Source organism: Roseinatronobacter bogoriensis DSM 18756 (genome assembly GCF_004366635.1).
Lineage (GTDB): Bacteria > Pseudomonadota > Alphaproteobacteria > Rhodobacterales > Rhodobacteraceae > Roseinatronobacter > Roseinatronobacter bogoriensis.
Window position 1 is genome coordinate 54,127 of the sequence record NZ_SORN01000008.1, and the last position, 56,696, is coordinate 110,822.

At 57.9% G+C, this 56,696-nt stretch carries 55 protein-coding genes, 1 tRNA gene and 2 pseudogenes (1 of these 58 running past the window's edge); 32 read left to right on the forward strand and 26 right to left on the reverse strand.

Annotated elements, in window-relative coordinates:
• Window positions 1-586: 586 nt before the first annotated feature.
• The 6 genes from EV660_RS14950 to EV660_RS14975 all read right to left on the reverse strand — a co-directional run bounded on the left by EV660_RS14950 (window position 587) and on the right by EV660_RS14975 (window position 5,049).
• On the reverse strand, window positions 587-769 hold the full coding sequence (locus tag EV660_RS14950) for a hypothetical protein (RefSeq protein WP_071479293.1): 183 nt from the start codon (window positions 767-769) through the stop codon (window positions 587-589).
• A gap of 72 nt (window positions 770-841) precedes the next feature.
• Window positions 842-2,140, reverse strand: coding sequence for a virulence-associated E family protein (locus EV660_RS14955; protein ID WP_071479294.1), 1,299 nt, complete (start codon window positions 2,138-2,140; stop codon window positions 842-844).
• Window positions 2,127-2,573 carry a hypothetical protein gene (locus EV660_RS14960; protein ID WP_100319094.1) on the reverse strand — a complete coding sequence of 149 codons (447 nt, stop codon included), beginning with the start codon at window positions 2,571-2,573 and terminating at the stop codon, window positions 2,127-2,129. Before EV660_RS14960 ends, EV660_RS14955 begins: the two co-directional genes overlap by 14 nt.
• Before the next feature lie 85 nt (window positions 2,574-2,658).
• Window positions 2,659-2,892, reverse strand: a complete 234-nt coding sequence (locus tag EV660_RS14965; protein WP_198510660.1) for a helix-turn-helix transcriptional regulator — start codon at window positions 2,890-2,892, stop codon at window positions 2,659-2,661.
• 211 nt (window positions 2,893-3,103) lie between these two features.
• Window positions 3,104-3,814: a hypothetical protein gene (locus tag EV660_RS14970; protein WP_071479296.1), complete on the reverse strand. Its 711-nt coding sequence runs from the start codon at window positions 3,812-3,814 to the stop codon at window positions 3,104-3,106.
• Between the two features lie 2 nt (window positions 3,815-3,816).
• Window positions 3,817-5,049: a tyrosine-type recombinase/integrase gene (locus tag EV660_RS14975; RefSeq protein ID WP_071479297.1), complete on the reverse strand. Its 1,233-nt coding sequence runs from the start codon at window positions 5,047-5,049 to the stop codon at window positions 3,817-3,819.
• A 365-nt stretch (window positions 5,050-5,414) separates the two neighbouring features.
• Here EV660_RS14975 and EV660_RS18945 point away from each other — a divergent pair, with 365 nt between their 5' ends.
• The 3 genes and pseudogenes from EV660_RS18945 to EV660_RS14990 all read left to right on the forward strand — a co-directional run bounded on the left by EV660_RS18945 (window position 5,415) and on the right by EV660_RS14990 (window position 8,062).
• Entirely contained in the window at window positions 5,415-5,630 is a 216-nt protein-coding gene (locus EV660_RS18945) for a hypothetical protein (RefSeq protein ID WP_071479298.1), read from the forward strand.
• A 90-nt stretch (window positions 5,631-5,720) separates the two neighbouring features.
• Window positions 5,721-6,777: pseudogene (gene istA / locus EV660_RS14985) on the forward strand (IS21 family transposase); the annotation flags it as partial.
• 301 nt (window positions 6,778-7,078) lie between these two features.
• The gene (locus tag EV660_RS14990; RefSeq protein ID WP_100319095.1) at window positions 7,079-8,062 is read left to right on the forward strand and encodes a hypothetical protein; all 984 of its coding nucleotides are present in this window, start codon (window positions 7,079-7,081) and stop codon (window positions 8,060-8,062) included.
• Window positions 8,063-8,225: 163 nt separating this feature from the next.
• On the opposite strand, the gene EV660_RS14995 is transcribed toward EV660_RS14990, so the two are convergent.
• Both EV660_RS14995 and EV660_RS15000 read right to left on the reverse strand, forming a co-directional pair.
• Entirely contained in the window at window positions 8,226-9,233 is a 1,008-nt protein-coding gene (locus EV660_RS14995) for an LLM class flavin-dependent oxidoreductase (protein WP_071479300.1), read from the reverse strand.
• A 767-nt stretch (window positions 9,234-10,000) separates the two neighbouring features.
• On the reverse strand, window positions 10,001-10,675 hold the full coding sequence (locus tag EV660_RS15000; RefSeq protein WP_071479301.1) for a GntR family transcriptional regulator: 675 nt from the start codon (window positions 10,673-10,675) through the stop codon (window positions 10,001-10,003).
• An 87-nt stretch (window positions 10,676-10,762) separates the two neighbouring features.
• Here EV660_RS15000 and EV660_RS15005 point away from each other — a divergent pair, with 87 nt between their 5' ends.
• From EV660_RS15005 to EV660_RS15015, 3 genes are all read left to right on the forward strand, one after another.
• Window positions 10,763-11,644 carry a fumarylacetoacetate hydrolase family protein gene (locus tag EV660_RS15005; RefSeq protein ID WP_071479302.1) on the forward strand — a complete coding sequence of 294 codons (882 nt, stop codon included), beginning with the start codon at window positions 10,763-10,765 and terminating at the stop codon, window positions 11,642-11,644.
• Between the two features lie 28 nt (window positions 11,645-11,672).
• Window positions 11,673-12,764, forward strand: coding sequence for a Bug family tripartite tricarboxylate transporter substrate binding protein (locus tag EV660_RS15010; protein WP_134014075.1), 1,092 nt, complete (start codon window positions 11,673-11,675; stop codon window positions 12,762-12,764).
• A gap of 105 nt (window positions 12,765-12,869) precedes the next feature.
• On the forward strand, window positions 12,870-14,828 hold the full coding sequence (locus EV660_RS15015; RefSeq protein WP_071479304.1) for a tripartite tricarboxylate transporter permease: 1,959 nt from the start codon (window positions 12,870-12,872) through the stop codon (window positions 14,826-14,828).
• Window positions 14,829-15,068: 240 nt separating this feature from the next.
• Here EV660_RS15015 and betC read toward each other — a convergent pair whose 3' ends face one another.
• Complete coding sequence (gene betC, locus EV660_RS15020; RefSeq protein WP_071479305.1) at window positions 15,069-16,589, reverse strand: choline-sulfatase; 1,521 nt, start codon at window positions 16,587-16,589, stop codon at window positions 15,069-15,071.
• 722 nt (window positions 16,590-17,311) lie between these two features.
• Between betC and EV660_RS15025 the strand changes: the two genes are divergently transcribed.
• A complete protein-coding gene (locus EV660_RS15025; protein ID WP_071479306.1) occupies window positions 17,312-17,710 on the forward strand; it encodes a helix-turn-helix domain-containing protein in 399 nt (132 codons plus the stop codon).
• Between the two features lie 1,109 nt (window positions 17,711-18,819).
• Here EV660_RS15025 and alr read toward each other — a convergent pair.
• A complete protein-coding gene (alr, locus tag EV660_RS15030; protein WP_071479307.1) occupies window positions 18,820-19,857 on the reverse strand; it encodes an alanine racemase in 1,038 nt (345 codons plus the stop codon).
• 177 nt (window positions 19,858-20,034) lie between these two features.
• Here alr and EV660_RS15035 point away from each other — a divergent pair.
• Window positions 20,035-20,184: pseudogene (locus EV660_RS15035) on the forward strand (integrase core domain-containing protein); the annotation flags it as partial.
• Between the two features lie 102 nt (window positions 20,185-20,286).
• Here EV660_RS15035 and EV660_RS15040 read toward each other — a convergent pair.
• The gene (locus EV660_RS15040) at window positions 20,287-21,156 is read right to left on the reverse strand and encodes a hypothetical protein (protein WP_157798909.1); all 870 of its coding nucleotides are present in this window, start codon (window positions 21,154-21,156) and stop codon (window positions 20,287-20,289) included.
• 499 nt (window positions 21,157-21,655) lie between these two features.
• Window positions 21,656-21,730, reverse strand: a tRNA-Thr gene (locus EV660_RS15045).
• A gap of 94 nt (window positions 21,731-21,824) precedes the next feature.
• On the opposite strand from EV660_RS15045, the gene EV660_RS18700 reads away from it, so the two are divergent.
• From EV660_RS18700 to recR, 10 genes are all read left to right on the forward strand, one after another.
• Complete coding sequence (locus EV660_RS18700) at window positions 21,825-21,986, forward strand: hypothetical protein (protein WP_168800330.1); 162 nt, start codon at window positions 21,825-21,827, stop codon at window positions 21,984-21,986.
• 12 nt (window positions 21,987-21,998) lie between these two features.
• Window positions 21,999-23,267 (forward strand): UDP-N-acetylglucosamine 1-carboxyvinyltransferase, encoded by a 1,269-nt coding sequence (gene murA / locus EV660_RS15050; RefSeq protein WP_071479310.1) that lies wholly within the window; start codon window positions 21,999-22,001, stop codon window positions 23,265-23,267.
• Window positions 23,264-23,749: a DUF2948 family protein gene (locus EV660_RS15055; protein WP_071479311.1), complete on the forward strand. Its 486-nt coding sequence runs from the start codon at window positions 23,264-23,266 to the stop codon at window positions 23,747-23,749. The genes murA and EV660_RS15055 overlap by 4 nt, the downstream gene beginning before the upstream one ends.
• Window positions 23,750-25,051, forward strand: a complete 1,302-nt coding sequence (gene hisD / locus EV660_RS15060) for a histidinol dehydrogenase (RefSeq protein ID WP_071479312.1) — start codon at window positions 23,750-23,752, stop codon at window positions 25,049-25,051.
• 118 nt (window positions 25,052-25,169) lie between these two features.
• Window positions 25,170-25,991, forward strand: coding sequence for an alpha/beta fold hydrolase (locus tag EV660_RS15065; RefSeq protein ID WP_071479313.1), 822 nt, complete (start codon window positions 25,170-25,172; stop codon window positions 25,989-25,991).
• On the forward strand, window positions 25,970-26,965 hold the full coding sequence (locus tag EV660_RS15070; RefSeq protein WP_071479314.1) for a threonine ammonia-lyase: 996 nt from the start codon (window positions 25,970-25,972) through the stop codon (window positions 26,963-26,965). Before EV660_RS15065 ends, EV660_RS15070 begins: the two co-directional genes overlap by 22 nt.
• Entirely contained in the window at window positions 26,952-27,746 is a 795-nt protein-coding gene (gene pcaD / locus EV660_RS15075; protein ID WP_071479315.1) for a 3-oxoadipate enol-lactonase, read from the forward strand. Before EV660_RS15070 ends, pcaD begins: the two co-directional genes overlap by 14 nt.
• 136 nt (window positions 27,747-27,882) lie before the next feature.
• The gene (locus EV660_RS15080; protein ID WP_071479316.1) at window positions 27,883-29,655 is read left to right on the forward strand and encodes a DNA polymerase III subunit gamma/tau; all 1,773 of its coding nucleotides are present in this window, start codon (window positions 27,883-27,885) and stop codon (window positions 29,653-29,655) included.
• A 15-nt stretch (window positions 29,656-29,670) separates the two neighbouring features.
• The gene (locus EV660_RS15085; protein ID WP_071479317.1) at window positions 29,671-30,015 is read left to right on the forward strand and encodes a YbaB/EbfC family nucleoid-associated protein; all 345 of its coding nucleotides are present in this window, start codon (window positions 29,671-29,673) and stop codon (window positions 30,013-30,015) included.
• Window positions 30,016-30,027: 12 nt separating this feature from the next.
• Window positions 30,028-30,627 (forward strand): recombination mediator RecR, encoded by a 600-nt coding sequence (recR, locus tag EV660_RS15090; RefSeq protein WP_071479318.1) that lies wholly within the window; start codon window positions 30,028-30,030, stop codon window positions 30,625-30,627.
• A gap of 62 nt (window positions 30,628-30,689) precedes the next feature.
• Here the strand turns inward: recR and EV660_RS15095 are convergent, their stop codons facing one another.
• A complete protein-coding gene (locus EV660_RS15095) occupies window positions 30,690-31,082 on the reverse strand; it encodes a VOC family protein (RefSeq protein ID WP_071479319.1) in 393 nt (130 codons plus the stop codon).
• A gap of 16 nt (window positions 31,083-31,098) precedes the next feature.
• The gene (locus EV660_RS15100) at window positions 31,099-32,580 is read right to left on the reverse strand and encodes a replicative DNA helicase (RefSeq protein WP_071479320.1); all 1,482 of its coding nucleotides are present in this window, start codon (window positions 32,578-32,580) and stop codon (window positions 31,099-31,101) included.
• Window positions 32,581-32,810: 230 nt separating this feature from the next.
• Between EV660_RS15100 and hisS the strand changes: the two genes are divergently transcribed.
• The 11 genes from hisS (at window position 32,811) to EV660_RS15155 (ending at window position 43,423) form a co-directional block, all read left to right on the forward strand.
• Window positions 32,811-34,430 carry a histidine--tRNA ligase gene (hisS, locus tag EV660_RS15105; RefSeq protein WP_071479321.1) on the forward strand — a complete coding sequence of 540 codons (1,620 nt, stop codon included), beginning with the start codon at window positions 32,811-32,813 and terminating at the stop codon, window positions 34,428-34,430.
• Window positions 34,427-35,512, forward strand: a complete 1,086-nt coding sequence (locus EV660_RS15110) for an ATP phosphoribosyltransferase regulatory subunit (protein WP_071479322.1) — start codon at window positions 34,427-34,429, stop codon at window positions 35,510-35,512. The genes hisS and EV660_RS15110 overlap by 4 nt, the downstream gene beginning before the upstream one ends.
• Window positions 35,509-36,240 carry an ATP phosphoribosyltransferase gene (hisG, locus tag EV660_RS15115; RefSeq protein WP_071479323.1) on the forward strand — a complete coding sequence of 244 codons (732 nt, stop codon included), beginning with the start codon at window positions 35,509-35,511 and terminating at the stop codon, window positions 36,238-36,240. Before EV660_RS15110 ends, hisG begins: the two co-directional genes overlap by 4 nt.
• 283 nt (window positions 36,241-36,523) lie before the next feature.
• Window positions 36,524-37,384 (forward strand): undecaprenyl-diphosphate phosphatase, encoded by an 861-nt coding sequence (locus EV660_RS15120; RefSeq protein ID WP_071479324.1) that lies wholly within the window; start codon window positions 36,524-36,526, stop codon window positions 37,382-37,384.
• Between the two features lie 277 nt (window positions 37,385-37,661).
• Window positions 37,662-37,865 carry a hypothetical protein gene (locus EV660_RS15125; protein ID WP_071479325.1) on the forward strand — a complete coding sequence of 68 codons (204 nt, stop codon included), beginning with the start codon at window positions 37,662-37,664 and terminating at the stop codon, window positions 37,863-37,865.
• 42 nt (window positions 37,866-37,907) lie between these two features.
• A complete protein-coding gene (locus tag EV660_RS15130) occupies window positions 37,908-38,339 on the forward strand; it encodes a DUF2493 domain-containing protein (protein WP_071479326.1) in 432 nt (143 codons plus the stop codon).
• 15 nt (window positions 38,340-38,354) lie between these two features.
• Complete coding sequence (hisE, locus tag EV660_RS15135) at window positions 38,355-38,819, forward strand: phosphoribosyl-ATP diphosphatase (RefSeq protein WP_071479327.1); 465 nt, start codon at window positions 38,355-38,357, stop codon at window positions 38,817-38,819.
• Between the two features lie 76 nt (window positions 38,820-38,895).
• On the forward strand, window positions 38,896-40,017 hold the full coding sequence (locus EV660_RS15140) for a magnesium transporter (protein ID WP_071479328.1): 1,122 nt from the start codon (window positions 38,896-38,898) through the stop codon (window positions 40,015-40,017).
• A 498-nt stretch (window positions 40,018-40,515) separates the two neighbouring features.
• A complete protein-coding gene (locus EV660_RS15145; RefSeq protein ID WP_071479330.1) occupies window positions 40,516-41,661 on the forward strand; it encodes a cation diffusion facilitator family transporter in 1,146 nt (381 codons plus the stop codon).
• 62 nt (window positions 41,662-41,723) lie between these two features.
• Window positions 41,724-42,431 (forward strand): MgtC/SapB family protein, encoded by a 708-nt coding sequence (locus tag EV660_RS15150; RefSeq protein WP_071479331.1) that lies wholly within the window; start codon window positions 41,724-41,726, stop codon window positions 42,429-42,431.
• Between the two features lie 59 nt (window positions 42,432-42,490).
• The gene (locus EV660_RS15155; RefSeq protein WP_071479332.1) at window positions 42,491-43,423 is read left to right on the forward strand and encodes a cation diffusion facilitator family transporter; all 933 of its coding nucleotides are present in this window, start codon (window positions 42,491-42,493) and stop codon (window positions 43,421-43,423) included.
• A gap of 115 nt (window positions 43,424-43,538) precedes the next feature.
• Here EV660_RS15155 and EV660_RS15160 read toward each other — a convergent pair whose 3' ends face one another.
• The 11 genes from EV660_RS15160 to EV660_RS15210 form a co-directional block, all read right to left on the reverse strand.
• Window positions 43,539-44,801, reverse strand: a complete 1,263-nt coding sequence (locus EV660_RS15160) for an NAD(P)/FAD-dependent oxidoreductase (RefSeq protein ID WP_071479333.1) — start codon at window positions 44,799-44,801, stop codon at window positions 43,539-43,541.
• 202 nt (window positions 44,802-45,003) lie between these two features.
• Entirely contained in the window at window positions 45,004-45,723 is a 720-nt protein-coding gene (locus EV660_RS15165) for a c-type cytochrome (protein ID WP_100319239.1), read from the reverse strand.
• A 14-nt stretch (window positions 45,724-45,737) separates the two neighbouring features.
• On the reverse strand, window positions 45,738-46,826 hold the full coding sequence (locus EV660_RS15170) for a c-type cytochrome (protein WP_071479334.1): 1,089 nt from the start codon (window positions 46,824-46,826) through the stop codon (window positions 45,738-45,740).
• Window positions 46,810-48,090 carry a sulfite dehydrogenase gene (gene soxC / locus EV660_RS15175; RefSeq protein ID WP_071479398.1) on the reverse strand — a complete coding sequence of 427 codons (1,281 nt, stop codon included), beginning with the start codon at window positions 48,088-48,090 and terminating at the stop codon, window positions 46,810-46,812. The genes EV660_RS15170 and soxC overlap by 17 nt, the downstream gene beginning before the upstream one ends.
• Window positions 48,091-48,154: 64 nt before the next feature.
• Window positions 48,155-49,852, reverse strand: a complete 1,698-nt coding sequence (gene soxB, locus EV660_RS15180) for a thiosulfohydrolase SoxB (protein WP_071479335.1) — start codon at window positions 49,850-49,852, stop codon at window positions 48,155-48,157.
• 140 nt (window positions 49,853-49,992) lie between these two features.
• Window positions 49,993-50,850, reverse strand: a complete 858-nt coding sequence (gene soxA, locus EV660_RS15185) for a sulfur oxidation c-type cytochrome SoxA (protein ID WP_071479336.1) — start codon at window positions 50,848-50,850, stop codon at window positions 49,993-49,995.
• Window positions 50,851-50,886: 36 nt separating this feature from the next.
• The gene (gene soxZ, locus EV660_RS15190) at window positions 50,887-51,213 is read right to left on the reverse strand and encodes a thiosulfate oxidation carrier complex protein SoxZ (protein ID WP_071479337.1); all 327 of its coding nucleotides are present in this window, start codon (window positions 51,211-51,213) and stop codon (window positions 50,887-50,889) included.
• A 47-nt stretch (window positions 51,214-51,260) separates the two neighbouring features.
• The gene (soxY, locus tag EV660_RS15195) at window positions 51,261-51,677 is read right to left on the reverse strand and encodes a thiosulfate oxidation carrier protein SoxY (RefSeq protein ID WP_084634613.1); all 417 of its coding nucleotides are present in this window, start codon (window positions 51,675-51,677) and stop codon (window positions 51,261-51,263) included.
• Window positions 51,678-51,735: 58 nt separating this feature from the next.
• The gene (gene soxX / locus EV660_RS15200; protein WP_084634615.1) at window positions 51,736-52,230 is read right to left on the reverse strand and encodes a sulfur oxidation c-type cytochrome SoxX; all 495 of its coding nucleotides are present in this window, start codon (window positions 52,228-52,230) and stop codon (window positions 51,736-51,738) included.
• A 195-nt stretch (window positions 52,231-52,425) separates the two neighbouring features.
• Entirely contained in the window at window positions 52,426-52,995 is a 570-nt protein-coding gene (locus tag EV660_RS15205; RefSeq protein WP_071479338.1) for a thioredoxin family protein, read from the reverse strand.
• A 27-nt stretch (window positions 52,996-53,022) separates the two neighbouring features.
• Window positions 53,023-53,760, reverse strand: coding sequence for a cytochrome c biogenesis CcdA family protein (locus tag EV660_RS15210; RefSeq protein WP_071479339.1), 738 nt, complete (start codon window positions 53,758-53,760; stop codon window positions 53,023-53,025).
• An 82-nt stretch (window positions 53,761-53,842) separates the two neighbouring features.
• Between EV660_RS15210 and EV660_RS15215 the strand changes: the two genes are divergently transcribed.
• The 3 genes from EV660_RS15215 (at window position 53,843) to EV660_RS15225 (ending at window position 55,891) form a co-directional block, all read left to right on the forward strand.
• Window positions 53,843-54,253 (forward strand): thioredoxin domain-containing protein, encoded by a 411-nt coding sequence (locus EV660_RS15215; protein WP_071479401.1) that lies wholly within the window; start codon window positions 53,843-53,845, stop codon window positions 54,251-54,253.
• Between the two features lie 184 nt (window positions 54,254-54,437).
• A complete protein-coding gene (locus EV660_RS15220) occupies window positions 54,438-54,749 on the forward strand; it encodes an ArsR/SmtB family transcription factor (RefSeq protein WP_244927334.1) in 312 nt (103 codons plus the stop codon).
• A gap of 74 nt (window positions 54,750-54,823) precedes the next feature.
• Window positions 54,824-55,891, forward strand: a complete 1,068-nt coding sequence (locus EV660_RS15225) for a YeeE/YedE family protein (protein ID WP_071479341.1) — start codon at window positions 54,824-54,826, stop codon at window positions 55,889-55,891.
• Between the two features lie 57 nt (window positions 55,892-55,948).
• Here EV660_RS15225 and gyrB read toward each other — a convergent pair whose 3' ends face one another.
• Window positions 55,949-56,696, reverse strand: the 3' portion of a protein-coding gene (gene gyrB / locus EV660_RS15230; protein WP_071479342.1) for a DNA topoisomerase (ATP-hydrolyzing) subunit B. Its footprint extends 1,670 nt past the window's final position; the window shows 748 of its 2,418 coding nt (coding positions 1,671-2,418); its start codon lies off the right edge, out of view — the gene reads right to left on this strand; the stop codon is at window positions 55,949-55,951.

Below are 56,696 nucleotides of genomic sequence, written 5' to 3' on the forward strand. Positions count from 1 at the left end.
GGATACCCGATCCCCAAGGTTGGCGATGCGGTTTTGGTCCCGCATTCCACGAGTGATCTGCTGATTTTGCGGTCCTTATCGTGATATTTTACATATAAATCATAGTGTTGTTGTCTGGGAGGTGCGCGTTTCATGGATCACCCAGAGGGTGCGGGTTCGCAGTGGGCAGATCGGATGGATTTCGACCCTCGTGTGTGGCTGGAATTTCGTGGCACGCAGCTCAGTTCGGACGGCGGGCTGCTGGTGATGCGGACAGGTTCAGGCGATCTTCACGTCAGACGGCACGACACTTGGGTAATGTCGGTGGGTATCAGGCACAGGTTTTCGCTGCAGCAACCTTCTGCTCACCGTAGAGAGGCAAGGCTTCAAATTTCTTCGCAACAGGACACCGAAATATCATTGGGTAGCGGGCCCCACACTTTACGGTACTCTCCTAGATTCCAGTAGGGGTTCTCTGCTGTCGCGCTCGCAGCAACCGTGGTGTTTTGTTTTGAATATCAATGAAACGGGCCCCAAAGGCCGCCCCCGCCGCTCGAACCATTTTCGACAAAAACCCGGAAATACCCTATCTGGGTTTTTAGGAGCGTCAAGGCCACCATCTGTCATTCAGGTACCACTTCATTTTTCTTTCGGGTGTGCCATCGATAGGCTTGCCTGACTGCGCTTCGGTATATGACGACTGTGCTTCATCTGCCATTTCGTCGATAATAGCGAGAAGTTCGTCAATTTCCTTAAGTAGAGCCGCATTGCAGGAGGTATCGTGTTCCATATTTTTCACCTTATTTTGTGAGTAGTTCCGTTAAGAGGGCTTCGTCCCCAGTTAAAACTGGAGACAAATTTATTAGGATGGACTTCTGGGTTTTGCCGGTACCGGCATATATCTTGCGGCTCCCTTATATTCTCCAGCAGTAATCCGCCCAGTCTTTTCCCAACCCAACGCGACCAGTTCGCGTGCAACACGCTTACTCAGGGCCGGTGTCATGTCTGCTGAAAGAATGCCGAGCATCCCGAGTACCTGTTTAGTCGTGATCTCTGTCATATCTTCCAAGATATTAGCGATCTCAGACCGCCAAGGATCCTCCGGAGTGCGATCGCTTGCTTCCGAAAGTGCGAGTTCTGCTACATCGCCTTCGAGCCACCAGCGCTCTCCCTCGAGGTAGAGCGCGACTGCTTCAGCCCAGAGCTGTTCTCTGTCGCGCTCCAGCCCTTCAATGTCCACCAACCCGACTTTGACTGGCCAGAAGCGGCGCCCGCCCGTCTCATCGCGCTGCCAATCGGACTTGTTTGTTGTGCCAGCAAAAACGCAGCGGCGTGGCTCTGACACCTCCTCTCGCCCATAAGCCGGGCGATAGGACTCGACTTGGCGCGAAATGAACGCTTTTACTCCGTCAATATCACGGCGCATCGCATCCAGTTCTGCGACCTCAATGATCCATTTCCCCCTCAGGAAGCTTGACGCATCTTTGGTTTGCATCGGCGGCAAGTTATCCGAAAAAAAACTCTCTCCCGCCAGCGTGGAAAGAACCGTTGACTTCCGCTGCCCCTGCATCCCTTCGAAGACAAGCATGTGATCGGCCTTGCAGCCGGGTTTGAGCGCCCGCGCGACTGCCGAGACAGCCCAGCGAAGGCCAACCTCTGCAGTGTATGCGTTATAATCGACGCCGCAGTATGTTGTGAGCCATCTGCCGAGACGCTTCTCTCTATCCCAAGTCAAGCCTTCCAGAAATTCACGAAGTGGATCAAAAGGGGCGTCCCGGCAGCACTTGCGAAGTGCGGCCACCACGGCATCCTTAGTGATAATCGGAAGTCCGTTAGCGTTAAACCACATCTGTGCTGCGGTGTAATCTTCGTCTTCAAGCTTGCGTGGGAATCCATTATTTTTTTGCCCCGGGATAGGCTGAAGAAGAACCCTTTCTCTAGTAAACTCATTGAAGGCCAATGCTCCGGCCCACGCGTGGTGACTCGAAATGAGCGCAATTGCGTTTGCTACATTCGAGACCAGATCACCTTTCTTGTTGACGATGAATTCAATCTCCTCATTCGCCTTTTTATCCTCATGCGCGCCTTCGGAATTATTAAACTCACTCTGATCGATCTCGAGCTGTGCTGATAAGACTTCAAATCTGTTACGCATCGGCATGCTCATATCCTTTTACAAACTCAACGAATTCGCGGCGCTGGCTAATGGTAAATGCCTGGAATATAGACAGGGCATATGCTTCGAGCTCTTCGTGACTGGCATATCCTGCCCACGCGGTGGCATCTTCGAGCAATTTAATGAATATAGGCGGCGGAGAGCCGGCGCCACCAAGGACTGTTTCGGCGACCAGCATCGCGCCCTCACGCTCCATGCTCCGGAGCGCAGCCCAGGCGAGTGCAGCGCATTCTTGGGGTTCAAGCCTAGCCTGCCAGATCACAGATGTAGCTTCCCATGAATTCGCGTCTGAGAGGGTCAGTGCATACCCCAGCATATTCATGGCTCGATGATGATTTCGCTTCATATATTTCGGTAATGGGTGCGGCAAGATAGCAACTCCATTGACTGTCCGGTTTTTTTTTGCCACGAAGATCATGTGAAGGGCGGTTTCCGGACCGTTTCAGTTTGTCGGGCGGCAACTCGACGGCTCTAGGGCCCCGGCAACTGTCGGGGTCTTTAACTTACGGTGAGGAGGCACCAGCCAGGGCTTTCTCGAAGCGCTCGATATCTGCGAGCCGCCACCGAGTCACACGAGGGGTCAGGCGAACTGGATTGGGAAATTTATTTTCAGAAGTCCGCGACCAGCGCCACACCGTGTTGCGGCTGACGCCGAACCGGAGCGCGATCTCGTCAACAGAGACCCAGACCGTCGAAGCGTGAGGCATGGCGGTCCGACTTTTCGTTTGTTTAGTCATGAGTTACCTCCTTTGTATGGAAAGGGTAACCCGGTGCATTTTGGCTGTCTAAATGTACAATTGAAAAATTTTGAGAAAATTTGTGTTTCGTCAAAATGCGCAGAAATTGCCTCGCTTTAGTAATCGCAGGTTGCTTTCACAGCTCTTTAGGTTTCTACCATTAGTCACTGTAGTTTTCTCTCAAATGCACTTTCTCTAGGAGTCTCAACGCTCAAGTGTGGTCTTCTGGATCGGCGGGGTATGGTACTCTTTTGTCAAACAAGCTATCCCATTCTAATCCGAGCCATTCACATTCCTGATATAGGCGCTGCGCACTTTTTCTTAGGCCTTCCGCAGAAGGTAGCTTTGGTCTTATTTTTTTTGCCCCCTCGCGGGTAGCGTTATTTTCCGCAGCTTTCAGATAGGCGTCAGTTTTCGCCGCTCTCAAAAACCTTCCGAGTGGGCCGCCGTCTTGCCGCGCGTTTGTGGAAAAGCGAATCTCGCCGTCTGTAACAATCCAGATGCCAATGCAGTTAAGCATGAAACGGCGAGCTTGAGGGAACGCGCTGTTTGCAGGCTTTGGTACCCACTCTACATCAAGTCTATCAAGTACTTCCAACCGGTATATTGCTTCATGAAGAGTATGCGTGGGCTTTGCATTCACGAAAAGCTCTAACGCTTCGGGATCAAGGCCCATCTCAACTGCGTCGCGTATATTTGCCGCACGGGCCTCACCAGTAGACCCTGCGATTTTTTCTACCTGCTTTTTGAGCGTCTTGCCGCTCCGCCGCTTGGGTCGTACTGTCCGCATATCTTGAACAAAGTCACATGCCGCTTGGTCTAGTTCGGCAATGGCCCACGCGATCTGTGCAGGGCTTACGCCGCGAGCGACAAGTTCGCGGTTTATTATTGCTTTATTTCCAGTCGAAATCATTTCTGGCATTCTTAAGCCCCCAAAAACCTTGCCCAGTCTTCCATCATGTCGCGGCGTTTCTCCATCATGTCGGTTCGTCGATATGCCCTTTCGACTGCCGATCCCACCTGATGCGCAAGTGCCATTTCTGCCATCTCTGCCGGGTATTCCGTCCTCTCTGCCGCCCAGTCCCGGAATGTGCTGCGCAGGCCGTGGGGCACGGCAGGCCGCTTAGACCGGGCATCCAGATAGCCACCCTCGCGCGCTTCGTTGAGCCTCTTCATGCACGCGCTGAGCGCCATATCCGAGAGCGGACCACCGCGCGCAGCCGGGAAGAGGTATGGACTGTCTCCCATCCGATCCATCCCTTCCAGCAGCGCCTTTGCGGCGGCTGACAGGGGAACACGGTGCTCTTTCTCGGCTTTCATGCGCTCCGCCGGGATGGTCCAAGCCCCCAGTTCGAGGTCGATCTCGTCCCACGTCGCGCCGCGCACCTCCCCAGAGCGTGCGGCGGTCAGTGCCGCGAACTCCAGCGCCCTCGTGGCGAATCCGTGGCGCTTCCTGAGGTCGGCGAACCACGCCGGCGCGTCATCGAGGGTCAGCGCCGGATGGTTTTTCACTTTGGCCCCCTTCTTCGGCTTTGGGAGGCTCGCGTCTAGGTTTCCTTTCCAGCGGGCCGGGTTGTCACCGGTCCGGTGGCCATGGACTGTCGCCCAGGCGAGTACTGCCTCGATCCGTCCCCTTAGCCGGGTCGCAGTTTCGGTTTTCGTAGTCCAGATCGGCTCCAGAACCCTCTTAACGTCATTGACCTTGATATCGGCGACAGGCATTTCTCCCAGAATCGGGGCGGCGTAAGTGTCGAGGGTCGCCCGCCATTGCTTCCGGTGCTTCTCGTTGCGGAAGCCGTCCTCTTTGGCCTTAACGGTCTGTTCGGCTGCGTTGGCGAAAGTGACTTGGGCGCGGCGCGCCTCTTGCTCGGCACGCTTCTCGGCCAACGGATCGTCACCCGCCCTAATTATCTCTCGGGCATCGCGCGCCTTCTCACGCGCCCGGGCGAGTGAGACCTCTGGAAAGGGGCCAAGGCCCATGCTGTGGCGCGATCCATTTGCGACATATCGGAGAAGCCAAGAGCGCGCGCCGTTTGGTGTGATCTGAAGATACAGTCCCGTGACCCCGCCCACAGCGTGGGTGACGTTACCGCCGAAGCCCGGATGGCGCAGATTCCGCACCGCAATGGCGGAGAGCTCTTTCGCTATGCGTGGCATCAAGATAAAGCCTTACGTGTTTACCTACTGGCCATAAAATGATGATATGTTACGATCCTGAGTGCAACCCTATGTTACAAAAGTTCTCGCAAATATTTGTTTTGGATAGTTTTATATTGCCCTATGATGTTGAGCGTTACATATTCAAGGCAGCCTGTCTCTCCGCCAAAATCACACCTGCAAAATCCATCAACTCTTTGTTTTTATTGTAAAATTGCGTGCGCAGCCCCGCAATCCCCCGATATTTGCTATACAATCTGCATTACAAACTGTGATACACTCTCCCGAAGTCAGTCAGGGGCGCGATCATTGCAATCACAACACGTAGCGGTTCCAAGAAGGGAACTCTCTATCTCTATAACCGCGTGCCGAAGCGGTTCGCGTCGGTAGAACCGCGCCAGTTTGTCTGGGTCAGTCTGCATACAGATTCGCCGTCAGTTGCCAAGACCAAGGAAGCCGCGACTTGGGAGCAAATGATTGCAGCATGGGAAGCCAAGCTGGCAGGTGACAGCACCGACGCAGAACAGCGCTTCGCAGCCGCGCGCGAGTTAGCCGAAGTGTTGATTGCCACTGAGAATTGACCCGGCAACCGCCAAAATTGTCACTGAGAATTGACCCATGTGCAACTTTTCCCTGGCGTGAATCAGCTGGGGATTATCGGAGTGATCGACATGGGATTTTTGAAGGTTATCAGGACATGGGCGCTGCGAGACAAGATGCCCATTCGCGAGATTGCGCGGCGCACAGGCATCGCGCGTAACACGATCAAGAAATATCTGCGGGAGGGGATTGTTGAACCTGCGTTCCAGACGCCGGATCGTCCGAGTAAGCTGGATCCGTTTGCCAAGCAGCTGACAGCCTGGCTTGTCTCGGATCAGCGCAAATCACGCAAAGAGCGCCGGACTTTGAGGCTGATGCACGCCGATCTGGTGAAGTTGGGATATGACGGTTCCTACGAGCGTGTTGCGGCCTTCGTTCTGGAATGGAAAGGCGAACGCCAGCGCGCGCAACGCACGACAGATCGCGGGGTCTTCGTGCCGCTGGTGTTCCAGCCTGGCGAGGCGCTCCAGTTCGACTGGAGCGAGGACTGGGCCTATGTCGGCGGTGAGCGCATCAAGCTTCAGGTGGCCCATATCAAGCTGTCGCACAGCCGGGCATTTCTGGTGCGTGCCTATTTGCTGCAGACACATGAGATGCTGTTCGATGCGCATTGGCATGGCTTCCGGGTGTTTGAGGGCGTGCCGGGACGCGGCATCTACGATAATATGAAGACCGCCGTCGACCGGGTTGGGGCTGGCAAGAAGCGCGATGTGAATGCGCGGTTTTTAGCGATGACCAGCCACTATGTCTTTGATCCCGAGTTTTGCAATCCAGCCGCGGGTTGGGAACGAGCCATTGTGCGCCATTGGTTCAAGAACAATGGCGAGTGGACAGGTCGAGAAGAATGTGCGTGATGCGCGTCACCGGCTCTGGCAGCTCATGCCAGCCTTCCCGGACCTTGAAGCGCTGAATGGTTGGCTGGAAGAACGCTGCAAGCTTCTTTGGGCTGAGACAGCCCATGGCACACTGCCTGGCAGCATTGCCGATGTCTGGGAGGTCGAGAAGCCGACCCTGATGCCACTTCCCGCGATGTTCGACGGGTTTGTCGAAGAGAGAAAGCGCGTGTCACCCACCTGCCTGATCACCTTTGATCGGAACCGCTATTCTGTGCCAGCCAGTTTCGCAAGCTGTCGTTCACTATTTTGGCAGTCATCACCTCGCCCGATCTGCGTGCTGTGTTCAGGCAGAGCGCCTATGATTTAAAAGGGTGGTGATCGATAATGATGCGTTGCCCCCCATACGGCGCCACAATGAACGGATCGAACAGCAGCCCGCTATTTACATGGCTACACCTTTCTCCCCTCCAAACAACGGGGGACACGACTTGCAAGCGCCGGTAGTCTGCGTCGAGAGGGCACTCTGGATTACGCAGATCATAGGCGAGGACCCTCAAATGAATTTTCGGGATTGAACGAGGGAAAAATTGACATTGATTTCTTCAGGCCTGGTCGGCTTTCGTGGTTTGCATGCCGTTGCGGTCCTTGGGTTGGTGCTGTTGGTCAGCGCCTGCCGCGAGGATGATGCCGAAACAGGCGCAGACAGCACTGTAGGCGGCAGGGCGCAGGACCTTTTTCAGCAGTTGGGCGCAGGTGAGGCTCGCATCGAGATAGCGGGGATCGTTGAAACCACCGGCACCCGTGACACGCTGGTAGATGACCCGCGCTACATCAGCGCTTCCGCCGATATCTTTCGCCCGTCAACCAGCAACAACCGCCGAGGCAGCAATGCCGATGGGCCTTATGAATTGGTTCTGTATGGCGATGCGGTTCACAGCGGGCACGCGCCCGAGACACCCGTTCGCGCATCGCTCACGCTCATCCTGCCAAAGGGCGCGGAACCCGGCGTCTACACAGTGGATGGTAGGCGCGCTGATGACGACGAGATCATCGCGCGACTGGCAGGTGATGGCAATGCCTGGAACTATAATGACGGGTTCTCCGGCCAATTACAAATCACCGAGATCAACGATATGCTGTCCGCGAGTTTCGAAATTCTCCTGTCGCAGGACGAAGACCACATCAACATTCTCGGCGCAGTCAATGCCCTGCCTCTCAGCCCGCAGGCCGAAGTTCGATATGAACTGGCCACAGCAGATGAAACGCGGCAGGAATTCGCCACACCCTCAGGGCGTTTGGTTGGGTCTGAGGGGGATTATCAGCTTATGCTTGGTCGCGAACTCTACTTGCGGCTGCCTGCTGGGTTCGAAGCCGGGCGCTATAGGCTGGTGCAGCGCGCCGCTGCCCCAGATGAAGCCGGAATGCGTCTGATAAATTATGACTACGACAGTCTGCAAGGCGAAATCACGCTTGAACGCACCGGCAACCTTTTGTCAGGATCGTTCGATTTTTCCACTGACGGGGAAACCTCAGCGGAGGTGCGAGGCGAGTTTGATGGGGTAATTTTGCAAGAATAGACAGATACCGGCTCAAGCCGTAAAACCCGGCATCGCGCACCCGAGGCGCCTCGAAGGCAGTCCACAATCGGGCGGTTACCAATGAATCGCTGCAACGAGCACAAGTGGCAGCTTTCAAGAATGCCGTGTTGCGCACTGAGCGGCGGCTTCGGGCCGATCGCGATTAAGCTGCGGCGCTTTTTTCTTGCAGTCGGCTCAGTGCTTGTGCCGCGATTTCGATTGAACGGACCCGCGCCGCATGATCGTGAATCATCCCCGTCACCATCAGTTCGTCAGGTTGATACTTCGCAATGAGATGGGCAAGCCCGTCTTCCACCGTTCGGAGCGACCCGGTGGCGGAACAGGACAGCGCCTGTTCTACCTGCGCCAGCACCGGCGCTGGAATTTCCAGATCGGCGTCATGAACAGGTCGGGGCAGTTTGCCGGGGTTGCCCGTTCTCAACCGCGCAAAAGCGATAAGCTGCGAAGAGCGCAGATAACGGGCCTCCTCATCCGTATCCGCAGCGCAAACCCCCACCGCAATCATGACATGCGGCTTCGACAGCTGGGTCGAGGGGCGAAACGTGCTGCGATAGATCGCAAGCGCTTGTTCCAGCATGGCAGGGGCGAAATGCGATGCGAATGCGTAAGGCAGTCCCAGATAGGCCGCCAGTTGCGCGCCATAAAGGCTCGACCCAAGGACCCAGACAGGGACATGGGTGCCTTCGCCCGGGATGGCGCGGACGGACAACTTGTTCGATGCCGTGTCGAAATAGGCGATAAGTTCCTGCACATCTTGGGGAAAGCTGTCTTCTGGTGCTAAGTGGCGTCGCAGCGCCCGTGCGGTCGCCATATCGCCACCCGGTGCGCGCCCGATCCCAAGATCGATCCTGTCAGGGAAAAGCGTGGCAAGGGTTCCAAACTGTTCCGCGATGACAAGTGGCGCGTGGTTCGGCAGCATGATGCCACCGGCACCGACGCGTATGCTCTTTGTCGCCGCGGCCACATGACCGATGACGACCGCCGTTGCCGCGCTGGCGATACCGGGCATGTTGTGGTGCTCGGCCAGCCAGTAGCGGTGATAGCCCAGGCGCTCTGCCTCTGTTGCCAGATCGACAGTGTGGGCGAGCGCTTCGGCCGCGGTTTCCCCTTCGGCAATCGGCGAAAGATCGAGAAGTGAGAAATGCTGCATGATCGACTCCTTTGCTCTCAGCTAACCATCAGGACGGTGCAAGCCAAGGCTGCCCATGGTGTTTTCTGCGGTGCGAACCGGAGCTCGCAGCTGCGAGCAGTCGAGCCATCAGCAGACGCCAGCTTCGTCTGCACTGCCGACCTCTGCCCTTTAGAAATGCTGCACCACGGCGCTCGACCATGAAGCCGATGGCAGTCAAGGGCCGGGCACGTATATGTGAGCTGAGCGGCACCCAACATGGCCGGTGCCGCCATGAGCCGCAAGTGCTTCTATACTTCCCGGCACCGCGACACGGCAGGAGACTATCCGACGCTCAACACACCGCGCTAGTTGATCTGCCCTTCAAGACCACGTCACTTCGCGAGAGTGGAGGGTTCAGCCATACCCGTATGGCTGACACTGGCTGCCCCCCCCGTCACCTGACCTTCGTTTTCCTAAGACTTCGGTCATCGCTCGACACCCAATCAGTCGCGCAAAAGTCCCACCCGAATGCGTCTGCGCAACACGCCATCAGAGGTCCGCAGCGACTCACTGAGCGGCCTTCCCTTCATTTCCTTATCGGCACACACAGGCCAGAAAGTTGGAGGCCGCTCAGCGACTCGCTCTGCGCGTCTTTCTCACTTCATCCCGATCTCAACCTCAGCATGCGCGGGGTGGATACCAACGAGAAACGTCAGCGGCGTTGGCAGCGAGTTAGAGTTGGAAATTTCTCAACGGGTCGCGGTCAGCAAGGCATTCAAACCTTCCGGTCCAATTCTGTGCCCCTGTTACAAAATAGAAAACAGGTGCGTTGCAGTTTTTGCGTAATGCTCTTCAGTAAGTTGACACACCAAATCCACATCCCGCGCCAAGGCAGCCTTAGCCAGTGCTTGGTGCTCTTGCAGTAAGTTACGCTTCAACCTCGCGTGATACACAGACGCGCGCCGATATCGCTCACACTGGGTTTGAAGCATGTCGCGATGTCGCAACAGCCAACGGCTTCCACAGGCAGCGACTAATGCATCATGAAATCTTCGGTTCAGGTTTTCCCATCGGTCAAAGTCTTGCAACTGGCCATCATGAAGGAGGGTATCAAGCTTCTCTAAAGAATAAGCGGCTGCCACCACCTGAGATTCCCAATCTTCATCGCCGAGTTTGACTGACAACCGCAGTGCCGCGCATTCAATCGCAATTCGCGCCTTGTTAAGGTCGTCGAACTCTTCAGGGTTGAGTGGAGCAACATGAAACCCTCGATTACTGGATGAGATAACAAATCCGTCGGCGGCAAGACGTTGTAGCGCTTCCCGAAGCGGAGAAGGTCCAATCCCATACAGGCCACGCAACTTCTCTATGCGCAACTTTTCGCCCGGTGCGCGGACACCATCGATGATGTCTTTTCGCAGCCTGGCGAAGGCTTGATCGACTAAGGTCGTTTCTGTTTCCAGTGTCGCAGCGTCTTCCATAACAGGTTCTATGACAAAATTCTCTTGACAAGTCAATCTCGATGAATTCTCATATTATCGAGAAAAAGATGAATTAGCGAGGATACTATGCAGATTGCAGCTTTCAAGAGCGCCACTGGCGAGGGTTTGGGAGTGGTAGTGGGGGAACATATCGCGGTCATGCACGAGGGCATTGAAGGCAGCTCGGAGACAGCACTGCAAAAACTCATAGACGGCGGAGAATCAGCGCTGTCAGAATGGGCGAGCAAGTCAGCTACTGCCAAGCAAGTGTCGCTAAGCGATGTGACATTACTACCTCCCGTCGTATCGCGTCGCGCAGCGATTATTTGCGTCGGCAAGAACTACCATGCCCACGCACGCGAGTTCTTTGGGAGTGGATTCGACTCGACGGGCAAAGACGAGATCCCGACCGAGGCGGTCATTTTTGGCAAAATGGGATCAAGCCTTGTTGGCCACGGCGAGAATATCAACGCTTCTCTGGACCCGACAAATACCGTGGACTACGAAGGCGAACTGGCGATTATCATTGGGAAGGAAGCCCATAAGGTCGCGCGCGAAGATGCATTCAACTTCATCTTTGGATACACAGTCTGCAATGATGTGACGTCTCGCGAGCTACAGAAGCGCCACAATCAGTGGCTGCTCGGCAAGAGCTTAGACAGTTTCTGCCCCCTTGGGCCTTGGATTGTCACCAAGGAAGAGGTTGGTGACATCACGAAGCAGACGCTTACGACCACAGTAAACGGCGAAGAGCGTCAGTGCGCATCAATCGCCGATCTGATCTTTGATATACCCGGTCTGATCGAGACTTTGAGTGCAACGATGACGTTGCAACCGGGAGATATCATTGCGACCGGAACACCTGCAGGCGTTGGCATTGGCCACAAGCCACCGAAATACTTGGCGCCCGGCGATCGCGTTGAGGTGACGGTTACCGGGATTGGAACATTGGCCAATTCCGTAATTTGACGTCAGTCATAAAGAGGAGGAGACTATTATGACACGACACACAAAACTTTCGGGAAGCTCAGCGCTAGCCGTATCCCTTATGGCGTTGCTGGGTGCAAATCACGCGACAGCACAGCACAGCTTTGAAGGACAGACCATTGAAGTGGTCGTTCCTTTCGCACCAGGTGGGGCGACAGATGTTGCAGCGCGCTTTCTAGAACGCTTCCTGGAGCGTCACCTCGAAGGGAACCCGAATGTCGAAGTGACCAACCGTGGGGGCGGCGGGTCAATCCTTGGTGCAAACTGGTTCCAGCAAAATGCGCGCCCAGATGGTCAGACTGTTTTGTTCACAACTTCATCTACGGCAAACCCTTATGTCTTGGGTCAGCCTGAAGTTGAGTATGATCTTGCTGCCATGCGCATGGCCTATGGCTTGCCGTTCGGAAGTGTAACATATGTTGCAGCCAACACTGGGATTGAGACGCCGGAAGATTTCGTCAATGCCAGTGGTCCATTGCTTTATGGCGGTATCGCAGCAGCTGCCAGTGACCTTCCGACGCTCTTGTCTTTCGAGGTGTTGGGTGTCGATGTTCGCTCGGTGCTCGGTTTTACAGGCCGTGGACCCATTCGTCTTGCCTTCGAGCGCGGTGAAACAAACGTCGATTTCCAATTCACGCCTGTGTATATGACTCAGGTCGCGTCGAGTGTAGAAGATGGCAGTTCGGTCGCTTTGATGACCGGCGGATCAATGGATGAAAATGGTCGACTGATTGCCCGTGACCCTGCAGTTCCCGATCTTCCATCAGTATACGAAGTGTATGTAGATGTATTTGGTGAGGAACCGAGCGGCGTTGAATGGGATGCTTACCAAGCGATGGGGGCCCTTACGCTGGCATATGGCCTTACAGCTTATCTTCATCCTGACACGCCCGATGAAATCGTCAACGCTTTTGCCGATGCCGTCGCTCGCATCAATGAAGACCCTGAATTCATTGAAGAAGGGCAGCAAGTGGTCGGTGGCTATGCCATGACATCACCTGTTGATGCTGAAGCCGCGCTGCGGGCCGCTCTCCAACCAAGCGATGAGGTGCGTGAATATCTCATCAACCTTCTGACTGACAAATTCGACGTTCAGTTCTAAGAAACAGCAACAGAATGACATCGGCGGCCAATGTTCTGGCCGCCGATGTATCCTTGATACGTTCCTCAGCATCATCGGCAATCCTTCCTCGGAGTCCGCAACCTCATGGACAACGCACTCGCAGCCCTGTCTGAACTCTTTGAACCATTGCGCCTGTTTGCACTTATTATGGGAGTGCTAGCTGGCATGGTATTCGGCATGCTGCCAGGGCTAGGAGGTGTGGCTGCGGTTTCGATCATGCTTCCGTTTATTTTCCTGTTCGACAGCTACGCAGGCTTGGCGCTCCTTTTGGGCGCAATCTCAGTTGTTTACACTTCAGACACGATCACCTCAGTGCTTCTGGGTGCGCCCGGTTCTCCGGCGTCGGCACCAACTGCGATCGAGGGACACGCAATGGCGCGTCGGGGCGAAGCCGCCACTGCGCTCGGGTTAGGCTTTCTTGCTTCAATGACCGGTGGGTTGATCGGGGCAATGACGCTGGCATTGGCGATCCCGGTTGCAGGGCCAATAGTGCTTGCGCTCGGCACTCCTGAGCTTCTCATGTTTGCTCTGATTGGGCTTTACTTCGCTTCTAGCATGATCGGGCGCGATTTGGCGGTAGGCCTAGCGGCCGGCTGCCTCGGACTGCTCATTGGAACAATAGGGCCTGCACCCGCAGCGGCCAATTTCCGATTCACCTTTGGGCAGGCATATCTGCTGGACGGGCTTTCATTGACGATTGTCGCATTGGGACTGTTCGCGGTTCCTGAGATTATCAGCATGTTGTCAGGTGGGGGCGGCATATCTTCAAAGCGTCAGGTTGTGAGCAACTGGTCATCAGGATTCGTTGAATTCTGGAAGAGCCGCTGGCTTATCATCAGATCAGCTTTCATCGGCACATTTGGCGGATTTGTTCCTGCAGTCGGAGCAAACGCGTCGACTTGGGTGGCTTATGGTCATGCCATGAGCTCGACCAAAGACAAATCCCGTTTCGGAAAAGGCGAACCAAGGGGTGTTGCTGCCGCAGAGGGCGCAAATAATGCCACGGTAATCTCCGATCTTGTCCCCACACTGTTGTTCAGCGTTCCAGGTGGTCCTGCCGCGGCTATTTTCCTTGGTGCCTTGTTCAGTTTCGGGTTCTTTCCCGGCCCCAGAATGGTCACCGAGGAGCCCGTCCTTCTGTATCTGATTGTGTGGAGCGTCGCACTGGCATCGATCGTAGGCGCAGCAATCTGTTTTGCAATTACACCATTGGTGGCACAGCTGACGCGTATCCGTTTTGCTCTGATCGCAGCGCCGCTGATGCTGGTTATGGTCGCTGGCGCCTATCAGGCAACGCAATCTTTGGGTGACATTTCCATTTTGCTTTTGCTGGGTGTCATTGGTTGGATTATGAAGCAGGCAGAATGGCCACGGGCGCCAGTGCTTGTTGGGTTCGTTCTCGCGACCCCGGTCGAGCAATATTTTTGGCTCACAACCCAGATCCATGGCTGGTCTTGGCTGGGTCGTCCCGGCGTTCTGTTGATCGCGTCATTTATTATTGTGCCCCTGATCTGGCGTGCAGCAAGCAGATGGATTGCAAAGCGGAAAGCTATAAGTCCTTTGTCCGTTTCTGCGGATGCTGACCCGGATGTATCAAAGCCCACTGGAACCACCGCTGCGAGGCTCGCAATGTCAGTGATCGCTGTCGCGATCTTTGGTTACGCGTTGGCTGAGGCGATGGGCTTCCGAGCAAATGCCAGGCTGTTACCCTTGCTGGCCATTATCCCCGGTCTTGCACTTGCGATTTTCGTGGTGGTTCGGGAAGGTATTCGGCTGACAAGAAACGTCGATCAGTTTCATTTCGAAGCAAAGGCAGACTACCCGATAATCGCTTTGCTGATTGGTTATGCACTGGGCATAGCACTGTTTGGATTTCAAGTCGCAACCGCCGTATTTCTGATTTTCGTTCTAACGCGCTTTGCCGGATTACGGTTGCTAGGAGCTCTGGCTTACGCCACCATCTTGTTCGTGGGCATCAACGGTCTTTTCTCTCTGATGAGAATAGCACCGCCTGAAGGTTATCTGATATCGAACCTCTTCTAGAGAACGCACAGCCGGATTTGTCGCAGAACACACAAGCTTGAAATCCTTGGCTGGCAGCGCACATCGAACTGGCCTAAGGGATGTCAGTTCTGGGCTGCTGCATCGGCATAAGCTGCGTTACACTCGATGATGTAGCAGACGCGGCCAGGATTCCGGTTGTGAAGTTCAATGAAACCGAGGGCAGGTTCAGTTTGTTTGCATGCACTGACGAAACCGCAATATAAAACCAACCTTTACGGATCATTCGCCGCGTGGAAAGCGTTTGCTGTCTTCAAGGACGTTCAGATCCATATGATTGCGCATGTAGCGCTCTGATGCTTTTTGCAGTGGCTGGAAATCCCACGGGTAATAGCCACCCTGCCGCAGTGCCTCATAGACCACCCAGCGGCGCGCCTGACTTTCGCGCACTTCGGCATCGAAGCGCGCCAAATCCCATCGGGCCTCGGACTGTGCGCGCAGATCGGCCAAAATCTCTTGATGCGAAGGATCACCGGCAAGGTTGCAATGCTCCTGAGGATCGGTTTCCAGATCAAACAGCAACTCAGGGTCCAGCATGCAGCGGGTATATTTCCAGCGCCCGTCGCGCAGGCAGACCAAGGGCGCCTCTGAGGCTTCGGCAGCATATTCCATGGCGACGGGGCTTATGCGCGTGGTGCCTTGCCCCAACGGCACGAGGCTTTCGCCGGTCGTCCAAGGCAAAACTTCCGCCATACTGACACCAGCAAGATCGCACAATGTCGGACAGATATCGATGGTGCTGACAGGTGCATCTATCCGTCCTGACGCCATGTCAGGGGCTGCGATCATCAGGGGCACGCGGGCCGAGCCTTCAAAGAAGCTCATCTTATACCACAATCCACGTTCACCCAGCATATCCCCATGATCGCTGACAAAGACCACCACGGCCTGCTGGCGCGTTGCCTCAAGCGTGTTCATAATCTCGCCGATCTTGTCGTCCAGATAAGAGATATTTGCGAAATAAGCGCGTCGTGCGCGCGCCACCATTTCCGGTGTCAGATTATAGGAGCGCCAGTCATTCGCATTAAATATCCGTTTTGAATGGGCGTCTTGCTGGTCATAGGGGATAGGCCCGGTTTCGGGCGCCAGATGGAGGCAATCCGCATAAAGATCCCAGTATTTCTTGCGCGCGACATAAGGGTCATGCGGATGAGTGAAGCTGACGGTCAAGCACCATGGCCGCGCATCAGCCCCACGTGACAGATCATAAATCTTGGACACAGCATGATGGGCGACATCGTCATCATATTCCATCTGGTTGCTGATTTCGGCCACCCCTGCGCCCGTAACCGACCCCATATTGTGATACCACCAGTCAATCCGCTCGCCGGGTTTACGGTAGTCAGGCGTCCAACCAAAATCGGCAGGATAAATATCGGTGGTCAGACGCTCTTCAAACCCATGCAATTGATCAGGGCCGACGAAATGCATTTTACCAGAGAGGCACGTGTAATAGCCCGCGCGTCGCAGATGATGCGCATAGGTCGGGATGCTAGAGGCAAATTCCGCTGCATTGTCATAGACCCGAGTGGAACTGGGCAGCTGCCCTGACATGAAACTCGCACGCCCCGGCGCGCAAAGCGGTGAAGCCGTGTAGGCATTGGCAAAGCGCGTAGACCGGCCCGACAACGTCTTAAGGTTGGGCGCATGGAGCCAATCGGCGGGGCCATCAGGAAACAGTGTGCCGTTTAGCTGATCCACCATAATGATCAGGATGTTTGGCCGCGCGTGATCGTGGGTCATAACCCGATATTCCTAAAGTGATATACTGCTGGATGTGACCATCGCCGGATCAGGCGAGCAGATCAAGCGACATTGTGCCGAAGGAAGCCTTTAAACTCAACTCAGCACAAAGAGGGTTTCGTTGGGACCGCAAATGCCTTCTTGCCACACAGTGCCGGTGGAATGTTCAAAGGGCGCGGCAGTGACGGGGTCGAACCAATGGGTCGAATCTCCATGGCTGTCCCCTCTTGCTTGTCAATTTTCTAGTCGCCTCTTGCCAGTTTTACGACACTAAGTTCACCGATTGAGGGGGTTTGGGGCTACAGTGAAAGGCTGCTGCCGAGAGCAGCGCTGCCATACTGCCTGACCGTTGGCTTTGGGCCGACCACGTTGTCACGTAGCGTTGGCTTCAATGCGATCCGTCCGCCACAAAGAAGCAGGCCGTCGTTAATCCGAACTAGGCAAGATAGTTACGGCATGTTGAACAATATGTAGATGACGCCCTGCGCAACCTCGGGCATCACGAACAGTGCAACGCATCTATGCTCTTGCCGCGCCGCCAGCAGTGGAGGGTTCAGCCATACCCGCTTGGCTGGCACCGGCTGCATCCCCATCACATGATCTTTAATTTTCTAAGACTTCGGTTATCTCTCGACAACCAATCACCCGCGCAAAAGTCCCACCCGAATGAGCTGCACGGTCGCGGTAAGTAAGTCTTGCAACAAACAACAAGCGAGACACCAATGACCAACCCCTACAAAGATACCCCGACTGCGCGCTTTATCGCAGCCCGTGTGCGCGATCTGGCACATCGCAAGACCCAGGCCGAGATCGCAGCAGAAGCGGGCTTCGTAAATGCAAATTTCATGTCGCTTCTGAAATCTGGAAAGAACAAGGTGCCGCTGGATCGTGTGCCGTCGCTTGCACGGGCGCTGGAAGTCGATCCGGCCTATCTGATGCGCATGGCACTGGATCAGGCTGTGGGTGCGACGGCTGCGAAAGCGATCATCGATATCTTCGGCACGCCCGCGACCGAGAATGAAATCGGTTGGCTGCACGAGATCCGGGATGCATCTGACAATACGGACCCGCGTCTGACTGCGCGTTCACGGGCAGCATTGCGTGGGATATTCGGGAAATGAGTGATGATATCTACGTTCTACCTATGGGTCCGGTGGGACCGTGGGACCAGCTGACCAGAAACGAGCGAGCGTGGATCGAGTTCATTCGAGTAATCTCTTGCGGAAGTGACCCTAAGATCACGCCCGCGCGGGTGCGTGCGCTGCGGGAGCTTCTGGACAGCACGTGATCGATCGTCGTGGAAATGTTCATCCTTTTCGGATTTTCTGTTCGTGAAGGGCATTTCAGCACTGAAATGGCGCGAGGGCAGGGAACCTGCGCTCGCGTCATGTCACGCAAGCAAATGGCTAAGCGGCGACCTTTGCATAGCGAACCCGGCTTTTTGTATCTATGAACAACAGATGGGGGTTCAGCGAATTTGCAAGATGAGTATGGTTTTGAGTTGGCCAAGTGCTGCATAAATCTGCTATACAATCTGCAATACAGGGATAATAAGTTTATATATAAATCAATATCTTAAAGTATCTCCGGCTCGGATAAGACGGACCGTCTCTCCGCCATTTAGCCTCGATTTTATCGAATAAATCTCGATTTTGGGGCTTATGCTCCACACTAGGCCAAAATAAAGCGCTTGAACCGAGGAGAGCGAAGTACTCCCCGCTCGGTTTCACCTTTTGCCAGGCGGGCCATATGGTCGCGAAACGCACCAGAAGATCCTACGCGCTTGCCCGGCTCTGCGGATGCCGTGTTTTCTGGCATAGGGGCAAAAAGCATCCCCGATCGATCCTGATCCGACAGGATTGTAGCGCTGGAGCGCCCCTCCAACCTTTTGGGTTGCAGCTTATGACTGCTTCGTTGTGCAGTTGGGCTCAAACTCGTGCGCCCTATGTGATGCGCTGCCGTATGTCGAGGTCTGAGAATACAGGCAGCGGCAGGACAAGTATGTGACGTGCATCGTAGTGCTGGCTTCGGGCCGTGCCTGTGATGCTTTTGGCTTCGCTGGCTTGGTCAGTGGCCAGAGCATCCCCTGATTTCGCTCTTGAGGCACGCTCTTCACGACAATTCATCTCTGGGTGCGGCCCGGATCATCACCGGGCTAGCGAGCGGAGGGGTGCAGATCGCAACCGTGTGAGATCTTTTATCAGAACACGCGCATTCAGATGTTCGGCACCTAACTATACACCCGCGCGTAGCGATGGCCCAGACCCGTAAGGATCTCATAGCCAATCGTGTCAATCACGCTTGCAAGTGTGTCGATGTCCTGATGCGGTCCAATCAGGTCGAGGGTTTCGGGGTCGTCAGGGACCGCGCTGATGTCGATGGTCACAAGGTCCATCGAGACACGCCCGACAAGCGGGCACGCAATATCATCGGCCCATAGCGTGGCCTTATGAGACAAGGCGCGCTGTATCCCATCTGCATAGCCCGCCGAGACTGTCGCAAGGCGCATGTCGCGCGGTGCCGTGAAGCTGTTGCCATAGCCCACAGTCTCACCAGTCACGACTTCGCGGGTCTGTATAACCGGCAGGCTTAGACGGACCACCGGCTGAGCTTGTGAGAAGGGATCACCACCATACAGGCCAATTCCTGGCCGGGTAATGTCGAAATGATACGCCTCTCCCAACAGGATACCGCCTGTCGCGGCAAGCGAGCGTGGCACGCCGGTTCCATCTGTCATCTGGTGAAAGACGGCAAGTTGGTCGGTATTCATGTCATGGTCTGGTTCATCCGCACAGGCCAGATGCGACATCAGCAACTCAGGCCCCTGCGCCAGTGCAATTTCCGCGACAGCGGCCCATTCGGCAGGCTCCATCCCCAGGCGGTTCATGCCTGTATCCAGCTGAATCCCGAAGGGATGGCCGTTCAACGCCTCAAAATGGCGGGTCAGTTGCTCGGTCGAGTTCAGCATCGGGATCAGGTTGGCTTCAGAGATAAGGCGCGCATCGCCCTCCATATGCCCCCCATAGACATGGATCGGTAAATCCGGTCCAATCGCTGCGCGCACTGCAATGCCTTCTTCGGCCAGCGCGACAAAAAAGCGCCGCGCGCCGGCATGGGCAAGTGCATGGGCAACATGACCCGCGCCAAGGCCATATCCATTGGCTTTGACCGTCGCGGCGGTCTGAACCTGTGCGTCCGAGCGCGCATCCAACGCGCGCCAGTTCGCCTGCAGGGCTTTGAGATCGATATGTAACTTTGCCTGTGCCATACTCCGCCATTGCGTCAGCACGACCTATAGGTCAAGAGGGAAATGAAGGGATGGTGCTGTGAGAGAGGGCTGAGCTCGTCGTTTCTAGGTTTTATGTGTTGTTTTTATTGTATAAAAAACTGCTCAATGAAGACATGTGTAGAGCTTGGTGGGTTGGTGCGTGCATGTCCGTTTAGCCAACATGAGTGGCTGGACCAATACATCATCGAAAGCATCGAGGAGGCACAGGATCAGGCCACGCAATGGCTATGGACTTACAACAACGACCGCCCCAATAGGGGCATCGGCGGCATCACACCCGCCATGAAACCGAGAATGGCTGCGTGAATTCTACCGATGCACCCCGTTCAGACGGGGGAGATAACCCGCCGTTCTGCCAGCGCAAGGTTACACACTAAGAAAGGTCAAATTTGCTTCCTGCTCACCGTATCAGTCATTGTGTTCCCGGCTCTTGACCCCCAACAAATGTCCGTTTTGTCGTAAAGCCTGCGTTACCTTCTTAGTCGCCTCGCGTTCAAGTCCGTACTCTCCGAGTATACGGATTAGTTCGAGTGCGTTGGGCGGCATACTCACGTTGGAAGGTTGCGGCGTTTTGAGGTCAGAGACTTCATTGCTAGACAGTCCGCAGGCAGATAGGACTGCCGAACCGAGCGGGACGCCCGATCCAAGCTCATCCTCCATTGCAACAACGACTAGGCGCTCACCGAGGGCCGCGCGCAGCTTTTCAACGATTTGATCGGGGCCTTTGAGGTTGTCGTTCTTGTCACACCATGTCTGAAAGTCGAGGAGGTGCTTCGCCGTCTTAGCAGATTGATTATACGATGATTTACGCCAACGCTCAAGATCGCGTGTGTATACAACGTAGCGGCACTCAAGATCGGGGCTGCGGCACGCTTGATCTATCGACTTCGCAATGGCTTCAAATCGCTCGTACTTTAGGGGTGCAAACAGATATGCCGATCTTGTCCCGAGTAGGTTCTCGTCCGAAACTAACAGGACAGGCTCACTCACTAATCTAACTCTGCGGCTGAAGCGCCAAAGCGCAAGCCGTTGGCGCGCTTGTTTCAAGAGCCCGCCCTTTTTGATGAACCTATTGTTCGACGAGCGCAGTTCGCATGTTAGGTCGTCTCTCGCCGAAACAGCGACCCCAAGGCGGCGCAGGGTGTCACGGTTAAGCCGCAGCATTTCCTGAATTGTCGATGACCCTGTCTTCGGCAAGCCAAAGTGAATTACGAGCAAACGCCTTTCCGAAGGAGAACTCATCACAATGATAGGTTTTCTCTGTGCGCGGTCTGGCATTCTAGGCACAAAGACAGCGAATAAAAAGTTCTTACTGACAGGTTGATAAACTTGCCTTCATCGCTGGCAAAATTTTTCCCGAAGTCAAGATAGTAGTTCAAAGCTCTGCCACTCCTGCAGCTACCTCACAATCATAACCTGTCATAGATAAGAAGTGCAACGTGAAACCGACATGACCTATCTGAATGTGCTTTTTAGTCAGTGGTGCGACAATTCCTCTGCTCGCCGGTACCATCTTCGAACCAGGCTACGAGCGACTGTTTTTGCAGGGCTTCGGAATTTCGAAGCTTTTCTTCATTTTCGTTTTTGGTTTTCAACGATCAACTTACTTCGGCCTTCCCAAAGATTTCCCTAAGGTTTGCGGGTGTTTTCTGCCGGACATAAAAGGCGCCTGTCTTCGGGTTTTTGTGTGATCTGTATATGTGTAGAGCCTTGGGGCAGAACTGAGCATTATCCAAACCACTGCCATCGCCAATCTTCACGTATTTAGTCGGACAGATGGTGCTGTGAGAGAGGATTGAACTCTCGACCTCTCCCTTACCAAGGGAGTGCTCTGCCACTGAGCTACCACAGCATGGCCTGTCGGCGATGGGCGGCTAGGTAGTCGGAAATTCCGTTCGGTGCAAGCCTTATCTGGACGGTTTTTGAAAGTTGCGCTACGAGAGGGCATGAGCGAGACAAAGCCAAACGGGACTGGGACAGCAAAAACCCGCGATGCGGCGCGGGCCGAGCGGTTGAAAGCTGCCTTGAAAGCGAATATCGCCAAACGAAAGGCGCAGTCCCGCGCCCGGACAGACGCATCAGACAGCGCGCCGAGTGATAAAAAGTAAAGGGCAGAGCATATGGATTCGATTGTTGTTACCGGGAATGGCCCGCTCAAGGGTGAGATCCCGATCGCAGGTGCGAAAAATGCCTGCCTGACGCTGATGCCAGCCACGCTTCTGACCGATGCGCCGCTGACACTGACCAATGCGCCGCGCTTGTCCGATATACGCACGATGACCGAATTGCTTGGCTCTCTCGGGGCCGAAGTCGCCAGCCTGCAAGGTGGACAGGTGCTGGCGCTGTCCAGCCATGACCTGACTTCGCATAGGGCGGATTATGACATCGTGCGCAAGATGCGCGCCTCTATCCTTGTACTGGGACCAATGCTGGCACGTGATGGACATGCGGTTGTGTCGCTACCTGGCGGCTGCGCCATTGGCGCGCGCCCGGTGGACCTGCATTTGCGCGCGTTGGAAGCGCTGGGCGCGGAGCTGAACCTGCGCGACGGCTATGTCCACGCCAAAGCACCTGGCGGGTTGAAGGGTGCGCGGTTCCGCTTTCCCATCGTGTCGGTGGGCGCCACCGAAAACGCGCTGATGGCGGCCACCCTGGCCAAGGGCACGACCATTCTGGAAAACGCCGCTCGAGAGCCGGAAATCGTCGATCTGGCGCAATGCCTGCGCCGTATGGGTGCCCAGATTGAGGGCGAAGGCACCAGCACGATCACCATTCAGGGCGTTGCCAGCCTTGGTGGCGCAACCCATCCTGTCGTGACCGACAGGATCGAACTTGGTACCTATATGCTGGCCCCGGCCATTGCTGGCGGTTCGGTCGAATGTCTGGGGGGGCGGCTGGACCTGGTGCAAGCATTCGCTGACAAGCTGCACGAAGCTGGCGTTGAGGTAACCGAAACAGCGCGCGGGCTGCGCGTGACGCGCAATTCCGACCGGTTGCGCTCTGTCAATGTCGCGACAGAACCGTTTCCCGGTTTCCCGACCGATTTACAGGCGCAGTTCATGGCCGCCATGTGCACTGCGGATGGCGTTTCTGTACTGGAAGAGCATATTTTCGAGAACCGGTTCATGCATGCCCCCGAACTGACGCGCATGGGCGCGCAGATCGAAGTGCATGGCGGCACTGCAACGGTTACCGGGGTAGAGCGTTTGCGCGGCGCACCTGTTATGGCCACGGATCTGCGCGCGTCCGTTTCACTTATTCTTGCAGGGCTTGCCGCCGAAGGCGAAACGATTGTCAGCCGCGTTTACCACCTTGATCGCGGATATGAAAATGTCGAAGACAAACTGGGCGCGTGCGGCGCGCGGATAGAACGGATCAAGGCGTCATGAGTGATGCACGTTTCGAGGATGGGGCAGAACGCCCGCTGCGCTTGCAGGCAATGGACAGCGATGATCTGAAGGTCATTTCGGCGCTGGTGCAGGACAGTGTGTTCCCGGCCACGGAAATGACATTCGATCGCAAGCGCCGCCGCTTCGTGCTGCTGATCAACCGCTTTCGCTGGGAAGATCGCGCGCGCGCCCGCGCTGGTGGGGATTATGAACGCGTCCAGTCCCTTCTGGTGGTAAGTGACGTGTTGGGTGCGGCAACAAGTGGGCTTGACCGTGCAGATGCAGATCTGATCCTGTCGCTGCTGGCGCTGGAATTTCATCCGGGGACCGACGGGACGGGCCATCTGTCGCTTATCCTTGCCGGTGACGGCGAGATCCGGCTGGAGGTGGAGTGTCTTGATGTCGCATTATCTGATGTGACACGCCCTTATCGTGCACCCTCGCGCAAGGCGCCGGAACACCCGTTGGACAAGGACGTGTAAATGCCCGTTTTTCTTGACAGTCGCGATGCTGGTTTTGAGGCCGGTTTTTCAGGCTTGCTGAACGCCAAGCGCGAAGATGCCGTCGATGTGGATGATACTGTAGCAGCCATCATTGCTGATGTGCGCGCGCGCGGTGATGCCGCCGTGATCGAGTTGACACAGAAGTTTGACCGCATTGCGCTGACACCGGACACTCTGGCCTTTTCACCAGAAGAGATAGAGGCCGAATGCGCCCGCGTCCCTGCGGCCGAGCGCGCCGCGTTGGAACTGGCGGCCACACGCATTCGCGCATATCACGAAAGCCAGCGCCCTGAGGACAAGCGCTGGTTTGATGAATATGGCGCAGAACTGGGGTGGCGCTGGGGGCCAGTCGGGGCCGCCGGGCTGTATGTGCCCGGTGGTCTTGCAAGCTATCCGTCTTCGGTCTTGATGAATGCAATTCCCGCGCAGGTCGCCGGGGTGGAACGTCTGGTCATTTGCGCGCCCACGCCTGACGGGGTCGTCAATCCGCTGGTCTTGCTGGCCGCGAAGCTTTCGGGCGTGGAAACGGTTTATCGTATCGGTGGCGCGCAGGCCGTCGCCGCGTTGGCTTACGGGACCGAGACAATCGCGCCGGTTGACAAGATCACAGGGCCTGGGAATGCCTATGTCGCTGCTGCCAAGCGGCGCGTCTTTGGGCGTGTCGGAATCGATATGATCGCGGGGCCGTCCGAGATTCTGGTGATTGCAGACAAGGATAATGACCCTGACTGGATAGCGCTGGATCTGCTGTCTCAGGCGGAACATGATGAAAGCGCGCAATCCCTGCTGGTCACCACGGATGAGGGTTTTGGTCGCGCGGTGATGCAGGCCGTGGATGCGCGCCTAGAGACGTTGGAGCGACGCGCAATCGCGGGCGCAAGCTGGCGTGATTATGGTGCCGTGGTCGTGGTGCGTGATCTGGCCGAAGCGGCAAGACTGTCTGACCGTGTCGCGCCAGAGCATCTGGAACTTTGTGTCGCGGATCCCGAAGCGCTGCTGGCGCAGATCAACCATGCCGGCGCTGTTTTCCTTGGGCATTGGACCCCAGAAGCGATTGGCGATTACATCGGCGGTCCGAACCATGTGCTGCCAACAGCACGTTCGGCACGGTTTTCATCGGGCTTGTCAGTGCTGGATTTCATGAAACGCACAACCCTTGCGCGGATGACCCCCGAAGCCCTGGCGGCGATTGGCCCGGCCGCCGAGCAACTGGCAATTTCCGAGAGTCTGGAAGCGCATGGGCTAAGTGTGCGTGCAAGGCTGGAGCGCCTGAACCGCTAGCGCGTGCCCACCTTATCGGTGTGTGCATGAGTATTTCTGGCAAGAAAATGATGCAGGGGTTTTCCTTTCACTTCGGGCGTGTCACTTCTTGCAAGCCGGATCAGCAAGGAAGCTAGCCATGCCGTTTTTCACAGCGCCGGATGGGGCGCAACTGCACTATACGGATGAAGGACATGGGCGCGGATTGTTATGCCTGTCGGGGCTGACGCGCAATGGCACGGATTTCGACTATCTTGCGCCGCATCTGCCATCCTTGCGGATGATCCGGCTGGATTATCGCGGGCGCGGCAAGTCGGACTGGACCGGGGCAGAGACATATACCGTGATGCAGGAAGGTGCGGATGTCATCGCGCTGCTGGACCATCTGGGGCTGGATCAGGTGGCTGTGCTGGGAACCTCGCGCGGGGGGATCATCGGGATGTATCTGGCCACCGTGGCGCGCGATCGCTTGCGCGGGCTGTGTCTGAATGATGTCGGCCCCGTGATCGAGGCGGATGGTTTGGCGCGCATCTCCAACTATATCGGGCAGACCCCGTCTGCATGGACCCATGCGCAAGCGGCCATCGCGCTGGAACGGTCTTGCCCCGAATTCTCGGATGTCCCCGAGGGGCGCTGGTTGCAGGAAGCCAGGCGCCATTTCATCGCGACGGATCAGGGGCTTGAATTGAATTATGACCCGGCCTTGCGCGATGCCTTTCTGGCCGCGATGGAAGGGGGCGGGGGGGACCTGTGGCCCATGTTCGCAGCCTGTGAAGGGATGCCTCTGGCACTGATCCGCGGGGCGAATTCCAATTTGCTGAGTCCCGCCACCGCAGCCGAAATGCAGCGCCAGCGGCCGGATATGGTGTTTGCCGAAGTGCCCGGGCGCGGGCATATCCCGTTTCTGGATGAACGCGAAGCGCTGCAAGCTATTCACGAATGGTTGGGGATGTGCCTGTGAATTTTGAGATGATCACCGCAGCGGCCCATCGCCTGAAGGAACATGCGCGCCGCACGCCGCTGCTTTCCTCACCGTTTCTGGACCGGATCGCGGGGCGTCGTGTATTCGTCAAGGCCGAATGCCTGCAACATACGGGCAGTTTCAAATTTCGTGGTGCATGGTCCGCGATTACAGCGCTGCCAGATACAGCGCGCGGAGTGATCGCCTTTTCTTCTGGAAATCACGCTCAGGGGGTGGCCTATGCCGCAAGCCTGAAAGGGTTGCCTGCGGTCATTATCATGCCGCGCGACGCGCCAGCGATAAAGATCGCCAATACACGCGCGCTGGGGGCCGAGGTCGTGCTGTATGATCGTGTGCTTGAAGATCGTGATGCACTTGGCGCGGCCTTGGCGCGAGAGCGCGGGCTGGAGCTGATACAACCTTTTGATCACCCGCAAGTGATTGCCGGGCAGGGCAGTGTCGGCCTGGAGATCGCAGAACAGGCGCGGGCCGAAGGGATCAAGGACGCGCAGGTTCTGGTCTGCTGCGGGGGCGGTGGGCTGACATCGGGCATTGCGCTTGCACTGGAACAGACAGCACCGCAGATGCAGGTGCGCACGGTCGAGCCCGAGGGGTTTGACGATGTTGCGCAATCACTCGCAACCGGGCAGGTGGTGGAGAACCCAACACGGTCCGGGCTTTGCGATGCGATTGTCACACCGCGCCCCGGTGCCCTTACCTGGCCTGTCATGCAACGCTTGTGCGGACAGGGGCTGGTGGTCAGTGATACGGAGGCCTTGCGCGCGATGGCGCTTGCATATGACCGCTTGAAGCTGGTGCTGGAGCCGGGGGGCGCTGTGGCGCTGGCTGCGGCAGTTTTTCGTCGTGACGAGATCGAGGGGGACGCGGTAATCGTCACCGCCTCGGGTGGGAATGTCGATCGCCCGGTTTTCATGGATGCACTGGCTGAGGAGGCGGCGGATGCAAAGCGCTGATCTTGGACATATCCATTTGCATTACCGCATTGACGGGCCAGAAGACGGTAAGCCGGTGGTCTTCTCGAATTCACTGGGCACGGATCTGCGCGTTTGGGACCCGTTGTTGCCGCATCTGGCACCGGGATTGCGCATCATTCGCTATGACAGACGCGGTCATGGATTGTCGGATGTGCCGGATGCTCCCTATTCGATGGGCCAACTCGTGCGCGATACAGAGGCGCTGCTTGATTTTCTGAATATCAGGGACTGTGTATTTGTGGGGCTGTCGATTGGCGGCATGGTGGCGCAGGGACTGGCAGTCAAGCGCCCCGATCTGATCCGTGCGATGGTGCTGTCCAACACCGCCGCCCGCATCGGCACTGCCGAGATCTGGCGAGAGCGCGCGAAGCTAGCCCGTAGCCAAGGCCTTTCTGCCCTGGCTGACGCGACCATGGAACGCTGGTTCACCCCAAAATTTCGCGCCAGCCCCGCCCTGCCCATATGGCGCAACATGTTTCTCGCAACCCCGGTCGAGGGCTGGACAGGCTGTGCAGAGGCGATTGCCGGCACGGATTTCTACAGCACGACCGCAGGCCTGAAGCTTCCCGTGCTGGGGATCGCGGGCGATCGTGACGGCTCCACCCCCGCGGATCTGGTGCGGGAAACGGTCGATCTTGTTCACGGGTCCGAATTTGCCTTGATCCGCAGGGCAGGGCATCTGCCACATATAGAACAGCCCGCCGCCTATGCAGAGCCTGTCAATCGCTTCGTCCTTGCGCAGGGGTTTGGGGCAAGCTGATGGCGGGTCATTTTCTTGCTCTAAATACTCAAAGTCCCAGCGCAAAAATCGTGTGCGCCTTTGATGGTGTGAAAACCCGTTTCCCATCTTGCTGCGCACAGGCTAGACTGCGCAAGGTGATGACAGGCAGGCCCGTATGAGTGAGACGCAAACCCCCTATCAGGTTCTGGCGCGCAAATACCGCCCCGAGAGTTTTGCCGATCTGATCGGGCAGGATGCGATGGTGCGCACCCTGCGCAACGCTTTCGCCGCTGACCGAATTCATCATGCCTTTATCATGACCGGCATTCGGGGCACGGGCAAGACCACCACGGCGCGGATTATTGCCAAGGGGTTGAACTGCATCGGCGCCGACGGGCAGGGCGGTCCAACGACCGAGCCTTGTGGTGTCTGCGAACATTGCCGCGCCATCACGGATGGCCGCCACGTCGATGTGCTGGAAATGGACGCGGCGTCACGCACAGGGGTTGATGATATCCGCGAGATCATCGCCTCGGTCGCCTATCGGGCAGCTTCGGCGCGTTACAAGATCTATATCATCGACGAAGTGCACATGCTGTCGAACAACGCTTTCAATGCGTTGCTGAAAACACTGGAAGAACCGCCCGCGCATGTGAAGTTCATCTTTGCGACCACCGAAATCCGCAAGGTGCCTGTCACGGTGCTCTCGCGCTGCCAGCGTTTCGATCTGCGCCGGATCGAGCCGGAAGTCATGATTTCGCATCTCGAACGTGTGGCGCAGGCCGAAGGGGGGCAGGTCGCCGCCGATGCGCTGGCGCTGATTACGCGGGCTGCCGAAGGGTCGGTGCGCGATGCCATGAGCCTGCTGGATCAGGCCATCAGCCACGGGGCCGGGGAAACCAGCGCCGATCAGGTCCGGGCGATGCTGGGGCTTGCAGATCGTGCGCGGGTGCTGGACCTGTTTGATCATATCATGCGCGGCGATGCGGGGGCGGCGCTGGCAGAACTGGCCGCACAATATGCCGATGGCGCGGACCCTATGGCCGTGCTGCGTGATCTGGCTGAAATCACCCATTGGCTGAGCGTGTCCAAGATCACCCCCGATGCGGGCGATGACCCAACCCTCAGCCCGGAAGAACGCGACCGGGGCGCTGGCATGGCGCAGGCCCTGCCGATGCGCACGCTTACCCGGACATGGCAGATGCTGCTCAAGGCGCTGGAAGAAGTGGCCAGTGCGCCCAATGCCATGATGGCCGCTGAAATGGTCATCATTCGGCTGACTCATGTGGCCGATCTGCCCAGCCCAGAGGAGTTGGTGCGCAAATGGCATGACCAGTCACCACCGCCGCCGGGCACAGGACCGGGCACCGGGCCGGGCAGGGGCGTGGACGGGGCACCGCGCGCACCCACCCCCGCCGGTTCGGGGTCCGTTGTGCACAGATCAGGTGGCGGGCGGGGCAATGGGGCGCAGGCCGCCTTGGCCCAGCCCGTCTCAGCCCTTGCGCATTACCCTGATTTCGACTCTGTCGTTGCCATGATCCGCGAGAAGCGGGACATGGCGCTGTTGATGGAGGTGGAGACCTGCTTGCGGCTTGTGAAATATTCCCCCGGCCGGATCGAGTTCGAGCCGACGGAACAGGCTTCGCCTGATATGGCCGCGCGCTTGGCCGGGCGTTTGCAGGGCTGGACAGGCATGCGCTGGGGGGTCTCGGTCACCTCAACCGGTGGCGGGGCCACTTTGGCCGAAACGCGCGCCGCCGAACTGGGTGAGAAAGAAGATGCCGCACTGCAAAACGAACTTGTAGCGGCGGTGTTTCAGTGCTTTCCCAGTGCGAAGATTGCTGAGATCAGGGAATTGAAAGATGCCGAAGATGCAGCCGCCGCCGAGGCGCTGCCAGAGGTGGAAGAGGCTTTTGACCCCGATTGGGACCCGTTTGAAGAAACATGAAGAAAGGCAGATGAGATGCTGAAAGGTTTGGGCGGAATGGCCGATATGGCCAAAATGATGAAAGCCGCGCAGGAGATGCAGGGCAAGATGGCGCAACTTCAGGAAGACCTGAAGTCGATCACCGTGACCGGTGAATCCGGGGCGGGACTGGTCAAGGCAACAGCCACGGCCAAGGGCGAGTTGACTGCGCTGGATATCGACCCCTCGATCTTCAATTCCGACGACAAGGAAGTGGTCGAAGACCTGATTCTCGCCGCGATCAAGGACGCTCAAGTCAAGGCGGACATGCGCGCCAAGGAAGAAATGGGCAAACTGACCGAGTCGATGGGCCTGCCGCGCGACATGAATCTGCCATTCTGACATGGCGGCCTGATGGATCGCGCGCCAAATGAAATCGAGGCGTTGATCGCGCAGATTGCGCGGCTTCCCGGTCTGGGGCCGCGCTCTGCGCGCAGGTTGGTGCTGCATCTGATCCAGCGCCGCGACCAAAGCCTGCGGCCGCTGCTTTCTGCGCTGGACCGGGTGGCCCAGACAGCGCAGATTTGCAGGGCGTGTGGCAATATCTCCACGCTGGCGCTGTGCGATATCTGCGCAGATCCCAAACGCGCCACAGCCGAGATCTGCGTGGTCGAGGATGTGGCCGATCTTTGGGCGATGGAGCGCGGCGGTGCTTTCGGGGGGCGGTACCATGTGCTGGGCGGAACGCTGTCGGCACTTGATGCGATCGGCCCCGAAGACCTGCGCATTCCCGAACTGGTCACGCGGGTGCAGCAAGACGGGACACGCGAGGTGATTCTGGCGCTTGCGGCCACGGTCGATGGGCAGACGACCGCGCATTATATTGCAGATGCGCTGTCACCGCTGGATGTGCAGGTTACCGCACTGGCCCAGGGCGTGCCGATGGGCGGCGAGCTGGATTATCTGGATGACGGCACGATTGGTGCGGCCTTGCGCGCGCGCAAGGCGGTGTAAGGGGGCTTTGCCCCCCTGCGGCTGCGCCGCATTCCCCCCAGAGTATTTTGGGCAAGAAAATGTCAGAAGATCTGCATTCCATCGGGCGGATTTGCGCGGTAATGCGCCAGCCGGGACGCGAGATTGCCCAGATGCAGTTCAAGCTTATGTCCGTCAGGATCCAGCACATAGAGCGAGGCCCCTTCGGAGCGGTTGATTTTCCACTGCGGACAGCCTGTCAGGCGCGCGTAGAGCCTGTCGAAATCGGCAGGCGCGCAGGACAGGGCGATATGGCTGTCATCGCTGCGGGGGGTGGGCACGCCGTGTTCCAGGCATAACCACAGGGTGCCGCTTTCGAGATAGGCGGCGCGCGGCCCCTGCGCGCGCACCACCATGCCCAAGAGATCGGCATAGAATTTCAAGGCGCGGGGCAGGTCAGTCACCACAAGGGTCACATGGTTGACGCCTGTGATCATGGTCTGGCCCTTGTCCTCAGAAATTCTGTTCGCCCTGTTGCCATGCCTTGGCCAGATTTCCAAAGCGCGTGAAGCGCCCCTCGAAGCTGAGTTCTACAGTGCCAATGGGGCCGTGGCGCTGCTTGCCGATGATGACTTCGGCCTTGCCATGAACGGTTTCCATGATTTCTTGCCATTTTGCCATCGCATCGAGATCGTGATCCGAGGGTTTTTCGCGTTCGCGGTAATATTCATCGCGATACACGAACATCACCACATCGGCATCCTGTTCGATCGAACCGGATTCGCGCAGGTCGGACAGTTGCGGGCGTTTGTCTTCGCGCGATTCCACGTTGCGCGACAACTGAGACAGCGCGATGACAGGGATGTTCAATTCCTTGGCAATGGCTTTCAGCCCTTGGGTGATTTCAGAGACTTCCTGCACGCGACTTTCCTTGGAGGTGCCGCGAAGAAGCTGGAGGTAGTCGATCATCAGCACATCCAGCCCATGTGTGCGTTTGAGGCGCCGCGCGCGGGCAGCGACCTGCGAAATTGGCAGGGCGGGCGTGTCGTCGATATAAAGCGGGCAGGATTCCAGTGCCTTGGCGGCCTCGACGAAGCGGCGGAATTCGCCCTCGGTCATGTCACCGCGCCGGATCTGTTCAGAGGGAACCTCGGAGGCCTCGGACAGGATACGCGCGGCAAGTTGCTCTGCGCTCATCTCGAGGCTGAAAAATCCGACAACGCCACCATCAACTGCCCCTTCGGAGCCGTCATGTTTAAGCCCGTGTTTATAGGCTTTGGCAATGTTGAATGCGACATTGGTGGCCAGCGAGGTCTTGCCCATCGACGGGCGACCGGCGAGGATGATAAGGTCCGACGGGTGCAGCCCGCCCAGCTTCTTGTCCAGATCAATCAGCCCGGTCGAAATGCCCGCAAGCCCCCCGTCGCGCTGATAGGCGGCATTGGCCATGTTCACCGCATCGGTCACGGCCTTGAGGAAGCTTTGAAACCCGCGTTCGGCCACGCCCTGTTCTGCCAGTTTGTAAAGCCGCTGTTCGGCCTCGACGATCTGTTCCTTTGGCTCTGACGTCACATCCATCTGCGCCGCGCGCGCAGAAATATCCTGCCCCAGCCGGATCAGGTCGCGCCGCACTGCCAGTTCATAGATCATCTGTGCATAATCGCGCGCCGCATAGGCCGAAATTGCGGCCGCAGCAATACGCGCCAGATAGGCCGGTCCCCCCAGTTCCTTCAGTCCTTCGTCATCTTCCATGAACGCCTTGAGCGTGACCGGCGAGGCCAGCGCATTCTTGCGGATACGCGCGCTGGCAATGTCAAAAATGCGCTGGTGGACAGGGTCATGAAAATGTTCGGGCTTCACCAGCGAGGAAATGCGGTCATAGACGTCATTATTGACAAGGATCGCGCCCAGAAGCTGCTGCTCTGCCTCGATATTATGCGGCATCACATTGGCTGTGCCATCGTCCTGCGACCGGATCGCCGTGATCTCGTTCATTGTGCCACCTGCCTGACCTGCTCTTGATTTGGGCTGTGATAGCAGAAGGCAGGGGGGGCAGGCAAATTGTATAAGCCTGTGGGTTGGCTGTGGATAAGCTTTATTCTGTGGTCCGGGTGCATTGCGCCGCAATATATAGCGCGGCGCTAGGGCCGCGTGCCTGCGCTCTTGCCCCTTGCTGCCCCTTGGGCTAAGGCCAAGCCGACCCCGAGGCCAAGGAGTGTGCGCGCATGGCGAAGAACAAGGGCCCCAGACGCCCCAAGGCAGAGACGCCCAAGGGCTTTCGCGACTATTTCGGCGCGGAAGTGACCGCGCGCAAGGCGATGCTGGACAAGATCGCGGCTGTTTATCATCGCTACGGGTTCGATGCGCTGGAAACATCGGCGGTGGAAACGGTCGAAGCGCTGGGCAAGTTCCTGCCAGATGTGGACCGGCCCAATGAAGGCGTGTTTGCATGGGAAGAAGACAGTGACTGGCTGGCGCTGCGCTATGACCTTACAGCGCCGCTGGCCCGTGTCGCCGCGCAATACCGCAATGATTTGCCGACCCCCTACCGCCGCTATGCGATGGGGCCGGTCTGGCGCAATGAAAAGCCGGGGCCTGGGCGGTTCCGGCAGTTTTATCAATGCGATGCGGATACTGTGGGCGCGGCGTCCGTGGCAGCGGATGCCGAAATTTGCGCCATGCTGGCGGATGCGCTGGAGGCCGTGGGGATTGAACGCGGGGATTATGTGATCCGCGTCAATAACCGCAAGGTGCTAAATGGCGTGATGGAGGTTGCGGGGCTGTCGGGTGATGACAAAGAGGCCGAACGCGGCATCGTCCTGCGCGCTATCGACAAGCTGGACCGGCTTGGGGTGGACGGCGTGCGCGCGCTGCTGGGCGAGGGGCGCAAGGATGAGAGTGGGGATTTCACCAAGGGCGCGGGGCTTCTGGAGACTCAAGCTGATGTTGTCATGCGGTTCATTGATTGGGAGAAAGAAAAGAACCGCATATTGTCTGAGGGGGTGAGAGCTTCGGTCATAGCGAACTCAGATTCTTGGGGCGCTTTTAAAAATGCACAGTATTTTGACGAGATCAGGTCCGATATGGTCCCTGAGCAGAGGGCAGCAACTCAGGCCCTTATAAACCGGGCGGCGATATTTCACTTGTCAGAACTGGTGCATAATTCGAAAGTTGGCACCGAAGGCGTCGACGAACTCGGAACCATCTCCGAACTTCTGGAGGCCCAAGGCTACGGTCCCGACCGCATTATCATCGACCCCTCTGTCGTCCGTGGCCTCGGCTATTACACTGGCCCGGTGTTTGAGGCGGAATTGACCTTCGAGATCAAGGACGAAAAGGGTCGTCCGCGCCAGTTTGGCAGCGTGGCAGGCGGCGGGCGCTATGATGATCTGGTCAAGCGTTTCACGGGTCAGGCCGTGCCTGCAACCGGTGTCAGTATCGGTGTGGACCGGCTGCTTGCCGCACTCGCGGCAAAGGGACGGTTGGACACCAGTGCGCAAGGGCCGGTGGTTGTGACCGTCATGGACCGCACGCGCATGGCCGATTACATGGCGATGGTGAACGAATTGCGCGCAAGCGGCATTCGCGCCGAAATGTATCTGGGCAACCCCAAGAACTTCGGCAACCAGTTGAAATATGCGGACAAGCGCCAAAGCCCGGTCGCGATTATCCAAGGCGAGGATGAGGCCGCGCGCGATGTTGTGCAGGTCAAAGACCTGATCCTTGGCGCGAAACTGGCGCAAGAGGCGAGTCTGGAAGAGTGGAAATCGCAACCCGCGCAGGTGGAAGTGCCTCGCGCTGATCTGGTCGCGACTGTGCGCGAGATCATGGGGCGGCACGGATGACACGCGCCGAAGCGATTGCTGCTGAATTGCTCTCCGGGATGCAGGGCGCAGGCGCGCAGCCTGTGGCGGCCGATATCTTGCAACCTGCCGAAACCCTGCTGGACCTGTATGGCGAGGATATTCGCGCGCGCGCTTATGTGACCCATGATCCGGCACTGGGCGAGATGATGCTGCGGCCTGATTTCACGGTTCCAGTGGTGCAGGCACATATGCGCGACGGTGCAGAGCCTGCGCGCTATTGCTATTCGGGGCCGGTGTTTCGCAAACAGGAACGCGCCGCCGGTAGGGCGCGGGAATATTTGCAGGTGGGCTATGAGGTGTTTGCCCGCAATGACCCCGCGCGCGCGGATGCCGAGGTTTTCGCCTTGTTCGCGCGGTTGCTGGCGGGGCATGACTTGCGGCCTGTTACGGGCGATATTGGTATTTTGAAAGCGGCGGTCTTGGGGTTGGAGACAAGCGCGCGCCGCAAGGCGGCGCTGATGCGCCATATCTGGCGGCCCAAGCGCTTTCGTGCGCTGCTGGAGCGGATGGGCGGGCATGGCCCCTTGGCGGAAGCGCGCGCGGAACTGGTGGCGCAATTGCGGGGCAATTCTGCGCAGAGCCAGGTGCAAGAGGCGGGCCAGATGGTCGGGCTGCGCAGCGAAGAGGAAATCCGCGAACGTATCGCCAGTTTGCTGGAAGATGCCGAGACGTCCCCCATTCCGCGCGAGCAGGTTCAGGCGCTGGAAGGGCTGCTGTCACTGGCGGCCCCCGCGCGACAGGCGCTGGCAAAGATGCGCGGGCAAAACTGGGCCGCGCTTGCCCCGGCGCTTGATCGGCTTGAAGCGAGGCTTGGCGCGCTGGATGACGCTGGGATTGACAGCACGACTCTGCCGTTCGAGGCCAGTTTCGGGCGCACAACGATGGAATATTACGATGGCTTTGTGTTTGGCTTCGTGTCCTCGCGTGACGATCTGCCGCCTGTCGCAACAGGTGGGCGTTACGACGCGCTGACCGCCGTGCTGGGGCAGGGGCGCGCCATTCCGGCGGTGGGCGGCGTGATCCGGCCTGAAACCCTTGTGGCGCTGGAGGCGGCAAGATGAGTCTGAAGCTGGGTATCCCGTCCAAGGGGCGGTTGATGGAAAAGACCTTTGACTGGTTTGCAGAACACGGCCTGACCCTGCGACGGACGGGTGAGGCGCGCGAATATGCCGGCGCGGTCGAGGGGATGGACGGGGTGGAACTGGTGCTGTTATCGGCATCAGAGATCCCGCGCGAACTGGCTGCGGGCCGCATACATCTGGGTGTGACCGGGTCTGACCTTGTGCGCGAGGAACTGGCCGGTTGGGCCGCGCAGGTGGTGGAACTGGCCCCGATGGGCTTTGGCCATGCCGATCTGATCGTGGCAGTGCCCAAGGCATGGGTCGATGTGGAAACGCTGGATGATCTGGATGCAGTGGCCAGCGCGTTCCGGGCGCAGCATGGGTTCCGCTTGCGGATTGCGACGAAATATCACCGGCTGGTGCGCGACTATCTGCGCGCACACGGGGTGGCCGACTATCAACTGGTGGATTCTCAGGGCGCGACCGAGGGCACGGTCAAGAACCTGACAGCCGAGGCGATTGCCGACATCACCTCCACGGGCGAGACATTGCGCGCAAATCACCTGAAAATCCTGCGTGACCCGCCCGTGCACCGCTCGCAAGCAACGCTGTTTGCTGCGCGTGGGGCCGACTGGAACGAGGCGCATCTGGTGATGCAGAGTTTGGCAGTCCGCCTTGGGCTTGACGTGCCGGAAGCTGTGCTGCGCGGGGCATCGCAAAAGCGTTGAGACGCTGTTTTGCGGGCAGTGATCGGGCGGATCGGGCGACCAATGACCCGCCCCGCGCAAGGAAATCACTTGTCGCCGTGCCTGCCTTGCGGCTGTGCGCTGGTGCCGTTTTGCTGCGATTTTAGGCGAAGAACTGTTCAGGCGGCACCTCTCCATGTCGCCCGGCCATGCCCGCATATCTTTCCGGGGCTTTGAGAAGAGCCGATTGTTATTTGTCCTTCGGTCAAATAGCTGGGAAACCCAGCGTGCCAAAACCAGCCCTGCCCGAAGAACAGGAGAACACATGAGCTATCTTGAGGCGATCATTCTGGGCCTTGTTCAGGGCATCTTCATGTTCGTGCCGGTCAGTTCCACCGCGCATCTTGTGGTGACACAACATCTTATGATTGCGCAGGGATCGAATATGCCTGCACCAGAAAGCCCGGCCATGATTCTGTTCGATCTGGTGGTGCATGTGGGCACTTTGGTATCCATCGCGATCGTTTTCTGGAAAAGCCTGTCTACACTGATCCGCGCAACCCTGACCGAGACGCTTGGGCAGATGCGCGTTCCGGGGCAGAGGTTGGGGGTTTTCACACATCTGTTCTTGATGGGGATGCTGACCGTTCTGGTTACGGGCGTTTTGGGGCTGGTCTTCAAACGTATGTTCGAGATTGTATTCTCTGCGCCGCAGGTTCTGGTGTTTACGCTGTCGTTGACAGCTGTGCTTCTGTTCATAACCGACAGGTTGCCCAAGCGCCCGCTTGGCATAAAAAGTATCGGGCCGCGGATTGCGATTGTAATCGGGGTGGCGCAGGCGTTGGCCTTGATCCCGGGCATCAGCCGAAGCGGGATTACGATAATCGCCGGGCTTTTTTCCGGGCTGAAACGGCGCTGGGCGGCGGAATACAGTTTTCTGGTAGCAATCCCGACGATCCTTGCTGCCAGCCTTGTGCAAAGCCTGGAGGTCATGCGCGGAGTCGGGCTGGATGGGGTTGGATTGGGGCCAATGATCGTCGGGTTTGTGGTCGCTGCCATTTCCGGCACTGTGGCGCTGAAGCTGGTATTGATGCTGCTCTACAAGGCGCAATTGAAAGTGTTTTCGGTTTATCTGGTGGCGCTGGCTGCGGTGATCGGTTTTGGCGTGCTTGATGGGATTATCTGAGCGGCGGAAGTTTTCGACAGCTTGCGGTTGACTTCACGCGCCGCCGCAGCTATCTGGGCCACGCTGACATAGTGCAGCCATTTTCGTGTATCAACCAGAGAGACCCATGGACAGCAGCTCTAGTAGCGGTCTGGCCTCTGTGTTTTGCAGTACGCTGCGCAGCCGCCAGACCTTCCGGATAAATTCAGACCACCCGGCCTGTCTGCGGCTTTGGGGCGCGCGTATGTAACGCCGCCCTTGTGCTTCCAGACCGGCGCGGCTGGACGGAGGCACAATTATGACCTTTCACTTCGCCCATATGGCCCCGCCCGGCGCAACCCTGCGCCCTATTCCCCCTGTTTTCTGCTGGCTGTGTGATGCGCAGACCGGCAAACCCGTGCGGCAATGGCTGGCCCCAAGGCCTGCGCAACCAGCACCCGACGCATTGGACACACCCCTTTGCGCACGTCTTGCCCGGCAAGCAGAGCTGCGCGCGGGTTAAGCCCCGCCTGTAGCCCTGCCTTACGCGACAGGAGTGCGTCTTATGCGTCTAATCATCACTGGTGGGCGGCATCTGGATGATGCTGCCTTGATCCGCCGCGCTCTGGCGGTGGCACATACGATCCGGCCCATCACAGTTCTTATTCATGGTGGCAATGGTGCGCTTTGCATCACGGCCGAGGATTGGGCGCGCGAGCAGCGCCTGCATGTGGTGCGCTATCCGGCCAATTGGCGGGAACTTGGCAAACGGGCCGAGGCGATCCGCAACGCCTTCATGCTGGAGGATTCGCGCCCTGACATGCTGCTGGCCCTGCCCGGCGGCAATGACACGGCAGATCTGGTGACCAATGCCTGTGCTGCCCGCGTGCCAGTGATTGACGCCGAAGGCAGGCCCATAACGCCCACCGAACTTAGTAATGCAGAGCGGCCTGACAGTCTGGCGGCTTCGCACATCACCCAACAGAACAAACCCTGAAGCGGAGGATTGGTCATGAATATGCGCCCCCCCAACATTCAAGCAGCCCAGCCCGCCGATCTGTTCGGCTGTCTGGAACATCTGATCGCCCAGCTGGACAGCCCACCGACCGCGCGCACGGAAGAACTCACAGCGTCCTCTGCCGAGAGGAAGGCCCGCAAGTTGGTCGAGGAGGCGACCGAAGTCGCTTTTGACGCGCTGGCTGACAACCGTGAGGGGCTGATCGCAGAGAGTGCCGACTTGCTCTATCATCTTGCCGTGCTTTGGCATGATCGCGGGATCAAACCCGCTGAAATCCGGGCAGAGATGGCGCGGCGCAAGGACCTGCTGGGTATAGCCGAAAAGCTGCCGAAGAAAGGCCGTGTCAGAGAGCTGTTGAAGCAAAGCAACCGGTCCTGTGCGCTGTATCGTCAAGGCGACCGGATCGGCCCTGTTCCTTTGTCAAGCGCGCCTTGCCCTGTGCCGCCGACCCCGCGGTGACATCTGCGCGGCAGATCACCTTGATCCTGAAACCAGGAAAAACTGAAAACTGATACCAAGCCGATGGAGATTTCTCATGGCAACCACAACTCTTGACACCACCCGCACCCCCAACCGCCCGGCCCGCGACCCGATTTCCGAGCGTATCCGTGATGCCTTTGTCTATGTGACCGAAGGCGCAAAAGTGACCGATGCGATTGAGGCTGTGCGCCGGTCGCATGTGCCGACAGGGCAGGCAGCCTGCGTGTTCGTGATTGATGACAAGGGCCGCTACAAGGGCTTTGTGCGGCTCTCGGCGCTGCTGCGGGCCGACGGGGACAGCAACGTCAATGCCTTCATAGATGGCGCTGATCTGGCCGTTCTGGATGACATGGAGCAGGAAGCTGCCGCGCGCAGATTGCAGTTGCGTGACGTGCCGTTGTTGCCGGTCGTCAACGCCAAATCCGAAATGATCGGTGTGCTGACATTCGATGATGCGATGGATATTCTGGAACAGGAAACCACCGATGACATCATGTTCAAGGCCGGTGTGGGCGATGTGTTCAACAGCGATGACCACATCCGGTCCGAGAAATTGACCCAAGGCCCGATCTGGTACACTGTGCGTGTGCGCATCCTGTTTCTGATGGTCACACTTGCGGGCGGGCTGATCGTTGGCGGGCTGATCGACCAGTTCGAGGATGTGCTGGGCGCAGTGATCGCGCTGGCGATCTTCATTCCGCTGGTGATGGATATGGGCGGCAATGTGGGCACGCAATCCTCCACCATCTTTGCGCGCGGCTTCGCGCTTGGACATGTCACCATGCAGGATTTCTGGCGCAGAAGCTTCGCCCGCGAAGCTGCTGTCGGGCTGGTCATGGCCGTGGGTATTGCGCTGGTCGCGGGTACAGTGGCCTATTTCTGGCAGGGCATCCCCAATGACATTCCGCAGCTTGGCGTTGTTGTGGGCGTGGCGCTGTTCACATCAGTGTTCACGGCGGCCTGTCTGGGCTTTCTGATGCCCTATGTCATGGTCAAGATGGGGATTGACCATGCACCGGGGGCGGACCCTTTCATCACCACGATCAAGGATTTCACTGGCCTGCTGGTGTATTTCCTAATGGCATCCTGGTTGATTGGCGTCGATTTCGACAGTGAGGCCACTGCGATGCTGCAAGACGCGCCCTATGCGAGTGTCGCGCTTGTGACCAGCACTTGATAAAAGGCCTTTATTTTGGGTTTGAGGGCCTTTGCTGACGGTGGACAAACGCAACAAGCGCGGAGTCAAGGGCGTCAGCCCGCCGCGCATCGCCGGGCCGCCCCCACGGCACGGCGATTGGGCTGCCTCAAGCGCAAAAATCTGATCTTTCACGGATTTGTCCGGCATAAAGCGCTACAGATTAAACGGAAGATCGCCGCACCGCGGCCCAGCGATGCGCAGCTCTGTCGCCAGCTTCGCTATGCCAACTTTGTACCGCACGGGTCGGCTGATCCCTTCGGCCGGGCTGGCGCCCGCGTGTGCTGTGGCCCGTGTCTTGTTGGCCGTCGCCGGTGCGCAGATGGTAGCTTTAACCCGACTGGACAGGGATGCCCGCGCAAGGCTGGCGGACAGTGATGCGCAACGAGAAAGCATTGTCCCGACCTTGCGGATGACACCAACCTGAGGGCATTATACAGGACAGATGATGCCCTCGGGCCGCATTCAGGAGTGGCTGCCATGTCAGCGCCGACAGAACATATCGAACGCGAAGCACTGCGCGACAAGCGCCGCGCTGCATGGGCCGGGGTCTTTCTGAATGCCCCACTTGCGGCGGGCAAGATCCTTGTGGGGCTGATTGCACAAAGTCAGGCGCTGGTGGCGGATGGCGTGCATTCGCTGTCTGATCTTGCATCGGATGCCGCTGTGATCTGGGCATTGGGCCACTCCCATCGCCCGCCAGATGCGGAACACCCCTTCGGACATGGCAGATTCGAGACATTGGCCACGCTTGCGATTGCGGCCATGCTGGCGCTTGCTGCACTTGGTATCCTGATAGATGCCGGTCTGCGCCTGATTGACCCGCCGAGCGCTGCGCCGGGTATGTTGGCGTTATGGGTTGCGGGCCTGTCGATTGCGGTGAAAGAGGGGCTGTATCACTACACCAAGGCTGTCGCGCGGCGGACAGGCTCTGCCATGATGGCGGCGAATGCATGGCACCACCGCTCGGATGCGGCCTCGTCCATTGTGGCGCTGGCGGGTATTGGCGCGGCGATGCTGGGCTGGCCGCTGGCCGATGCGCTGGGGGCTGCGATCATTGCGCTGATGCTGGGCCGGGTGGCCTGGGTTTATGGGCGCCCTGCGGTGCAGGAACTGGCCGATACTGCCCCGCCTGCCGATATGTCACGCGCAATAGAAGCCGCGTTGATGGAAACACCGGGTATTCGTGACGCCCATGATTTGCGGCTGCGCCATATGAGTGGGGCGGTGCAGGCAGATGTGCATGTCGCGCTGGACCCTGCAATGACACTGTCAGAAGCCCATCGACTGTGCGAGGCTGCGCGCGCATTGGTGCTCGCGCGGGTGCCTGATGTCGTGGAAATTATCATCCACCCCGAACCTGATGGCCATGCAGATGGCCCCGCAGCGCATGAAGCAGCCCTGCGCCCGGAATTGCAGACACAGGTACGCGACTGCCTGAAAGGAATCGTCCCGGCAGATGCAATCCGTCACTTGCGCCTTGATTACCGCGACGAAGGGGTAATTGCCGTGGTCGAACTGAACGAGGTGCCGATTGACGGGGCGCAAACGCGTGTTGCCTTCAGGCTTCAGCACAGCGAGGGCGATCTTGCAGAAATCCGGCTACTCTGGGCACCAGCGTCATGACGGTCTGTCATATCCACGTCATGTAACCACGCCATTCCACCCAAAAATGCGAAAGAAGACGGATGAGCGACATCACACATCTGCAGCCGATCCTGAACCTGAGCGCCGCGTTGTTGTTTGGCGCGATCATCGGGATGGAACGGCAATGGCGTCAGCGGCTGGCCGGTTTGCGCACCAATACGCTGGTGTCATTGGGGGCAGCGAGTTTCGTGCTGTTCTCGGCGGCCTTTCCTGACGAAATCAGCCCGACGCGGGTGTCTGCGCAGATAGTCTCGGGGATTGGCTTTCTGGGTGCGGGTATCATTTTTCGCGAAGGCTTCAATGTGCGCGGTCTGAACACGGCCGCAACGTTGTGGTGTGCGGCGGCAATAGGGATGTTGGCAGGGGCAGGAGAGTTCATCTTGGCGGCCTCGGTTACGGGGGCGGTGGTATTCGTTAATCTTGGGCTGCGACCATTGGCACGGATACTTGACAAACAACCCATACAGACCACGGAACTGACCCGCTATTACGCGGTCGAGATTGTTTGCAAGGGCGCGCAGGAAGCGCATGTCCGCGCGCTGATGTTGCAGGGATTTGCCGAAAACGGGCTGCACCTGACCGGGCTGGAATCAGAGAATATTGAAGATACCGACCGCGTAGAGGTAACCGCCGAGGTGAATGCCGACACGACCTCGGATTCTGCATTAGAGCAGATTGTCGGTCGTCTGAGCCTGGAACCTGCCGTCACTGCCGCACGCTGGACAATCCGCGAAACGGGCTTTTCCTGACATAACTTCCTAATTTTCGCCAGATTTCGTGTGTATCCCGGCCCGAGAGTGAGGGCTGCATGACCGATTTTGGCGCAAATTCCAGACAGCGAAGCGGGCTTGGCACATGGCTTGGCATGGGAAACCATGCCTATAAGCTGTTGGTTGCCATTGGCTCGCTTGTGACAACGCTGGTGCTGACCTTGGGCAAGCTGACTGTCGGTATTCTGTCTGGCTCACTGGCGCTTGTTGCCGATGCCATGCAGGGCCTTATCGACATTATCGTGACAGGTATAACCGTGATTGTGGTGAGCCTGTCTGATCGTGGGGCAGATCCGGCCTGGACTTGTGGGCGCGAAAAGTTGGAAGCCTTTGCCGCGCTGGCAGAGGCTGTGCTTTTGGGGATTATCGCCGTTTTTATCTGGCATCTGGCGGGAATGAAGCTTGTCGAGGGAACGCCGCCGATGCAGCTGGAGGCATGGTATCTGGGCGCTGCGGCGGTTGCGGCCTGCGCTGATTTCATTCGCCATCTTGTGGTAAAACGCGCCGCACGCGCAACTGGCAGCATGGCGCTAGAAGCAAATGCTGCACATTTCCTCACTGATTCTCTTGGCACGGTGCTTGTCACGCTTGGTCTGATCGGTGCGTGGTATGGTCTGCCTGTGGCCGATACGATTGCCGCGATCGGCGTGGCAGCGCTGCTGAGTTACACGTCTTTCATGGTTGGGCGGCGCGCCCTTGCAATGCTTCTGGATCGGGCCGACCCGAACCTGTCAGTTGCGGTTCTTGACAGCCTTACCAGCATTGCGGAAATCAAAAGTATAAGGACCCTGCGCATCCGGCGCCTTCCTGATCACCATGTCATTGATCTAGCGGCCGAGGTCGAAGTCAGTAGCTTGGCGGCATTGGCCCGCCTGCAAGACGATGTGCATCATGCGGTTTCCGCAATTGTCGGAAAAGCAGAACTATGCGCGGCCTTGCGCCCTGTCACGCTGACCCGAGATCAAGCCTGACGCAGTGACTATGCCAGTTCGAGCAAGGGCCAAGTCGCAATTTCGGATCTGTTCATATGAAATGAAAGAGCGAGGCCATAGCCTCGCTCCTGTCTTGGTGAATTGACTGCGACCGTTACCCGAAGATATCAGCAACAATCCCGTTATACCAACCGATGCTTTCCTCATAGGTCTGGCGGCGTAGCTCGGCATCCTCGCCGGTCTGACTTATGAAGCTGGAGACAGATTCGATCTGATCATCGCCTGCTTCATAATTCGCACCCACTTTCACACCGTCATCTGTCGCAATCAGCGACCAGCAGGTGTTGGAGTAGCGCGCTGGGAAAATACGGCTGCCCGTCAATTCGCCCCGGATGACATTTGCCACCACCTTGGCCTGCGAATTGGCGGAAAAGCCGGATTTCGGCATCGCACCCTGTGCACTTGCATCGCCCAGAACAAAGACATTTTCATCCATGCGAGAGCGCATGTCTGACGGCAACACAGGTGCCCAGCCAGAGTCATTCGTCAAGCCCGCCAGTTCCGCGATCTTGCCAGCTTTCTGGGCTGGAATGACGTTGCAGACATCAACAGTTTCAACCACACCGTCAACGACCACTTCCATTGCATCAGGGCGCACCTCGACCCTGTCGCCGCCAAAATCGGGGCCTATGCGGGTGACCATGCCGGGGTAATGGCGTTCCCAGCCTTCCTCGAACAGGGCTTGTTTGGAATAGTTTTCCTTTGGGTCCACAATCAGGATTTTTGCGGTCGGATTGATCTGTGACAGGACATGCGCGACCATCGACACACGCTCGCCCGGTCCGGGCGGGCAGCGATAGGGGTTCGGGGGGGCGACCATGCAGAACGTGCCGCCCTCGCGCATATTCTCGATCTGATGTTTGAGCAGTTGCGCCTGTGTGCCGGACTTGTAGGCATGGGGCATCAGGCTTTGCTGCGACACATCCCAACCGGGAACAGACCCTTCGACGAAGTCGATGCCGGGGGCCACAACCAGCCGGTCATAGGAAATGGATTCGCCCGAGGCCAGCGCCACGGTCTGCGCATCTCGGTCCACACCGACGGCCCAGTCATGGACAACATTCACACCAAGGCGCGCGATATTGCCATAGTCATGGCCAAGCGCGTCAAATTCCCAGAATCCGCCCAGATAGAGGTTCGAGAAATAGCAGGTATAATATTTGCGAGACGGCTCGATCAGTGTCACATCGACTGCGCCATTGCTGTCCTTGGCGATATAGCGCGCGACGGTGCCACCGCCCGAACCACCGCCGATTACGACAACGCGAGGCTTGGCCTGCCCCAATGCCATAGGGGCCGAAAGGGCGACGGATGCAGCCGTGGCTGTGCCCAGAAAAGTGCGTCTGTTCAGTGTCATAAGGTCTCTCCCATTGGCGCCTGTTACCAGGCGAATTTCGCGCCGTTCCTCCCCGAATGTCCAGTGCCGTCGATCATCGCGGCCATGTCGTGACGGGAACATCATTCCTTCTGGCACGAATTTGTCAGGAATAATGTGTAGATGCATGCGTCCCCCCTCACATGCATGGACTGCCCCGGTCCAAGCTGGGGCAAACCTGTTCTTATTCGCGGCCCAATTCGCGGAAATAAGCCGCCAGTGCGGCAATTTCCTCGTCGTCGAGCCGTTGCGACACAGATTGCATGACCTCATGTGGCCGCAGCCGCTGTTTATAGGCATGCATCGCAACGACAAAATCTTCCTCGGGCCAGCCGACAATGCCCGGAATGCCCGCATGATCGCCGCTGCGCTGGTGGCAGGTCGTGCATTCGGCGCTCAGGAATTCACCATACTCAACATCGCCTTCGATCGCCAAGGTTTCGGCCGAAAGCTCGACCTCTCTGGCGATGGCGGTGGGCGATGCTTCGGGGATATTTTGGGGCTGGTCGGAATAGGCACGCATATAAGCGATCAGGTTTGCGCGTCTTTCGTCATCCTGTAGGCCGCGATAGGACATCCGGGTCCCCGAAACCAGCGCGCGCGGGTTTTCGATATAGGCATGCAGGCGCGCGAGGTCCCAGAACATACCATCGCGCCCCTGACGCACCAGTGCTTCGGAATACCGGAAATCCGCATGGCTGCCTGCGCGCCGGTCGAAGATACGGTTCAGATGTGGGCCGATGCGGTGTACCGCCCCGTCACCGATCTGGTGGCAACTGGCACATTCGCGCTGATAAACCTGTTCCCCGGCAACCGGGTCGCCGATGGGTGTCGCCTGCGGTATGGCGGTTCCCGGGGCCAATAAGGCCCCGGCAAATATCAGAGGTTTGAGTTTCTTGATCACCACGCCTCCGGGGTTCAGTTGGAATGCGACATCATATAGGCAATCAAGGCTGCCCGTTCATCTTCGCTGCGCACACCCCTGAAAGACATGCGGTTTCTTGGGATCAAGCCTGCCGGATTTTCAAGGAACGCGTCAAGTGTTTCCTCTGTCCAGACCAGCCCGCTCTCTGCCGCATCGGTGAACGCAGGAGAGTAGCGAAACCCGTCCGAATGCGCGGCTTCGCGCCCAACAATACCGTTCAGGGCCGGGCCAGTGCTGTTGCGCGCGCCATCACCAAGCTGGTGACAGGTGCGGCACTGACGCCAGGCGGCCTCGCCCGCGGCGACAAGTTCAGGGTCCAGCGCGGCAAGCTGCACCGCTTCTTCCTCTGGGGCTGCATCTGGTTGAGCGGATGCTTCCTCTGCCTCTTCAACGACTTCGGCTGCGGAAGCAGGCGCGCTGCCATCGGAATAGGTGAAGCGAATGACCGGGAATTCCGGCGTCACATCAATATCGGTGGCGCGTGCCGAAATCTCGACAGGATCGCGGCAATCGCTCATGCAGGGTTCCTGCGCGAATTCCGGAAACTCCACCTCTGCACGGTCATCGAGGTAAAAGCCACCCTCATTGGGCAGGCGAATTTCAGTGAAATTCTCGTGGCTCAACTCGAAATCATCATCCACCAGCCCGGCGGAATAGAGGATATAGGCCGTGATGGCATAGACTTCATCTGTTTCAAGCGTCTGTGCTGCGCCAAAGGGCATGGAACGGTTGATGTAATCCCACACGGTCGACAGATAGGGCCAGTAGGATTCGATTGTCTTGAGCGGGCGTTCATCGGTCAATGACCCGCGCCCGCCAACAATCGGCGGCCATGCACCGGCCCCTTCGGCAAAGTCACCGTGACAGACCGCGCATTGCTCGATCCAGTAATCTTCGCCATCCAGCACATTGCCGCGCCCTTCGGGCAGGCCGCGCCCATCGGGCATGACAGCAACATCCCATGCTGCGATTTCTTCGGGCAGGGCCAAGCGGCCAATTCCGAGGGTATCGGCAAGGGCAGGAACGGCGCCAAACACTGTGATCAGTGCCGTCGTGGTGATGAGTTTACGACACTTCGACATTTTCGGCCTCTCCGTTCTCGTTGACATACCAGGTCTGGATGCCGTTGTTGTGGTAGATGGAATTCAGCCCGCGAATGGCGCGCAATTGTTCCTTTGTGGGCTGGACATAGCCGGTTTCGTCAATCGCGCGCGATTGGACATACATCGGCTGGCCGTCCCATTCATGGTCAAGGTAAAACCGCGTGACCGCCTTGTCGCCGGGTTCGGTGCCCAGACGCGCGGTCTGCCAGTTCACGCCGCCATCAAGTGACACATCGACCCGTGCAATCTTGCCAAGGCCCGACCATGCCAGCCCTGTAATGACCATAGGGCCCGGACCATGGCCGATGGGCATTTGCGGCGATGGCGATGTGACGACCGACTTTGCGTGCATGGCCCATGTCCATTTGCGCGCCCGCCCGTCAGGCATAAGATCGGTATATTTCGAGGTTTCCTCGCGGCTTTCCATCGGGCCGTCATGCACACCGATCCGGCGCAGCCACTTGACCCAGAGGTTCCCTTCCCAACCGGGCACAACCAGACGCACGGGATAGCCATGCTCCATGCGCAGTGCCTCGCCATTGGCGTTAAAGGCGATCATGCAGTCGTCCAGCGCCTTTTCCATCGGGATTGAACGGCCATTCGAGGATGCATCATGGCCCTCGACATAGATCCAGCTGCCTTCGGGTTTCACACCGGCTTCATTCAGCAGGGTGCGCAGGGTGACGCCGGTATATTCCATGTTATGGATCATGCCATGCGTGAACTGTGCGCCGTTTAGCTGTGCGCCGCCCCATTCCATGCCGCTATTGGCCGCGCATTCGCAGAAATGCACACGCGTCACGCGCGGCAGGCGCAGCAGGTCGCCAAAGGTGAATACCAGCGGGCGTTCAACCAGCCCGGTGATCATCAGGCGGTATTCATCCTTGCTCATCTCGATTGCACCGGAATGGTGCCGCTCGAATGCACAGCCTTGCGGCGTGATCGTGCCATCCAGCGCGTGGATCGGCGTGAAGTTGATCGAGCTGATCGGATCGGCTGTCAGCCATTCCACATTGCGGCGCACGACGTGATCCTCATAGTGGATCGGCATGCCATAGGGCGTTGCATCGACACCTTCGCCAAGGAAAGAGGCATAGGGTTGCACTTCGGTAATAAGGGGGTCGGGGCTTGCAGCATTCGCTCCGGCCCCGACCACGGCGCCCCCGGCGGCCAGCCCTGCGGTGCGCAGGAAATCGCGGCGGGAGGGGCCGCTGCCTGGTGACTTCGGGGCGTCATCTTGCATGTCAGTCATGACGTCGGTTCCTCTGGTTTCGGGCTGGGCGCCATGGCCCCGCCCTTCGTTGATCTTACAGCCCTGCGACCTGAACCGATGTGTTCGGTTCCAGTGCAACACGGCCAATCTTGCGAATATGGCTTTCGACGACATCCCAGATCTGGGGGCCTTCGGTTTCAGGGTTCACCGACGCCCAGCCGCCGACAACATAGTTGCGCTCTGGGTCAATCGCTTCGCCGGTGGACAGCAGTGTCATGTCGGAAATGCGCTGGTTGACAGGGGCTGACACATCGACCCGGTAGCCAAGCCCGCCAATGCGCACCATATCGCCGCCTTGCTGGAAATAGGGGTCAGGGTTGAAGATGTTATCGGCCACATCTTCCAGAACCACTTTCAGGAACTCGCCTGTCATTTCGGTACGGTAGCATTGGCCATAGGTCATTGAGGTGACTGAATGAATATCTTCACGGGTGATCGCATCACCCGGCAGCAGGCTGGCGCCCCAGCGCACACCCGGTGACATGGCAATCTCGGTGTCGCGTTCTTCCATGATCGCTTCACAGATCAGGTCATCCCATGTGCCGTTGAAATTGCCGCGACGATACAGAAGCGAGTCTGTGTGGCCGATGACCTCTTCGAGCTGGTCCTTGAAGGGTGCGCGTTCCGCGTCGATCAGCGTGGCCATTTCAGGGTCGGGGGTGATGACATCAGCGAAAATCGGGATCAGCTTGTGGCGGAAGCCCATCATGCGCCCGTCGCGCACATCCAGATCAAGGCGGGTAACAAACTTGCCGTGGCTGCCAGAGGCGATCAGCAGCGTTTCGCCCACGATTACCGGCTCTGGCAGCGCGTCATGCGTATGGCCGGTCAACACAACGTCAATGCCGGTGACGCGCCCTGCCATCTGGCGGTCCACGTCAAAGCCATTATGTGACAGCACCACGACCAGTTCTGCGCCCTGCGCGCGCACTTCATCGACCATTTCCTGCATACGGCTTTCACGAATGCCAAAGCTGAAATCAGGGAATTTCCAGCCGGGGTTGGCGATGGGCATATAGGGAAACGCCTGTCCGATGACCGCGATCTTCACGCCACCGCGCTCGAACCATGTATAGGGTTCGAATTCATCCGAAGGCTCGTTCCATTCATTGTCAAAGATGTTCTGGCCAAGGAAGGGGAAGGGCAGATCGGCCACGATATCGCGTACGCGGTCTTGACCAAAGGTCCATTCCCAATGCGAGGTCATGGCTTCGACCCCAAGCTTGTTCATCACATTGACCACATCCTGCCCCTTGGTCAGGAAGCTGGTCATGGACCCGTGCCATGTATCGCCACCGTCCAGCAGCAGCGCCTCGGGGCGGTCTGCACGAATGGCATTCACAACAGTTGCCACGCGGTCCATGCCGCCCATGCGGCCATAGGTGCGGCCAAGGGCCTCGAAATCCACATAGGTCAGCGCGTAGGCTTCAGGTGATCCGGGCGTAAGGTTGAACATCTCGATGAAGTCTTTGCCAACCACATGCGGCGGCTTGCCAGCCACGCCGCCCACCCCGATGTTCCATTCAGGTTCACGGAACCAGATGGGTTTGAGATGGGCGTGAATGTCGGTAATGTGGATCAGCGACACATTTCCGAAAGTGTCAAAACGCAGCAGATCATCTTGCGTAAGGGCCTGCTGGGCCGAGAGTTTCGACCAGTTGCCGAACCCCGAGATGCCGTATAGCGCCGAGGCTGCGATGGACGCTTGCAGAAATTCGCGCCGGGATATCATGTGGAGTGCTCCTTGGAATGGTCTGGCATATGGCGGGGAGGAGGTCGCCACATGCCAATCTGCGAAAGTATGAATATTCTTGGGCCGAGTCAGTCCTCAGGCCGGGCAGGGCGCAAGCCTGAGCTTGCGCCCTGTGTCAGTTATTGACGAACCGAGATGCCCTCAATGGGCAGTCCAAGACCGCGCGAGGACACATACAGTTCCAACTCGCGGAACTCTTGCGCGCCTTCAGCGAAAGACTCGCCGCGTGTATCGCGGATGCAGCCCCGGAAACGCTGGTGCAAAGGCACGATGGTGGCATTCTTCAACCGATAGGTCGGAAAGCCATTCGACATACCCTGCGACAGGTGGTCCGCGCGGATCATCCGGCCCCAATTGTCTTCGTGGCAGTTTGCACAAGACAGTTCCAACTGGCCAAAGCGCGTGTAGTACATTTCACGCCCTTTTTCCCAGAACTCTGCCGCTTCGCCATCAATCTTCACAGCGACAGGCATACCGCGCGATTGTAGCGAGATCAGCGAGGTGACATCTTTCATCGGCTCGCTGTTCCAACCCCAGGCATCTGCGCCCATGCGTTCGGTCCGGCAATTGTTGATGTAGTTCTGCAAGGACCACAATTCACCGTTTTCATTTACCTTCGGCATCACAGCGCGCACGCCTGCCATCGATTCTACATCACCGTGGCAATCGGCACAGGACTGATTGGCCGTGCCTTCGGCCAACTCCCAGCGGTCTTCGCCGCGCTCGGCGAAAAGCAAGCCGGGATTGTCGAAATCGTCCATCTGCAACGCGCGGGTTTCATCCGTGCGGAACAGCCAGCCGGAATATATCTCGGGAAAGACGCCGCCCAGATGCTCAGGTGGCTCTGCGCGGGTTGCGATATGCAACTCACCCTCGATAATCAATTCAGCATCGGGATGCGGGTCTGCAAAGGCTGTGCTGCTTAGCACAGCCCCGCAAATGGCCGCAGTGGCCCAAAGCTTGGTCATGGTCTTCATGCGTGTCTCCTCCCAGACTGGCTGTGACCTGTGGTATCAGCTGACTTCGAAACTCTGCGTCTCGGAATAGACCGAGCCGTCATCGTCATACCAAGTGAAGACAAAATCTGCCGACTCGTCGACCTTGACATCGAATTCCATGTAGGGGTTTGCCGAAATGGCGGGTTCCATCGTCACATCAAGCACTAGCTTGCCTGCATATTCGCAGGTGAACCGGTTGATGATCTGGCGGGGGATTTCATTGCCCGATCCATCGCGGCGCAAGCCGGTTTCCATGTTATGGCTGATCAGGGTTTTCACTTCGATCACGTCGCCAGCATTGGCAGAGCGTGGAAGGCGGATGCGGGGTCTGACGTCAGACATATGATATTCTCCTTGTAAAGAGGGGGAAGGACGGGCGTGGCCAGGCGTTAGCCGCCGCAACCGCCGATTGTGACCTTCACTTCAACTGCGCCGCGGGCAAAGCTGCCATCCGCCATCTTGGCGATTGCGACCACGTCTTGCGTGCCACCCAGACGGATGCGCGTGGCTGCGCGTGACGTTGCCGCGCCTTCGCCAAAGCCGAATTTGGCCACACCGGGCGTGGGGTTGCCGGCTGCAAGCAACAGGATTTCGGTTGCGCCGGGTGCTTCAATTGCAATCGGTACAGTGTTGCCGTTCTCGGCGATTTCGGGTGCGTCGATTGTGACACCGCCATCTGTAACGGATGCGCCGCCAGTGAATGCGGAAATAGCGTCATCAACAGCCGAGGCGATTGCCGCGCCCGGAACCATTGCGACAGCGGCTACGCCTAGGCCCATTGCCATGGTATCGCGTCTTGTCAGCATTGATAAATCCTCTCGTGGTTGGTGTTTCGGGGGACTGTCCCGTATTTTTGCTGCGTTGTTACCAGTCGGTCAACGTCATCAGATAGGCCACCACATCTTCGACCTGCTGGGCCGTCAGAAGCGTGGAAAAGGTTTCAGGATTGTAGGCGCGGGCGGTGTATGCCTCGCCCGGGCGAATATAGTCGTCTGGGTTGTCGTTATAGAACGTGGGCATCATGCTGTCCGGGAACATCCGCTTGGCGTCGGAAACAATGCCCCGCAGTTCCGCTTCGGACCAGCGCGCCCCGGCCCCGTCAACGGGAGGGCCGATATCTCCCTGAAAATCGTGCTCTGGCATGTCCGAATTCACGTGACAGGACAAGCAGTTCCCGATTGAGCGGCTTGAGAACGCCTCTGCTCCGGCGGCGGGGTCGCCTGGGGTCCCGGTCAAAGAAGCCGGAATGGCAATTTCATCTTCCCAGACAATATCCGCCGGTGAGATATCTGCATAGCTTGCCCCGCCCCAAATCACTGCCGTGGCGGCAAATGCTGCGGAAAGTGATCGTCTTGTCATGAATGCCCTCCCAGACGGTTACACGGTGATGCGCTCTCCCAAGCTCACCGTGCTGCGACAATAGACCACAGTATACTAATGCTGCAAATGAAAATTCGCTTTTTTGCATATTGTTTTTTGTGAATATTCATTTTTGTGAAAAAGCCATGCCCGGTTTCTCTGGCATGGCTTTGTTTTTAAGGAAGATATAAGCAATCAGTCAGAGCGTTCTTGCAGCATTCGGGCGACGTAATGCTGAAAGTGTTCTTCGCCTTCATAGCCCTTTTCCAGCACCCATTGCAGCATCAACCGTGTGGTGCCGCGCTCGAAGGCGCCGGGCATTGTCATCACTGCCGCATCGCGCATTGAACCCGATTCGGGGGCGGTTTCGGGCGCAAAAACCAGCGTCGGTGTGAACACAACACCCCAGCGCCGCGCCATGTCACGCTCGTCCATGGTCGTGCCGTCAAAATCGGTCACCGGAATATTTCCGAACAGATTGATCTGCACGACCATGAAATCCTCGGTCAGCATGCGCGTGATCTCAGGGTCGGGATACACGTTTTCATGCATCCGCGTGCAATAGATGCACCCGCGTTGTTCGAACATCAGCAACAGCCGCTTGCCCTGTGCCTGCGCATCTTCCAGATCATCGCGCATGTCGCGGAATGTCTCGACCAGCCAGTCGGGTTTGTGCAGCCCATCTTCGCCCACTGGTGTTGCCTGTGCCGTGACAGCAAGCAAAAGCCCAACCAGTGCCGTGCCAATCAGTTTCCGTATTCCCATGACATCCTCCTCCCCGTTTTGATGTGGTCAGCCGATGTTGGCGAACCACGGAAAAATCTCCAGCATGCCTTCGGCGATATACGCGATCGAATCTGTCGCGATCAGCACGGCGAACAAAACCAGCATCGCGCCCATGATCTTTTCGACATGCGCCAGTTTGCCGCGGTGACGGCTGACCCAGTTCAGGAAAGGGCGCGCAAACAGGGCCGCAATGACGAAGGGCAATGTCATGGCCAGCCCGTAGACAGCCAGAAGCGCCGCGCCTTCCCAGATATTTCCCATACCTGATGCGATCATCAGGATGGCCGCCAGCGCCGGGCCAACACAGGGTGTCCAGCCAAAGCCGAATGCCAGCCCCATCACATATGAACCGATCACGGATTTCGGCGCAGCAGAGGTTTCTATGCGCGCTTCGCGATACAACAGCGAAATTCGGAACACACCCAGAAAGTGCAACCCAAAGACAAACAGGATTGCTGCCGCGATCCATTTCAGAATGTCGCGATAGGCAATGAATGTCTGGCCAAGCGCCGTGGCCCCCATGCCAAGCAACATGAAGATGGTCGTCACCCCAAGTGCAAAAGCGATCGACGCCAGCACAAGCCGCTTTTGTGCACCCGGCGCAAGCCCCTGTTCGTCGCGCAGTTCCGACATGGACAAACCTGCCATGTAACACAGGTAGAACGGAACAATGGGCAGGATGCAGGGGGACAGAAAGGACAGAAGCCCCGCCAAAGCCGCGCCGCCAAAGCTGATATCAAACATATGCTGTAAACCTTGCTTGTCTCGTTCCGCGCAAATGCATCTTCTGGTTGCTATCCAGAGATCGACATATTACTTTGTTCATATGTTTAATATCACGCGTCAATCCCTTCTTTACGCTGCTGCGCAGAAAGCCTTTGTGCTTGCAATGGTGCTGTCCCTCTTTGGTGGGGCAGCGGCGCAGGCGCAGGACTTGCGTTTGATTATGGTCGAACAGGCCGGGTGTTATTACTGCCGCGTCTTCAACCGGGATATCGCGCCAATCTACGAAAAATCTACCGAAGGGCTTGCCGCGCCACTGGTACATGTACAGCTCCGCGGTGAGCTTCCCGAAGGCGTCACACTTGACTCGCGCCCCTTCGTGACCCCAACATTCATCCTGATTGGACCAGATGGCGCTGAGATCGAGCGTTTGACTGGTTTTCCCGGAGAAGATTTTTTCTGGCCCTATATCAGCGATATGATCGCAACGGCTCAGGCCGGCCTGTCGCGGTAACCTGACGCAGACCGCTACCTTTTGCGAAACGCATGTGCTATGCTGCACGGTGAATGAAAGGTACAACGCCTGAGCGCAGACTTGTGCGACTGAAAGTTCACGCATGCCGGACGGACAAAACCGCGACCAGGATCTGCCAATTGGGGACGAGATGGCAGTGAAGCGCCGACAGGCGCGTTCAACGATGGATTTATCGCAAGAAGAATTGCAGGCCGAGGCCCGAGAGGCATCGGAATTCCTTAAGGCGATGGGCCATGATGGTCGGCTTCTGATGCTGTATTATTTATGCGAGCGTGATCACTCGGTGGCAGAGTTGGAACGGCTTATCATGTCGCGTCAGGCCGCAGTCAGCCAGCAGCTTGCAAGACTGCGCCACGAGAAATTGGTTTCGACACGGCGCGAAGGCAACCAGATCTTCTACTCTCTGGCAGATGAGCGTGTGCGCGAAGCCATTCATCTGATCCAACGCCTGTTCCGGGCGCCCGGCCCGGGATGATCCAGATCAAGGCCGTGTTTCCTGTGTGCATGTCATAAGCCTCCATCAGCGATGCTGGGTGCACAGGTGCGGCTATGGACCTTTATGACATTATCGACCAGTTCGGCGAAGGCAATATCGAGGCCCTGATGGGGCTTCTGGTCGGGCTTGTGTTCGGCATCGCGGCACAACGCTCGCGCTTTTGCCTGCGTGCTGCAACAGTGGAATTCGCACGCGGTCAGATGGGCCCAAGGCTGGCAATCTGGCTTTTGACCTTCTCGACGGCTGTCGTCTGGGTTCAAGGGGCGCAGGCGCTTGGGCTTTTCCGTGTGACTGATGCGCGGATGATGGCGGTGCCGGGGTCGTGGTCCGGCGCGGTGATTGGCGGGCTGATGTTCGGGGTTGGCATGGTGTTGGCACGCGGCTGTTCCGGGCGGCTACTGGTGCTGGCAGCCACAGGAAACCTGCGTTCGGTCATCGCTGGCATGGTCTTCGCCATTGTCGCCCAGATGAGCCTTTATGGCTGGCTTGCGCCCTTGCGCAACAGCCTTGCTGCAATGTGGATCACGCCAGAGGGGCGCAATCTGCATCTGTTGCAGATGGTGGGCCTGCCCGAAAATCTCGCGCTTTGGTTCGGGGTTGCGTTGGCGGTGCTGGCGATCGTGCTGGCGCTCCGCAACCAGCTTGGTGTGCGCCCGCTGATCTTTGCCTCCGGCGTTGGCTTTGCGGTTGCACTGGGTTGGATGATGACATGGAATCTGGCCCAGATCAGTTTTGATCCGGTCAATGTGACCTCGGCCACCTTTACTGGGCCGTCTGCCAATACGCTGATGTTCTTTCTGAACCCGAACCCTTCGCTACGTTTTGATGTCGGGCTGGTGCCGGGCGTTGTATTGGGGGCGTTTCTGGCCGCTTTGTTCAGCAGAGAGTTGAAGTGGCAAGGCTATGATGGCGCCGAGGCGATGCGCCGGTCGTTACTGGGTGCCGCGCTGATGGGCTTTGGTGGAATGCTGGCGGGGGGTTGCGCGATCGGTGCGGGTGTCACAGGCGGATCGATTTTTGCGGCCACAGCGCTTTTGGCTCTTTTGTGCATGTGGATCGGTGCAACCCTGACAGATCTTCTGATAGACCAGCGTGCAGACCGCAAAGCCTTGGCATTCTGAACGACGTATCCGTGTTCTGGCCATGGCCCCGGCATTGCGCCGGGACCAGCCCTGTGATCAGGCGTCCAGATTCTCGACACTCAACGCATTGCGCTGAATGAATTCACGCCGCGGCTCGACCACATCGCCCATAAGCTTGGTAAAGATATCATCGGCTTCTGCCAGATCGTCGATCTTGACCTGCAACAGGGTGCGCGCCTCTGGGTCCAGTGTCGTTTCCCAAAGCTGGTCAGGGTTCATTTCCCCCAAGCCTTTGTAGCGTTGTAGGGACAGGCCCTTTTCGCCCTCTGTCAGGATTGCTTCAAGCAGATCAACCGGGCCGTAAATCTTCTGCTTGCGGTCGCGGCGGATAAGCTCGGCAGGTTGGGAATAGATTTCCTGCAAGCTTTCGGTATGGCTGGACAGACGCCGCGCCTCGCCCGAACGCAGGACAGGCCCATCCAGCCTGCGCACTTCTTCTACCCCCCGCAGAACCCGCGACAGCCGCAACCCCCCGTCCTGAGTGGGGCGACCTTCCCATCCGCGTTCATATTCGGCCGCGACAAGGTCCAGACGCTGGGCAACACTATCGGCCAGTTGCTGCGGATTGGCTGACAAAGCCTCTGGCAAAAGCGCGCCCGCGATGCTGGCCTGTTCCAGAATATGCTGCGGGTAATGCGTGGGAAAGGCGACCAGCGAGCGGCGCACGGCACGCGCTTCGGTCACCACGCGCGCCAGATCCTGCCCCACAATCTCTTCGCCTGTGGCCAGACGCAGGGCCGCACCTTCGACGCCCTGTTCAATCAGGTAATCTTCCAGTGCAGGC

Bases quoted from the DNA above. Each gene is read 5' to 3' on its own strand.
- EV660_RS15160 (WP_071479333.1), bottom strand. From the start codon at position 44,801: ATGACACTGAACAGACGCACTTTTCTGGGCACAGCCACGGCTGCATCC.
- EV660_RS15155 (WP_071479332.1), top strand. From the start codon at position 42,491: ATGACCGATTTTGGCGCAAATTCCAGACAGCGAAGCGGGCTTGGCACA.
- hisE (WP_071479327.1), top strand. From the start codon at position 38,355: ATGAATATGCGCCCCCCCAACATTCAAGCAGCCCAGCCCGCCGATCTG.
- EV660_RS15215 (WP_071479401.1), top strand. From the start codon at position 53,843: ATGTTTAATATCACGCGTCAATCCCTTCTTTACGCTGCTGCGCAGAAA.
- EV660_RS15085 (WP_071479317.1), top strand. From the start codon at position 29,671: ATGCTGAAAGGTTTGGGCGGAATGGCCGATATGGCCAAAATGATGAAA.
- EV660_RS15080 (WP_071479316.1), top strand. From the start codon at position 27,883: ATGAGTGAGACGCAAACCCCCTATCAGGTTCTGGCGCGCAAATACCGC.
- EV660_RS15065 (WP_071479313.1), top strand. From the start codon at position 25,170: ATGCCGTTTTTCACAGCGCCGGATGGGGCGCAACTGCACTATACGGAT.
- EV660_RS15010 (WP_134014075.1), top strand. From the start codon at position 11,673: ATGACACGACACACAAAACTTTCGGGAAGCTCAGCGCTAGCCGTATCC.
- EV660_RS14955 (WP_071479294.1), bottom strand. From the start codon at position 2,140: ATGCCGATGCGTAACAGATTTGAAGTCTTATCAGCACAGCTCGAGATC.
- EV660_RS15150 (WP_071479331.1), top strand. From the start codon at position 41,724: ATGAGCGACATCACACATCTGCAGCCGATCCTGAACCTGAGCGCCGCG.
- soxX (WP_084634615.1), bottom strand. From the start codon at position 52,230: ATGACAAGACGATCACTTTCCGCAGCATTTGCCGCCACGGCAGTGATT.
- alr (WP_071479307.1), bottom strand. From the start codon at position 19,857: ATGGCACAGGCAAAGTTACATATCGATCTCAAAGCCCTGCAGGCGAAC.
- EV660_RS15055 (WP_071479311.1), top strand. From the start codon at position 23,264: ATGAGTGATGCACGTTTCGAGGATGGGGCAGAACGCCCGCTGCGCTTG.
- EV660_RS14995 (WP_071479300.1), bottom strand. From the start codon at position 9,233: ATGCAGCATTTCTCACTTCTCGATCTTTCGCCGATTGCCGAAGGGGAA.
- EV660_RS15070 (WP_071479314.1), top strand. From the start codon at position 25,970: ATGGTTGGGGATGTGCCTGTGAATTTTGAGATGATCACCGCAGCGGCC.
- soxZ (WP_071479337.1), bottom strand. From the start codon at position 51,213: ATGTCTGACGTCAGACCCCGCATCCGCCTTCCACGCTCTGCCAATGCT.
- EV660_RS15120 (WP_071479324.1), top strand. From the start codon at position 36,524: ATGAGCTATCTTGAGGCGATCATTCTGGGCCTTGTTCAGGGCATCTTC.
- EV660_RS15100 (WP_071479320.1), bottom strand. From the start codon at position 32,580: ATGAACGAGATCACGGCGATCCGGTCGCAGGACGATGGCACAGCCAAT.
- murA (WP_071479310.1), top strand. From the start codon at position 21,999: ATGGATTCGATTGTTGTTACCGGGAATGGCCCGCTCAAGGGTGAGATC.
- EV660_RS15025 (WP_071479306.1), top strand. From the start codon at position 17,312: ATGACCAACCCCTACAAAGATACCCCGACTGCGCGCTTTATCGCAGCC.
- soxY (WP_084634613.1), bottom strand. From the start codon at position 51,677: ATGCTGACAAGACGCGATACCATGGCAATGGGCCTAGGCGTAGCCGCT.
- EV660_RS15000 (WP_071479301.1), bottom strand. From the start codon at position 10,675: ATGGAAGACGCTGCGACACTGGAAACAGAAACGACCTTAGTCGATCAA.
- EV660_RS15210 (WP_071479339.1), bottom strand. From the start codon at position 53,760: ATGTTTGATATCAGCTTTGGCGGCGCGGCTTTGGCGGGGCTTCTGTCC.
- soxB (WP_071479335.1), bottom strand. From the start codon at position 49,852: ATGATATCCCGGCGCGAATTTCTGCAAGCGTCCATCGCAGCCTCGGCG.
- hisG (WP_071479323.1), top strand. From the start codon at position 35,509: ATGAGTCTGAAGCTGGGTATCCCGTCCAAGGGGCGGTTGATGGAAAAG.
- soxC (WP_071479398.1), bottom strand. From the start codon at position 48,090: ATGCAAGATGACGCCCCGAAGTCACCAGGCAGCGGCCCCTCCCGCCGC.
- betC (WP_071479305.1), bottom strand. From the start codon at position 16,589: ATGACCCACGATCACGCGCGGCCAAACATCCTGATCATTATGGTGGAT.
- hisS (WP_071479321.1), top strand. From the start codon at position 32,811: ATGGCGAAGAACAAGGGCCCCAGACGCCCCAAGGCAGAGACGCCCAAG.
- EV660_RS15225 (WP_071479341.1), top strand. From the start codon at position 54,824: ATGGACCTTTATGACATTATCGACCAGTTCGGCGAAGGCAATATCGAG.
- EV660_RS15220 (WP_244927334.1), top strand. From the start codon at position 54,438: ATGGATTTATCGCAAGAAGAATTGCAGGCCGAGGCCCGAGAGGCATCG.
- EV660_RS18700 (WP_168800330.1), top strand. From the start codon at position 21,825: ATGAGCGAGACAAAGCCAAACGGGACTGGGACAGCAAAAACCCGCGAT.
- pcaD (WP_071479315.1), top strand. From the start codon at position 26,952: ATGCAAAGCGCTGATCTTGGACATATCCATTTGCATTACCGCATTGAC.
- EV660_RS15110 (WP_071479322.1), top strand. From the start codon at position 34,427: ATGACACGCGCCGAAGCGATTGCTGCTGAATTGCTCTCCGGGATGCAG.
- EV660_RS15205 (WP_071479338.1), bottom strand. From the start codon at position 52,995: ATGGGAATACGGAAACTGATTGGCACGGCACTGGTTGGGCTTTTGCTT.
- EV660_RS15145 (WP_071479330.1), top strand. From the start codon at position 40,516: ATGTCAGCGCCGACAGAACATATCGAACGCGAAGCACTGCGCGACAAG.
- EV660_RS15125 (WP_071479325.1), top strand. From the start codon at position 37,662: ATGACCTTTCACTTCGCCCATATGGCCCCGCCCGGCGCAACCCTGCGC.
- EV660_RS15095 (WP_071479319.1), bottom strand. From the start codon at position 31,082: ATGATCACAGGCGTCAACCATGTGACCCTTGTGGTGACTGACCTGCCC.
- recR (WP_071479318.1), top strand. From the start codon at position 30,028: ATGGATCGCGCGCCAAATGAAATCGAGGCGTTGATCGCGCAGATTGCG.
- EV660_RS14960 (WP_100319094.1), bottom strand. From the start codon at position 2,573: ATGATCTTCGTGGCAAAAAAAAACCGGACAGTCAATGGAGTTGCTATC.
- EV660_RS14975 (WP_071479297.1), bottom strand. From the start codon at position 5,049: ATGCCACGCATAGCGAAAGAGCTCTCCGCCATTGCGGTGCGGAATCTG.
- EV660_RS15040 (WP_157798909.1), bottom strand. From the start codon at position 21,156: ATGCCAGACCGCGCACAGAGAAAACCTATCATTGTGATGAGTTCTCCT.
- hisD (WP_071479312.1), top strand. From the start codon at position 23,750: ATGCCCGTTTTTCTTGACAGTCGCGATGCTGGTTTTGAGGCCGGTTTT.
- soxA (WP_071479336.1), bottom strand. From the start codon at position 50,850: ATGAAGACCATGACCAAGCTTTGGGCCACTGCGGCCATTTGCGGGGCT.
- EV660_RS14950 (WP_071479293.1), bottom strand. From the start codon at position 769: ATGGAACACGATACCTCCTGCAATGCGGCTCTACTTAAGGAAATTGAC.
- EV660_RS15015 (WP_071479304.1), top strand. From the start codon at position 12,870: ATGGACAACGCACTCGCAGCCCTGTCTGAACTCTTTGAACCATTGCGC.
- EV660_RS15005 (WP_071479302.1), top strand. From the start codon at position 10,763: ATGCAGATTGCAGCTTTCAAGAGCGCCACTGGCGAGGGTTTGGGAGTG.
- EV660_RS15130 (WP_071479326.1), top strand. From the start codon at position 37,908: ATGCGTCTAATCATCACTGGTGGGCGGCATCTGGATGATGCTGCCTTG.
- EV660_RS14965 (WP_198510660.1), bottom strand. From the start codon at position 2,892: ATGACTAAACAAACGAAAAGTCGGACCGCCATGCCTCACGCTTCGACG.
- EV660_RS15170 (WP_071479334.1), bottom strand. From the start codon at position 46,826: ATGTCGAAGTGTCGTAAACTCATCACCACGACGGCACTGATCACAGTG.
- EV660_RS15140 (WP_071479328.1), top strand. From the start codon at position 38,896: ATGGCAACCACAACTCTTGACACCACCCGCACCCCCAACCGCCCGGCC.
- EV660_RS14970 (WP_071479296.1), bottom strand. From the start codon at position 3,814: ATGCCAGAAATGATTTCGACTGGAAATAAAGCAATAATAAACCGCGAA.